Annotated in this window: 55 protein-coding genes and 1 tRNA gene (1 of these 56 running past the window's edge); 44 read left to right on the top strand and 12 right to left on the bottom strand. The window is 69.0% G+C overall.

All coding sequences use genetic code 11. The features are described from left to right. Nucleotides 1–4: 4 nt before the first annotated feature. From bfr to ABS78_RS02840, 3 genes are all read left to right on the top strand, one after another. Nucleotides 5–487, top strand: a complete 483-nt coding sequence (gene bfr, locus ABS78_RS02850; RefSeq protein ID WP_293374682.1) for a bacterioferritin — start codon at nt 5–7, stop codon at nt 485–487. A 93-nt stretch (nt 488–580) separates the two neighbouring features. Continuing rightward, complete coding sequence (locus ABS78_RS02845) at nt 581–2,233, top strand: MFS transporter (RefSeq protein WP_293374680.1); 1,653 nt, start codon at nt 581–583, stop codon at nt 2,231–2,233. Between the two features lie 38 nt (nt 2,234–2,271). Then, nucleotides 2,272–2,652, top strand: coding sequence for a nuclear transport factor 2 family protein (locus ABS78_RS02840; protein WP_293374678.1), 381 nt, complete (start codon nt 2,272–2,274; stop codon nt 2,650–2,652). Here the strand turns inward: ABS78_RS02840 and ABS78_RS02835 are convergent, their stop codons facing one another. Both ABS78_RS02835 and ABS78_RS02830 read right to left on the bottom strand, forming a co-directional pair. Beyond that, complete coding sequence (locus tag ABS78_RS02835; protein ID WP_293374676.1) at nt 2,653–3,060, bottom strand: hypothetical protein; 408 nt, start codon at nt 3,058–3,060, stop codon at nt 2,653–2,655. Nucleotide 3,061: 1 nt separating this feature from the next. Next, nucleotides 3,062–3,874 carry a TIGR02587 family membrane protein gene (locus tag ABS78_RS02830; RefSeq protein ID WP_293374675.1) on the bottom strand — a complete coding sequence of 271 codons (813 nt, stop codon included), beginning with the start codon at nt 3,872–3,874 and terminating at the stop codon, nt 3,062–3,064. A gap of 222 nt (nt 3,875–4,096) precedes the next feature. Here ABS78_RS02830 and ABS78_RS02825 point away from each other — a divergent pair, with 222 nt between their 5' ends. Both ABS78_RS02825 and ABS78_RS02820 read left to right on the top strand, forming a co-directional pair. Next, nucleotides 4,097–4,543, top strand: a complete 447-nt coding sequence (locus ABS78_RS02825; RefSeq protein WP_293374673.1) for a hypothetical protein — start codon at nt 4,097–4,099, stop codon at nt 4,541–4,543. 3 nt (nt 4,544–4,546) lie between these two features. Further along, nucleotides 4,547–5,455 (top strand): hypothetical protein, encoded by a 909-nt coding sequence (locus tag ABS78_RS02820; RefSeq protein WP_293374671.1) that lies wholly within the window; start codon nt 4,547–4,549, stop codon nt 5,453–5,455. A 33-nt stretch (nt 5,456–5,488) separates the two neighbouring features. Here the strand turns inward: ABS78_RS02820 and fba are convergent, their stop codons facing one another. The 5 genes from fba to mutL all read right to left on the bottom strand — a co-directional run bounded on the left by fba (nt 5,489) and on the right by mutL (nt 11,152). After that, nucleotides 5,489–6,574 carry a class II fructose-bisphosphate aldolase gene (gene fba / locus ABS78_RS02815; protein ID WP_293374669.1) on the bottom strand — a complete coding sequence of 362 codons (1,086 nt, stop codon included), beginning with the start codon at nt 6,572–6,574 and terminating at the stop codon, nt 5,489–5,491. A 17-nt stretch (nt 6,575–6,591) separates the two neighbouring features. Continuing rightward, nucleotides 6,592–7,782 (bottom strand): phosphoglycerate kinase, encoded by a 1,191-nt coding sequence (locus ABS78_RS02810; protein WP_293374667.1) that lies wholly within the window; start codon nt 7,780–7,782, stop codon nt 6,592–6,594. A 21-nt stretch (nt 7,783–7,803) separates the two neighbouring features. After that, nucleotides 7,804–8,127 (bottom strand): hypothetical protein, encoded by a 324-nt coding sequence (locus ABS78_RS02805; RefSeq protein WP_293374665.1) that lies wholly within the window; start codon nt 8,125–8,127, stop codon nt 7,804–7,806. Beyond that, nucleotides 8,127–9,137: a type I glyceraldehyde-3-phosphate dehydrogenase gene (gene gap / locus ABS78_RS02800; RefSeq protein ID WP_293374663.1), complete on the bottom strand. Its 1,011-nt coding sequence runs from the start codon at nt 9,135–9,137 to the stop codon at nt 8,127–8,129. Before gap ends, ABS78_RS02805 begins: the two co-directional genes overlap by 1 nt. Nucleotides 9,138–9,292: 155 nt before the next feature. Then, complete coding sequence (gene mutL, locus ABS78_RS02795) at nt 9,293–11,152, bottom strand: DNA mismatch repair endonuclease MutL (protein WP_293374661.1); 1,860 nt, start codon at nt 11,150–11,152, stop codon at nt 9,293–9,295. A 63-nt stretch (nt 11,153–11,215) separates the two neighbouring features. On the opposite strand from mutL, the gene ABS78_RS02790 reads away from it, so the two are divergent. Further along, the gene (locus ABS78_RS02790; protein ID WP_293374659.1) at nt 11,216–12,187 is read left to right on the top strand and encodes a TraB/GumN family protein; all 972 of its coding nucleotides are present in this window, start codon (nt 11,216–11,218) and stop codon (nt 12,185–12,187) included. Between the two features lie 40 nt (nt 12,188–12,227). On the opposite strand, the gene ABS78_RS02785 is transcribed toward ABS78_RS02790, so the two are convergent. Beyond that, nucleotides 12,228–13,004: an SDR family oxidoreductase gene (locus tag ABS78_RS02785; protein ID WP_293374657.1), complete on the bottom strand. Its 777-nt coding sequence runs from the start codon at nt 13,002–13,004 to the stop codon at nt 12,228–12,230. A gap of 175 nt (nt 13,005–13,179) precedes the next feature. Here ABS78_RS02785 and ABS78_RS02780 point away from each other — a divergent pair, with 175 nt between their 5' ends. Then, a complete protein-coding gene (locus ABS78_RS02780; RefSeq protein WP_293374655.1) occupies nt 13,180–15,258 on the top strand; it encodes a 3-hydroxyacyl-CoA dehydrogenase NAD-binding domain-containing protein in 2,079 nt (692 codons plus the stop codon). Between the two features lie 99 nt (nt 15,259–15,357). After that, nucleotides 15,358–16,563 (top strand): acetyl-CoA C-acyltransferase, encoded by a 1,206-nt coding sequence (locus ABS78_RS02775; protein ID WP_293374653.1) that lies wholly within the window; start codon nt 15,358–15,360, stop codon nt 16,561–16,563. A gap of 51 nt (nt 16,564–16,614) precedes the next feature. On the opposite strand, the gene metW is transcribed toward ABS78_RS02775, so the two are convergent. Continuing rightward, the gene (metW, locus tag ABS78_RS02770) at nt 16,615–17,334 is read right to left on the bottom strand and encodes a methionine biosynthesis protein MetW (protein WP_293374651.1); all 720 of its coding nucleotides are present in this window, start codon (nt 17,332–17,334) and stop codon (nt 16,615–16,617) included. Then, on the bottom strand, nt 17,331–18,503 hold the full coding sequence (locus ABS78_RS02765; RefSeq protein ID WP_293374649.1) for a homoserine O-acetyltransferase: 1,173 nt from the start codon (nt 18,501–18,503) through the stop codon (nt 17,331–17,333). The genes metW and ABS78_RS02765 overlap by 4 nt, the downstream gene beginning before the upstream one ends. A gap of 117 nt (nt 18,504–18,620) precedes the next feature. Here ABS78_RS02765 and ABS78_RS02760 point away from each other — a divergent pair, with 117 nt between their 5' ends. The 4 genes from ABS78_RS02760 to ABS78_RS02745 are packed head-to-tail and all read left to right on the top strand — an operon-like array spanning nt 18,621 to nt 22,027. Further along, nucleotides 18,621–19,112, top strand: coding sequence for a histidine phosphatase family protein (locus tag ABS78_RS02760; protein WP_293374647.1), 492 nt, complete (start codon nt 18,621–18,623; stop codon nt 19,110–19,112). A gap of 3 nt (nt 19,113–19,115) precedes the next feature. Further along, nucleotides 19,116–19,454, top strand: a complete 339-nt coding sequence (locus tag ABS78_RS02755; protein ID WP_293374645.1) for a DUF952 domain-containing protein — start codon at nt 19,116–19,118, stop codon at nt 19,452–19,454. Next, on the top strand, nt 19,454–20,494 hold the full coding sequence (locus tag ABS78_RS02750) for a quinone-dependent dihydroorotate dehydrogenase (protein ID WP_293375454.1): 1,041 nt from the start codon (nt 19,454–19,456) through the stop codon (nt 20,492–20,494). Before ABS78_RS02755 ends, ABS78_RS02750 begins: the two co-directional genes overlap by 1 nt. Before the next feature lie 60 nt (nt 20,495–20,554). Then, nucleotides 20,555–22,027, top strand: coding sequence for a HAMP domain-containing sensor histidine kinase (locus tag ABS78_RS02745; protein WP_293374643.1), 1,473 nt, complete (start codon nt 20,555–20,557; stop codon nt 22,025–22,027). A 49-nt stretch (nt 22,028–22,076) separates the two neighbouring features. On the opposite strand, the gene ABS78_RS02740 is transcribed toward ABS78_RS02745, so the two are convergent. Both ABS78_RS02740 and ggt read right to left on the bottom strand, forming a co-directional pair. Beyond that, nucleotides 22,077–22,877, bottom strand: coding sequence for an SIMPL domain-containing protein (locus ABS78_RS02740; protein WP_293374641.1), 801 nt, complete (start codon nt 22,875–22,877; stop codon nt 22,077–22,079). 151 nt (nt 22,878–23,028) lie between these two features. Next, complete coding sequence (ggt, locus tag ABS78_RS02735; protein WP_293374639.1) at nt 23,029–24,741, bottom strand: gamma-glutamyltransferase; 1,713 nt, start codon at nt 24,739–24,741, stop codon at nt 23,029–23,031. Between the two features lie 91 nt (nt 24,742–24,832). Here ggt and ABS78_RS02730 point away from each other — a divergent pair, with 91 nt between their 5' ends. The 32 genes from ABS78_RS02730 to ABS78_RS02580 form a co-directional block, all read left to right on the top strand. Beyond that, the gene (locus ABS78_RS02730; RefSeq protein ID WP_293374637.1) at nt 24,833–25,855 is read left to right on the top strand and encodes a P1 family peptidase; all 1,023 of its coding nucleotides are present in this window, start codon (nt 24,833–24,835) and stop codon (nt 25,853–25,855) included. 49 nt (nt 25,856–25,904) lie between these two features. Next, nucleotides 25,905–27,188, top strand: coding sequence for a hypothetical protein (locus ABS78_RS02725; RefSeq protein WP_293374635.1), 1,284 nt, complete (start codon nt 25,905–25,907; stop codon nt 27,186–27,188). 93 nt (nt 27,189–27,281) lie between these two features. Next, nucleotides 27,282–27,358 (top strand) — tRNA-Arg (locus tag ABS78_RS02720). Nucleotides 27,359–27,555: 197 nt separating this feature from the next. Then, complete coding sequence (locus ABS78_RS02715; protein ID WP_293374633.1) at nt 27,556–28,065, top strand: hypothetical protein; 510 nt, start codon at nt 27,556–27,558, stop codon at nt 28,063–28,065. Between the two features lie 59 nt (nt 28,066–28,124). Beyond that, complete coding sequence (locus tag ABS78_RS02710) at nt 28,125–29,420, top strand: TolC family protein (RefSeq protein WP_293374631.1); 1,296 nt, start codon at nt 28,125–28,127, stop codon at nt 29,418–29,420. Then, entirely contained in the window at nt 29,420–30,676 is a 1,257-nt protein-coding gene (locus ABS78_RS02705) for an efflux RND transporter periplasmic adaptor subunit (protein ID WP_293374629.1), read from the top strand. Before ABS78_RS02710 ends, ABS78_RS02705 begins: the two co-directional genes overlap by 1 nt. Before the next feature lie 22 nt (nt 30,677–30,698). After that, the gene (locus tag ABS78_RS02700) at nt 30,699–33,854 is read left to right on the top strand and encodes a CusA/CzcA family heavy metal efflux RND transporter (RefSeq protein WP_293375452.1); all 3,156 of its coding nucleotides are present in this window, start codon (nt 30,699–30,701) and stop codon (nt 33,852–33,854) included. Between the two features lie 37 nt (nt 33,855–33,891). Next, nucleotides 33,892–35,238, top strand: a complete 1,347-nt coding sequence (locus ABS78_RS02695; protein WP_293374627.1) for an MFS transporter — start codon at nt 33,892–33,894, stop codon at nt 35,236–35,238. 4 nt (nt 35,239–35,242) lie between these two features. Beyond that, entirely contained in the window at nt 35,243–35,962 is a 720-nt protein-coding gene (locus ABS78_RS02690; protein WP_293374625.1) for a HupE/UreJ family protein, read from the top strand. 12 nt (nt 35,963–35,974) lie between these two features. Continuing rightward, on the top strand, nt 35,975–36,601 hold the full coding sequence (locus ABS78_RS02685; protein ID WP_293374623.1) for a transmembrane anchor protein: 627 nt from the start codon (nt 35,975–35,977) through the stop codon (nt 36,599–36,601). An 80-nt stretch (nt 36,602–36,681) separates the two neighbouring features. Beyond that, a complete protein-coding gene (locus ABS78_RS02680; protein ID WP_293374621.1) occupies nt 36,682–38,001 on the top strand; it encodes a hemolysin family protein in 1,320 nt (439 codons plus the stop codon). Nucleotides 38,002–38,280: 279 nt separating this feature from the next. Continuing rightward, nucleotides 38,281–38,982 carry a Fe-Mn family superoxide dismutase gene (locus tag ABS78_RS02675; protein WP_293374619.1) on the top strand — a complete coding sequence of 234 codons (702 nt, stop codon included), beginning with the start codon at nt 38,281–38,283 and terminating at the stop codon, nt 38,980–38,982. A gap of 59 nt (nt 38,983–39,041) precedes the next feature. Then, nucleotides 39,042–40,382 (top strand): chromate efflux transporter, encoded by a 1,341-nt coding sequence (chrA, locus tag ABS78_RS02670; protein WP_293374617.1) that lies wholly within the window; start codon nt 39,042–39,044, stop codon nt 40,380–40,382. Nucleotides 40,383–40,533: 151 nt separating this feature from the next. After that, on the top strand, nt 40,534–40,758 hold the full coding sequence (locus ABS78_RS02665; protein ID WP_293374615.1) for a helix-turn-helix transcriptional regulator: 225 nt from the start codon (nt 40,534–40,536) through the stop codon (nt 40,756–40,758). Nucleotides 40,759–40,945: 187 nt separating this feature from the next. Continuing rightward, nucleotides 40,946–41,239, top strand: a complete 294-nt coding sequence (locus tag ABS78_RS02660) for a helix-turn-helix domain-containing protein (protein WP_293374613.1) — start codon at nt 40,946–40,948, stop codon at nt 41,237–41,239. Between the two features lie 120 nt (nt 41,240–41,359). After that, nucleotides 41,360–41,989, top strand: coding sequence for a lytic transglycosylase domain-containing protein (locus tag ABS78_RS02655; RefSeq protein ID WP_293374611.1), 630 nt, complete (start codon nt 41,360–41,362; stop codon nt 41,987–41,989). Beyond that, on the top strand, nt 41,986–42,303 hold the full coding sequence (locus ABS78_RS02650; protein ID WP_293374609.1) for a TrbC/VirB2 family protein: 318 nt from the start codon (nt 41,986–41,988) through the stop codon (nt 42,301–42,303). Before ABS78_RS02655 ends, ABS78_RS02650 begins: the two co-directional genes overlap by 4 nt. Nucleotides 42,304–42,306: 3 nt before the next feature. After that, entirely contained in the window at nt 42,307–42,651 is a 345-nt protein-coding gene (locus ABS78_RS02645; RefSeq protein ID WP_293374607.1) for a type IV secretion system protein VirB3, read from the top strand. Further along, nucleotides 42,644–45,022, top strand: a complete 2,379-nt coding sequence (locus tag ABS78_RS02640) for a VirB4 family type IV secretion/conjugal transfer ATPase (RefSeq protein ID WP_293374605.1) — start codon at nt 42,644–42,646, stop codon at nt 45,020–45,022. The genes ABS78_RS02645 and ABS78_RS02640 overlap by 8 nt, the downstream gene beginning before the upstream one ends. After that, nucleotides 45,019–45,726 (top strand): type IV secretion system protein, encoded by a 708-nt coding sequence (locus ABS78_RS02635; protein WP_293374603.1) that lies wholly within the window; start codon nt 45,019–45,021, stop codon nt 45,724–45,726. The genes ABS78_RS02640 and ABS78_RS02635 overlap by 4 nt, the downstream gene beginning before the upstream one ends. Beyond that, nucleotides 45,723–45,950, top strand: a complete 228-nt coding sequence (locus ABS78_RS23880) for an EexN family lipoprotein (RefSeq protein ID WP_363082539.1) — start codon at nt 45,723–45,725, stop codon at nt 45,948–45,950. Before ABS78_RS02635 ends, ABS78_RS23880 begins: the two co-directional genes overlap by 4 nt. Nucleotides 45,951–45,956: 6 nt before the next feature. After that, nucleotides 45,957–46,892, top strand: a complete 936-nt coding sequence (locus tag ABS78_RS02630; protein WP_293374601.1) for a type IV secretion system protein — start codon at nt 45,957–45,959, stop codon at nt 46,890–46,892. After that, on the top strand, nt 46,892–47,131 hold the full coding sequence (locus ABS78_RS02625; RefSeq protein WP_293374599.1) for a lipoprotein: 240 nt from the start codon (nt 46,892–46,894) through the stop codon (nt 47,129–47,131). The genes ABS78_RS02630 and ABS78_RS02625 overlap by 1 nt, the downstream gene beginning before the upstream one ends. Then, entirely contained in the window at nt 47,128–47,802 is a 675-nt protein-coding gene (locus ABS78_RS02620; RefSeq protein WP_293374597.1) for a VirB8/TrbF family protein, read from the top strand. The genes ABS78_RS02625 and ABS78_RS02620 overlap by 4 nt, the downstream gene beginning before the upstream one ends. After that, nucleotides 47,799–48,650, top strand: coding sequence for a P-type conjugative transfer protein VirB9 (virB9, locus tag ABS78_RS02615; RefSeq protein ID WP_293374595.1), 852 nt, complete (start codon nt 47,799–47,801; stop codon nt 48,648–48,650). Before ABS78_RS02620 ends, virB9 begins: the two co-directional genes overlap by 4 nt. Nucleotides 48,651–48,757: 107 nt before the next feature. Continuing rightward, nucleotides 48,758–49,777, top strand: a complete 1,020-nt coding sequence (gene virB10, locus ABS78_RS02610) for a type IV secretion system protein VirB10 (RefSeq protein WP_293374593.1) — start codon at nt 48,758–48,760, stop codon at nt 49,775–49,777. Between the two features lie 3 nt (nt 49,778–49,780). Beyond that, on the top strand, nt 49,781–50,782 hold the full coding sequence (gene virB11, locus ABS78_RS02605; protein WP_293374591.1) for a P-type DNA transfer ATPase VirB11: 1,002 nt from the start codon (nt 49,781–49,783) through the stop codon (nt 50,780–50,782). Further along, a complete protein-coding gene (locus tag ABS78_RS02600; protein ID WP_293374590.1) occupies nt 50,748–52,616 on the top strand; it encodes a type IV secretory system conjugative DNA transfer family protein in 1,869 nt (622 codons plus the stop codon). Before virB11 ends, ABS78_RS02600 begins: the two co-directional genes overlap by 35 nt. Beyond that, a complete protein-coding gene (locus ABS78_RS02595) occupies nt 52,606–53,271 on the top strand; it encodes an LPD7 domain-containing protein (RefSeq protein ID WP_293374588.1) in 666 nt (221 codons plus the stop codon). The genes ABS78_RS02600 and ABS78_RS02595 overlap by 11 nt, the downstream gene beginning before the upstream one ends. 114 nt (nt 53,272–53,385) lie before the next feature. Next, nucleotides 53,386–53,649: a helix-turn-helix transcriptional regulator gene (locus ABS78_RS02590; RefSeq protein ID WP_293374587.1), complete on the top strand. Its 264-nt coding sequence runs from the start codon at nt 53,386–53,388 to the stop codon at nt 53,647–53,649. Nucleotides 53,650–53,669: 20 nt separating this feature from the next. Beyond that, entirely contained in the window at nt 53,670–53,882 is a 213-nt protein-coding gene (locus tag ABS78_RS02585) for a hypothetical protein (RefSeq protein ID WP_293374586.1), read from the top strand. 483 nt (nt 53,883–54,365) lie between these two features. After that, on the top strand, nt 54,366–56,203 hold the 5' portion of the coding sequence (locus ABS78_RS02580; protein ID WP_293374585.1) for a ParB N-terminal domain-containing protein. The gene runs 142 nt beyond the window's last position; 1,838 of the gene's 1,980 nt are visible here — the first part of the coding sequence; its start codon is at nt 54,366–54,368; the stop codon falls past the right edge of the window.

The following is a 56,203-nucleotide window of genomic DNA, read 5'->3' as shown; positions in this document are numbered from 1 at the left end:
GAACGTGCAAGGCGACAAGGCGATCATCAAGCTCTTGAACGCGGTGCTCACCAACGAGCTGACAGCGGTCAACCAGTATTTCCTGCATGCGAGGATGTACGACAACTGGGGCTTCAAGCGCCTCGGCAAGATCACCTATGACGAGTCGATCGGCGAAATGAAGCACGCCGACAAGCTCATCAACCGGATCCTTTTCCTCGACGGCCTGCCCAACCTCCAGGACCTGCACAAGCTGAAGATCGGCGAGACCGTGCCGGAATGCCTGGCCGCGGACCTCTCGGTCGAAGTGGGCGGCCGCCAGACGCTCATCGACGGCATCAAGCTGTGCGAGACCTCGGCCGACTACGTCACCCGCCAGATCTTCCGCGAGATCCTGACCGACACAGAGGAACACATCGACTTTCTCGAAACCCAGCTCAGCCTCGTGAAGAGCCTGGGCGAGCCGAACTACCTCCAGAGCGCCATGGGCGAGCTCCCGGACAGCTAGCCGCGATGTCCTTCTCCTCTCGCGGCAGAAGGACATCGTGACGAACCCGGCGATTTGGCTCTACCGTTCCTCCCGCGAAAAGGGGAGGGACGTATGGCGGCGCCGGCCGAGGCGAAGTCGAAGACCGGCGGGAAGGCCGGCGTGGTGACCGGCGCGTCGGTCGGCACCATCTTCGAGTGGTACGACTTCTATCTCTACGGCTCGCTCGCCAGCTTCATCACCGCCCACTTCTTCTCGGGCGTGAACGAGGTTACCGGCTACATCTTCGCGCTGCTGGCCTTCGCCGCCGGCTTCGCGGTGCGGCCGTTCGGGGCCATCGTGTTCGGCCGGCTGGGCGATCTCTGGGGCCGCAAGAACACCTTCCTCGTCACCATGCTGCTGATGGGCCTCTCGACCTTCGTCGTGGGCCTTTTGCCCAGCTACGAGGCCATCGGCGTCGCCGCGCCGATCCTGCTCATCGTGCTACGGCTGATCCAGGGCCTGGCCCTGGGCGGGGAGTACGGCGGCGCCGCCACCTATGTGGCCGAGCATGCGCCCCCCGGACGGCGTGGTCTCTACACCAGCTGGATCCAGACCACGGCGACCGCGGGCCTGTTCCTCAGCCTGATCGTCATCCTGCTGGTCCGCACCCAGATCGGAGAGGAGGCGTTCCGCGCCTGGGGCTGGCGCATCCCGTTCCTGGTCTCGATCCTGCTGCTCGGCGTCTCGCTGTGGATCCGGCTGCGGCTCAACGAGAGCCCGGTGTTCCAGAAGATGGCCAGCGAGGGCAGGACGTCCAAGCGACCGCTCGCCGAGAGCTTCGGCCAGTTGGGAAACCTCAAGCTCGTGATCCTGGCGCTGCTGGGCCTCACCGCCGGGCAGGCGGTGGTCTGGTACACGGGCCAGTTCTACGCCCTGTTCTTTCTGGAGAAGATGCTGAAGGTGGACGGGGCGCTCACCAACATCCTGGTGGCCATCGCCCTGGCGCTGGGCACGCCGTTCTTCATCGTGTTCGGCTGGCTGTCGGACAAGGTGGGCCGAAAGCCGATCATCCTGGTGGGGTGCCTCCTGGCCGCCTTCACCTATTTCCCGATCTTCAAGGCGCTGACCGCAGCGGCCAATCCCCAGCTCGCGGCGGCCACCGCCGCGGCGCCGGTGACGGTGACGGCCGATCCCGCTCGCTGCGCGCTCCAGTTCGACCCGGTGGGGCGGACGGCCTTCACCAGCTCCTGCGACATCGCCAAGTCGGCGCTGGCCGGATCGGGCGTGAGCTATGACAACGTCGCCGCCCCCGCCGGCGCGCTCGCGGTCGTTCGGGTCGGCCAGGTCGAACTGGCCAGCTTCGAGGGCGCGGGCCTGCCCAAGGCCGAATTCGACGCCCGGAAAGCCGCCTGGGTCCAGGATCTCGGCACGGTGCTCGCCGCCGCCGGCTATCCGCCCAAGGCCGACCCGGCGCTGATGAACAAGCCGCTGGTGGTGGGCCTGCTGTGGCTGCTGGTGCTCTACGTCACCATGGTCTACGGGCCGATCGCCGCGGCGCTGGTGGAGATGTTCCCGGCGCGGATCCGCTACACCTCGATGTCGCTGCCCTACCATCTCGGCAACGGCTGGTTGGGCGGCTTCCTGCCCACCACCGCCTTCGCCATGGTGGCGGCCACGGGCAACATCTACTACGGCCTCTGGTACCCCATCGTGGTGGCGGCCGGGACCGCGGTGGTGGGCTTCCTGTTCATCAAGGAGATGCGCGGGAATCCCATCGACGCCTGACACCGCCCCGCGACGAAGACCGAACGCTGGAGACCCGCATGGACCCGATCGCCCGCTGGCACGAGGTGGTGAAGACCAGGGACGTCGCCGTCATGGCCGCCCTGATCGCCGACGACGCCACGTTCGAGAGCCCGGTCGTGCATACGCCGCAAGTGGGCAAGGCGATCACGGTCAAGTACCTGGCCGGGGCGTTGCAGGTGCTGAACAACGAAACCTTCCGCTACCTGGGCGAATGGCGCGCCGAGCGCTCGGCGGTTCTGGAGTTCGCCTGCGAGATCGACGGGATCACGGTGAACGGCGTCGATCTGATCTGGTGGAACGAGGCCGGACAGATCACCCGCTTCAAGGTGATGATCCGGCCCCTGAAGGCCATCAACCTGCTGCACCGCCGGATGGGCGAGCTGCTCGCCAAGGCCTGATCAGGGCGCCGCGAAGCCCTCGATCTCCACCGAGATGCGCCCGGCGGCGGGATCGCTCCGGAAGATCACGCCCCCGCGCGCCTCGCCGCGGCCGGGCACGTAGGCGAAGCGCGCACGGCGGGTCTCGGACGGGCGCCCGCCTACATTCAGGCGCGCGATCACCTCGACATTAGCGGCCGTGGCGAAACTGGCGTTGCGGACGACGATGGGCGTGACGAACCCCGACCGGCCGGGCGTCGCCGCCTCGGCGCTGGCCGAGAGATCAGGTGGCGCGCGAGGATCGCTTACACCCTCCCAGGCCGAATAACCCAGGACACCGAGGGTCAGGAGAGCACCGATCGCGGCGGCGATCCATTCGAGGACGGGCGTATCGGGCGCGGCGGGTGGCGAGGGCTTCCGGCGGGCCATGTCAGACCACCAGCCGGGCGATCGCCGCGCCGATCGCCGCCGGGAAACCCAGGACCACGACGGCGCGCACGGCCTCCGACAATCCGCCGTCCAGGCGCCCGAAGGTCCACAGCACGTACAGGCTGACCAGCAGGGCCAGGCCATAGCCGGCGAGGGTGAAATGGGCGAAGGCCCTGAGATGGCTCTCCGAGTCGTGCTGACCTGCGAAACCCACCGTGAACACCAGGACGTGCAGCGCTGCGAGCGAGGCCAGCACCAGGACGATGGCGTGCCAGGCGCTCATGCGGAAGCCGATCAACAGCATCTCCTCGGTGGGGGCCACATTGAACGCCAGGAACAGCGCCCCGGCTCCCATCAGGAAGAGCTGACCGGGATAGCCAGCGTGATCCTCGTCGTCGCGCCGGGGCCGGTCGCGCTGGAGCTGCCTGTTGGCCAGCATGGCGCCCATGCTGGCCGGCGCGGCCTGGACCGCGATCATACCGACGGCTTCGCGCCAGGCCGTCTCCGGATCGAGGAGACCGAACATGCAGAGAAGCGCCGCCGCGACGACGAACCCGACCAGCAAGGCCGCCGCGGTGTCGAGCAGGTCGTCCAGCGGCGAGGTCACCTCCCGGAACCCGGCGAAACGGCTCAGTCCATAGACCACCGAGGCCGTGACTAGGACGAACAGAGCGAGCCGCCAGCGCCCCATGTGCGCGCCGAACGCCCACATCTCCATGGTCATCAGCAGCGGGAATCCGAAGAGCAGCGCTCCGCCTGCCGCCCGCGCCAGACCTCGGAGGTAGTTCTCTTCCTTTCGAACGCGCCTCGCCATGGTGACGCTAACGCGTGATCGGCCGGTTGGGTCCTGGTCCTTAAAGTTGTTTAATTTTTCAATACAACCTCAATTGACTCCCAATCGAATCTCAGAGATCGTCGTTACGGGAAATGGGGGCGGATTATGGGAACAACGCGATCTGTTTGGCTTGCGGCGGGCATCGGGATCTTTCTCGGAGGATGCGCCTACACCACCGCGACGCCTGTTGAAGTGGGCGACATGACCACCAAGGGCTTCAGGGTCTTCGCGCCGAAGACCTATCTGGTGGCGACAGGCTCGGGTGTTTCGACCGTGGTCATTCCGGACTGTTCAAAGCCCTTCGCCGTCCAGTTCGGCACCTTCCTCGCCAAGAACGAGGTCACGCTGAAGATGACCAACAGCATCCTGACCGAAGTCTCGGCCAAGGAGGACTCGACGGCCCTTCCGCTGGAGTTCCTGAAGTCGGTCACCGAAGCAGCGAAGGCGGGCAAGCAACTCGGGGACGGACTGAGCGACAAGGCGGCCGGCGGAAGCGACGAGTTCGCGATCTGGAGCGTCGACTGCAACGGCGCGGCCGCGCCCGCCCTGACGACGATCCGCAGCCAGAAGGCCCGGCCCGACTCCACGCCGCCGTCGATTCCGGAGGGTGATGCGGTGTCGATGCCCGGCGGCGCCGCGAGACGGTAGGCCGTGACGCCCGCCCGCCGACAGCTCCGGCAGGCGATACGCCGCAGCACGGCGACCCTCAGGCAACTTCCCAACGTCACACACGTCACGCTGGGTGAGAAGCTCGTCGGGGGTGTTCCATCGGGGCGGATCGCCGCCAAGGTCTATGTGGAGACGAAGACCAGCGTCCCGGCGGCTCAGAGGGTCCCGCAGGAGATCCCCATCCGGCAGGGGGACGGTCGCACGGTCGGAACACTCGTCACGGACGTCGTCCAGACCGACGGCGTTCCTGAAGGGTTTGGGGTCTGCTCGGGCGATGTCCTCCAGGCGTTCGACAACGATCTCGGGATCGCTGGCGTCTCCTTTTCCAAGGGCGGCGTCGGCTACGTGCTGACCAACGCCCATGTGGCGTGTGACGTCGCCGCCAACGGCGCGTCGGGCCGCATGAGATGGCGTGACGGCGGCCAGGTGCGTCCGCTGGGTCCGGTGATCTACTGGAGCCCTCTCAGGCAGGGCGTGGTGGCCACGGCCGACGCGGCGGTCATCCGGGTCGACGATCCGCGATCGGTCGAGCCTCTGATGATCCGGAACGTTTCGGCCGCCCTCGAGAAGATGGACGTCATCAGCCCGCGGCTGAACGACTACTGGTTCGTCGCCAACGGCGAACTGTTCCGATGTGTTGCGGCGGAACCCGCCGATGGCGACAACGAGGCCAACGTCGATGGAGTCCGAATCCACTACCGGGGCTTCTGGCAGCTGCGGCTGGTGCAGGGGCGGGCCAGGAAGGGCCTTTCGGGTTCGCTGCTCTGCCGCACTGTGGCGGGGCGGCCTCAGGCCTGCGGCCTCGTCTTCGGCGGCCTGATCCCCGACTACATATGGGCCTATCCCTTCCGCCCCCTCTACGAGCGGATCTATGCGAGTCTGCCGGGATAGGTCCGGCGGCGCAGCCGCCGGAGCCCGCAGCCGCTACTCGGCGGCCACCTGGGTGATGCCGATCTTGGGGGCCAGTTCGCCCGCGGCGTAGCGCTTGGCCATGGCCGAGAGCGGAACCGGCGTGATCTTGCCGGCATGGCCCGCCGTGCCGAACTCCTCGAACCGCTGGATGCAGACCTTGCGCATGGCTTCCTTGGCGGGCTTCAGGTAGCTGCGCGGGTCGAACTCGCCCGGCTTCTCGACGAAGACCTTCCGGATCGCGGCGGTGATGGCCATGCGGTTGTCGGTGTCGATGTTGATCTTGCGGACGCCGTGCTTGATGCCGCGCTGGATCTCCTCCACCGGCACGCCCCAGGTCTGGGGCATCTCGCCGCCGTACTTGTTGATCAGGTCCTGCAGGTCCTGCGGCACCGAGGAGCTTCCGTGCATCACCAGGTGGGTGTTGGGCAGGCGGCGGTGGATCTCCTCGATCACGTTCATGGCCAGGACGTCGCCGTCGGGCTGGCGGGTGAACTTGTAGGCGCCGTGGCTGGTGCCCATGGCGATGGCCAGCGCGTCGACCTCGGTGGCCTTGACGAAGTCCACGGCCTGGTCGGGATCGGTCAGGAGCTGGTCATGGCCCAGCTTGCCCTCGAAGCCGTGGCCGTCCTCCTTCTCGCCCATGCCGGTCTCGAGGCTGCCCAGCACGCCGAGCTCGCCCTCGACCGAGGCGCCGACCCAGTGGGCCATGTTCACGACGTTGCGCGTGACCTCGACGTTGTAGTCGTAGTCGGCAGGCGTCTTGCCGTCGGCCTTCAGCGAGCCGTCCATCATCACCGAGGTGAAGCCGTACTGGATCGCGGTGGCGCAGGTGGCCTCGTTGTTCCCGTGGTCCTGGTGCATGCAGATCGGGATCGCCGGATACATCTCGGCCATCGCGTCGATCAGGTGCTTCAGCACGATGTCGTTGGCGTAGGACCGCGCGCCGCGCGACGCCTGCATGATCACGGGCGAATCGGTGGCCTCTGCGGCCTCCATGATCGCCAGCGCCTGTTCCATGTTGTTGATGTTGAACGCGGGCACGCCGTAACCGTGCTCGGCCGCGTGGTCGAGGAGTTGTCGCAGCGTAATCCGGGCCATGTCGATCTACCTGTCTTCTATCGGGTCAGAGCGGCCACGCCGGGCAGCTCCTTTCCCTCCATCCATTCAAGAAACGCGCCGCCTGCGGTCGACACGAAGGTGAAATCGCCGGTCACCCCGGCGAGGTTGAGGGCCGCCACGGTATCACCCCCGCCGGCGACCGCCACCAGCTTCCCCGATCGGGCCAGTTCGGCGGCGTGCTTCGCGGCCGTAACGGTGCCCTTGTCGAAGGGTTGCATCTCGAACACCCCCAGGGGGCCGTTCCAGATCAGCGTCCGGGAGTTGCTCATGGCCCGGCACAGCCGCTCGACCGTCTCGGGACCCGCATCCAGGATGCGCTCGTCGTCGTCGATCGAGCCCGCGTCGCGCACCCGCGCCGGCGCGCCGGGCGCCATCTTCTCGGCCACAACCACGTCCAGGGGGAGGAAGAGCTTGCAGTTGTTCTGGCCGGCGAGGCGGATGATGTCGCGCGCCGTGTCGGCGAGGTCCTTCTCGCAGTACGACGCACCCACGTCGTGGCCCTGGGCGTAGAGGAAGGTGTTGGCCATGCCGCCGCCGATGGCCAGTTTGTCCAGCTTGGTTACGAGGTTGCGCAGCAGGTCCAGCTTGGTGGAGACCTTCGAGCCGCCGACGATGCCCAGCACCGGCCGCTGGGGGTTTCCCAGCGCCGAGTCCAGGGCCTCCAGCTCCAGCCGCATCTGCTCGCCGGCATAGGCCTGCAGGCGCCGGGCCAGGGCCTCGGTCGAGGCGTGCGCGCGGTGGGCCGCCGAGAAGGCGTCGTTGACATAGAGGTCGCCGTTCGCCGCCAGGGCGTCGGCGAAGGCGCGGTCGTTGGCCTCCTCGCCGGCGTGGAAGCGCACGTTCTCCAGCAGCAGCACATCCCCGGGCTGCATCGCGTTCACCGCCTCGCGCGCTTTGGGGCCGATGCAGTCTTCGGCGAAGGCCACCGGAACGCCCAGCACCCGGGCCAGCGGCTCCACCACCGGCTTCAGGCTCATCTCGGGTACGCGCTTGCCCTTGGGCCGATCGAAGTGGGCCAGCAGGATCGTCTTCGCCCCGCCCTTGCGCAGTTTCTCGATGGTGGGCAGCGCGGCCCTCAGGCGCGTGTCGTCGCTGACGGCGCCGTCCTGCATGGGAACGTTGAAATCCACGCGCACGAGCGCGCGTTTCCCGGAGAGATCCGCCTGATCCAGCGTGCGAAAGCCCATGCTTGCCTCATTCAATCCAAGCTAGTTCAGCCAGTCCGGCGCCGCGACGAACCCCAGGCCGAACAGGCCGCTGGCCGACATCAGCATCCCCAGCTCCGCGATCCCCAGCCAGCCCGCGGGCGCCGGCCGGCCGGCCACGACGCGGCGTCCCACCAGGACCATCCGGACCGCCCAGACGGGCGCCCACGCCAGGACGATGAGCAGCAGCGTCGTCTCGGTCGCATCGACCCAGAAGGCCCCGCCCTTGCGAAAGCTCTTCCAGATCATCGACGTCAGGAAGCCCGCCGGCAGGCTCGTCAGGAAGACCAGAAGGGACGCCAGGCCCCCGAGAGGGCCGGCGCGCATCAGATCAGCTTGCCCATGGCGACGGCGGTGTCGCTCATGCGGGTGGAGAAGCCCCACTCGTTGTCGTACCAGCTCAGGACGCGGCAGAGGCCGCCGTCCACGATCTGCGTCTGGGGCAGGGCCACCGTCGACGAGGCGGGGTTGTGGTTGAAGTCGGTGGAGACCAGCGGGTCCTTGGTGACCGCCAGCACGCCCTTCAGCGCGCCGTTGGCGGCCGCTTCCAGCGCGGCGTTGATGTCGGCCACCGTGGTCGAGCGGGTGGGCACGAACTTCAGATCGACGACCGAGACGTTGGGGGTCGGCACCCGGATCGAACTGCCGTCCAGCTTTCCGGCCAGCGCCGGGATCACCAGGCCCAGGGCCTTGGCGGCGCCGGTGGAGGTCGGGATCATGGACATGGCCGCGGCGCGGGCGCGGTACAGGTCCTTGTGCATCGTATCCAGGGTCGGCTGGTCGCCGGTGTAGGAGTGGATCGTGGTCATGTACCCGCGCTCGATGCCGCAGAGGTCCTGCAGCACATGGGCGACGGGCGCCAGGCAGTTGGTGGTGCACGACGCGTTCGAGATGATCACGTCGTCCTTGGTCAGGCTCGCGTGGTTCACGCCGTAGACGATGGTCTTGTCCACGTTGTCGCCGGGAGCCGAGATGATCACCCGCTTGGCGCCGGCGTCCAGGTGCGCCTGGGCCTTCTCCTTCGAGGTGAAGATGCCGGTGCACTCCAGCGCGATGTCCACGCCCAGGTCCTTGTGCGGCAGGTCCTTGGGATCGCGGATGGCGGTCACCTTGATGCGGCCGTGGCCCGCCACCTCGATGAAGTCGCCGTCCACCTTCACCTCGGCCGGGAAGCGGCCGTGCACGCTGTCGTAGCGCAGCAGGTGGGCGTTGGTCTCCACCGGGCCCAGGTCGTTGATCGCGACCACCTCGATGTCCTTGCGTCCGTGTTCGACGATCGAGCGCAGGACCAGACGGCCGATGCGACCGAAACCGTTGATGGCGACGCGGACAGCCATGAGGCGGAACTCCTTCGAATTTTCTCGTGTGGCGGGCGTTCTTCCGGGGGAGACCGCGCGAGTCAACCCCTCACCCCGTCCCGACGAGCCGCTCGCCGCGCGCACCATCCGTTGCGTCAGGCCCTTGCGTCAGGGCCGAGCTTGCGCGCGGACGCTCAGCGGCGTCCGAACAGCCGCTCGATGTCCGCCAGCTTGAGTTCGACGTAGGTGGGGCGGCCGTGGTTGCACTGGCCCGAATGGGGCGTGGCCTCCATCTGGCGCAGCAGGGCGTTCATCTCGGGCGCGGTCAGGCGGCGGCCGGCGCGCACCGAGCCGTGGCAGGCCATCGTCCCGCAGACATCCTCCAGGCGCTCCTTGAGCGCGAGCGCCGCGCCGTTCTCGGTCAGGTCGTCGGCGATGTCGCGGACCAGCCCGGCCGCATCCGTCTCTCCGAGCAGGGCCGGAACCTCGCGCACCAGGACCGCGCCGGCGCCGAAAGCCTCGACCACCAGGCCCAGGGCGGCCAGTTCGTCGGCGCGGGCGACCACGCGCTCGGCCTCTGCGGGGTCCAGCTCGACCACCTCGGGCAGCAGCAGCGCCTGCCGGGCCACGCCGCCCTCGGCCATCTCGGCCTTCATCCGCTCATAGACCAGCCGCTCGTGGGCGGCGTGCTGATCCACGATCACCACGCCGTCGCGGGTCTGGGCGACGATGTAGGTTTCGTGGACTTGGGCCCGGGCGGCGCCCAGCGGAAAGTCCACCGGATCGAAGACGGGCGCGGCGGCCGGCTCCTCGGACAGGCCTGGCGCGTCCGGCGTCCATGCCGGTTCGGCCCGCGCCGAGACCTCGGACAGACCGGGGATCGCCTGGGCCACGGCCGCGGCCGCCGCGTTCGGCGTCCAGCCCCCCTGCGACCAGGCCGAGAAGCCGGCGCCCGAAGGCCGCGGCGAGGGAAACGGGGCCGATTGCGGCCGGAAGCCGCCCAGCGCCGCCTGGGCGACGGTGGTCGAAGCCCTGTGGCCGGCCGCGGCCAGGCTGTGGCGCAGGCCGCTGACGATCAGGCCGCGCACGAGGCCCGGATCGCGGAACCGAACCTCCGCCTTGGCCGGATGCACGTTCACGTCCACCAGCGAGGGGTCCAGCTCGACGTAGAGCGCCGCCACCGGATGCCGGTCGCGGGCCAGGAAATCGGCGTAGGCGCCGCGCAGCGCCCCCTGGAGCAGCCGGTCCCGCACCGGGCGGCCGTTGACGAACAGGTACTGGTGGGCCGCGTTGCCCCGGTTGTAGGTCGGCAGGCCCGCATAGCCGGAGAGGCGCACACCCTCGCGTTCGTGGTCGATGAGCAGGGCGTTGTCCGAGAAGTCGCGGCCGAGGATCGTGGCCAGGCGCGCCAGGCGGCCGGCGTCGCCCGCCGCCTCGGCCGGCAGGCGAAGGGTGCGGCGACCATCGATGTCCAGGGCGAAGCCCACCGCCTCGTGCGCCATGGCCTGGCGCTTGATCTCCTCGGTGATCGCCTGGGATTCCGAGCGCTCGGATTTCATGAACTTCAGCCGCGCGGGCGTGGCGTAGAAGAGATCGCGCACCTCCACCCGCGCCCCGTGCGGGCCGGGGAAGCCGGCGGGCGCCACCGCCCCCACCGCGCCGCCGTCCACGAAGATGGCGTGCGCGTCGGCCATCCCGCGCGACCGGCTGGCGATCGACAGCCGCGCCACCGAGCCGATGGACGGCAGCGCCTCGCCCCGGAACCCCAGGGTGGCGATGCGCAGCAGGTCGTAGTCGCCGTCCTCGCCGGGCGCCAGCTTGGAGGTGGCGTGACGCTCGACCGCCAGGGGCAGCTCGTCCGCCGTCAAACCGCCGCCGTCGTCGGCCACGAGGATGCGGGTGAGCCCACCGCCATCCACCTGCACCTGGATTTCCGAAGCGCCCGCGTCGAGCGCATTCTCGACCAGTTCCTTGACCGCGCTGGCCGGCCGCTCGACCACCTCGCCGGCGGCGATGCGGTTGATGAGTTCGGTCGGGAGGCGTCGGATCGGCATGGGCGTCTGGTTCTCCTACATAGTACGATTCCGAGGAGCCGCTTTCCCTGCGATGATCACACCGTGCTGAACCGTCTCGTCCTGATCGCCCTCGCCCCGGTCGCCGCGGCCCTGGCCGTGCTTGTTGCGCCCGCAGCGACCCAGACGCCGCAGGACCCGCTTCTCGACGACCCCGACGACACCCTTGTCGAGGAACTGGTGGTCCGCGGCCGACTGCCCGGCCCCGCCTGGTGGCGGGTGAGCGACGGCGACACCACGGTCTATGTCCTGGGCGTGCCGTCCCTGGCGCCCAAGCGGATGCAATGGGACCGGACGATCTTCGAGCGCCGGTTGGACGGCGCCAGCGTGGTGATCCTGCCGTTCGTGAACGTGCGGGCCAAGGCCGCAGGGTCGCTGGGCACGGCCGTCAACCTCGTGCGCCTGCGTTCTGGCGGGCCGTTCGAGGAGCGCCTGGACCCCGCCACCCGCACCCGCTTCGTCGCGGCGCGCACGCGCCTGGGTCACGATGCGCGGCACTACCCGACGAGCAATCCGCTGGCGGCGGGCGTCCAGCTCGCCATCGACTACCGGGACGGCCACGAACTGACCAACTCGGACCCGGCCAAGCTGGTCCGCCATCTGGCCCAGCAGCGGGGCGTGAAGGTGGTGGACAAGAGCTACGACCTGGGGCCGCAGCTCGGTGGCATCCTGCGCACGCCGGCGGCCACGGGGCGCCTCTGCTTCGACGAAGTGCTGGCGCAGGTCGAGGCCGGTCCGGGCGTGACCCGCGCCGCCGCCGTCGCCTGGGCCCAGGGTGACGTCCAGGGCGCGCTGGCCAACGAGCGCACCTACGAACGGTGCCTCGCCACCATCACCGGCGGCCGCAGCTACGACGAACGCACGAAGGCCGACACCGCCGCCGCCATCGCCGCCGCCCTGAAGCAGCCCGGCCACGCCATCGCGCTGGTGCCGCTTCGGCCCCTCCTGGCCCAGAATGGCGTCCTGGAACGCCTCCGCGGCCAGGGCTTCACCGTGAAGACGCCGGGCGAAGAATAAATAGGAGCCGCCCCGATCTCGAGGCGGCTCCGCGAGAGGATCAGACGCCCATCTGCGCCAGGGCCACGCCGCCGTCCACGGCGATGGTTTCGCCCACCACATAGTCGCCGGCGCGGCTCGCCAGGTAGATGGCGACACCCTGCATGTCCTCGTCGGTCCCGATGCGGCGCGAGGGGATGCGCTTGGCCACCTCGTCGCTCTGGTCGCGGGCCACGCGGTTCATGTCCGAGGCGAACGCTCCGGGCGCGATGGCGCTCATGACGATGTTGTCCTGGATCAGCCGCGCCGCCATTCGCCGGGTCAGATAGATCAGGCCCGACTTCGAGGCGTGGTAGCTGTAGGTCTCCTGGGGATTCAGGCGGATGCCGTCGATCGACGCGATGTTGATCACCTTCGCCGGCCGCTCATGCGTCCCGCTGGCCTTCAGGGTCTTGTGCAGCGCCTGGGTCAGGAAGAAGGGCGACTTCAGGTTCAGGTCCACGACCTTGTCCCAGCCGCTCTCGGGGAACTCTTCGAACGGCGCGCCCCAGGCGGCGCCGGCGTTGTTCAGCAGGACGTCCAGCTTGTCCTCGTGGCTGAGATAGCGCTCGGCCAGCATCTTGCAGCCCTCGACGGTGGAGATGTCCACCGGGATCGAGACGCATTGCGGGCCCAGTTCCTCGGCCGCGGCGTCGCAGGCCGCCGCCTTGCGGGCGGTGATGTAGACCTTGCGGCAGCCAGCTTCGAGGAAACCCTTCGCGATCATCTTGCCGATGCCGCGCGAACCGCCGGTGACCAGCGCCACCTTGCCGTCGAGCGAGAACAGATTGGACGCCATGTGACGCTTCCTTCCTTTGTCCGGTTTCCGGAGGCCGACAACACAGTCCCTGAGAGGGCGGTCCCTTGCAGGAATTGACTTGGCCTCGTCCGGCGGGGCCTATAACACGCGTTTGAATTTCACGACCGCCAGATTTTGAACGAGTGGTCAGCCCCATCAATTTCGAGGAAGCGAGATGACCGAGATCAATTCGGTGACCACCCTCACCCGCGAGGGCGACGTCGCCGTCGTGACGCTGAATTCGCCGCCGGTGAACGCGCTATCGTTCAATGTGCGCGACGGCCTCTACGAGGGCTTCAAGCAGGCGATCGCCAGTGACGCCAAGGCCATCGTCCTGATCTGCGACGGACGCACCTTCATCGCCGGCGCCGACATCACCGAGTTCGGCGGCGCGGCCAAGGGCGCCAGCCTCCCCGACGTCCAGAACATGATCGAGAGCTCGCCCAAGCCGGTGATCGCCGCGATCCACGGCACCGCCCTGGGCGGCGGGCTGGAAGTGGCGCTCTGCGCGCACTACCGCGTCGCGGTGCCCTCGGCCCGCCTGGGTCTGCCGGAAGTGGCCCTGGGCCTCCTGCCCGGCGCCGGCGGCACCCAGCGCCTGCCGCGCGTGGCCGGCGTCGAGAACGCGCTGGAGATGGTCACGTCGGGCCGTCACGTCCCCGCGCCCGAAGCGGCCAAGCTGGGCCTGGTCGACGAACTGGTCGAGGAAGGCAAGCTCAAGGAAGGCGCCCTGGCCTTCGCCAACAAGGCGGTGGCCGAGAACAAGCCGCTGGTGAAGATCAGCGAGAACAACGCCAAGCTCGAAGCCGCCAAGGGCAAGCCCGAGATCTTCGCCGAGTTCCGCAAGAAGAACGCCCGCAAGTTCCGCGGCTTCGATGCGCCGGAAGCCAACATCAAGTGCATCGAGGCGGCGGTGAATTCGGCCACCTTCGCGGAAGGCCTGGCCGAGGAGCGCAAGCTGTTCCTGGGCCTGATGGCCGGCAGCCAGTCGGCGGCCCAGCGCTACTACTTCTTCGCCGAGCGTCAGGCCCAGAAAATCCCCGACGTGCCGGACGACACGCCTGTCCGCGAGATCAGGAAGGTCGGCGTCCTGGGCGCCGGCACCATGGGCGGCGGCATCTCGATGAACTTCGCCAACGTGGGCATCCCCGTGGTGATCGTCGAACTGAAGCAGGACGCCCTGGACCGCGGCCTGGCCACCATCCGCAAGAACTACGAGCGTTCTCGCGGCGCCGACCCGGCGGTGACCGAGAAGCGCATGAGCCTGCTCACCGGCTCGCTCGACATGAACGACTTCGCCGACTGCGACCTGGTCATCGAGGCCGTGTTCGAGCGCATGGACATCAAGAAGGACGTGTTCACGAAGCTGGACGCGATCTGCAAGCCGGGCGCGATCCTGGCGTCGAACACGAGCTACCTGGACATCGACGAGATCGCCTCGGTGACGAAGCGTCCGCAGGACGTGATCGGCCTGCACTTCTTCTCGCCGGCCAACGTCATGAAGCTGCTGGAGGTGATCCGCGGCGAGAAGACCGGCAAGGACGTCATCGCCACGTCGATGAAGCTGGCCAAGAAGATCGGCAAGATCGCGGCCCTGGCCGGGGTGTGCCCGGGCTTCATCGGCAACCGCATGCTGAGCCAGCGCCAGCGCGAGGCCCAGAAGCTGATCCTGGAAGGCGCCATGCCCTGGGACGTGGACCGGGTGCTCTACGACTTCGGCTTCCCCATGGGTCCGTTCGCCATGAGCGACCTGGCCGGCCTGGACATCGGCTGGGTGAAGGAGAACTCGAAGGGCGAGACCCTCCGCGACGTGCTCTGCGAAGCGGACCGCCGCGGCCAGAAGACCGGCGCGGGCTATTACGACTACGACGAGAACCGCAACGCCAAGCCCAGCGAATTCACCGAGAAGGCCATCAACGACTTCATCGTCAAGTCGGGCCGCAACCCGCGCAAGATCTCGGACGAGGAGATCCTGGAGCGCTGCATCTTCCCGATGATCAACGAGGGCGTGAAGATCCTCGAAGAGGGCAAGGCCATCCGCTCGTCCGACATCGACGTGGTCTGGGTCAACGGCTACGGCTGGCCCGTCTATCGCGGCGGCCCGATGTTCTACGGCGACCTGATCGGCGGCCCCGCCAAGGTCCTGGAGAAGATGAAGGAATTCCAGGGCGCCATGGGCGATGACTTCAAGCCTGCGGCCCTGCTCGAGAAGCTGGCCGCCGAGGGCAAGAAGTTCGGCGACCTGAAGGGCTGATCCAACGACGAGGGCGGAGCGGCGAAGGCTGCTCCGCCCTTTTTCCGCGCCCCACTTAACCCAGCGTAATGTCACCCAACGTCAAGGACATCTCTCATCATGCGTGAAGCCGTCATTGTCGCCGCGAAGCGGACGCCCATCGGGAAGGCCTACCGCGGCGCCTTCAACAACACCTACGGCGCGACCCTGGGCGCCGAGGCCATCCGGGCGGCCGTCGCCCAGGCCGGCGTCGACCCCGGCGAGATCGACGACGTGGCCTTCGGCGCCGCGATCCAGCAGGGCACGACCGGCAACAACATCGCCCGCCAGGCCGCCCTGCGCGCCGGCCTGCCCAACACGGTCTCGGGCATGACCATCGACCGCCAGTGCAGCTCGGGCCTCATGGGCGTGGCGACCGCCGCCAAGTACATCATCAACGACGGCGCCCCGATCGCGATCGGCGGCGGCCTCGAGTCGATCAGCCTGGTCCAGAACGACAAGATGAACCGCTTCATGGCGGTCGACCCGTGGCTGCACGAGAACGTGCCCGAGCTGGGCACCTCGATGATCGAGACCGCCGAGATCGTCGCCGAGCGCTACGGCGTCAGCCGAGAATACCAGGACGAATACGCCCTGGAATCCCAGCGCCGGACGGCCCAGGCCCAGGCCGAAGGCCGCTTCGACCAGGAAATCGTCCCGGTCACCACCGTCATGAAGGTGCTGGTGAACAAGGAGACGGGCGAGACCGCCGACAAGGAGATCACCATCTCCGCCGACGAGGGCAACCGCCCGCAGACCACCCTGGCCGACCTCCAGAAGCTGAACCCGGTGTTCAAGGGCGGCCGCTACGTCCCGCAAGGCAAGTTCGTCACGGCCGGAAACGCCAGCCAGCTTTCGGACGGCGCCGCCGCCGTGGTGCTGATGGAGCGCAAGGAAGCCGAGAAGCGCGGCCTGCAGGCGCTGGGCGCCTACCGCGGCATGGCCGTGGCCGGCTGCGGCCCCGAGGAGATGGGCATCGGCCCGGTCTTCGCGATCCCCAAGCTGCTCGAGCGCAACGGCCTGAAGATCGAGGACATCGACATCTGGGAGCTGAACGAGGCCTTCGCGTCCCAGGTCCTCTACTGCCGCGACAAGCTGGGCATCGACCCGGCCAAGTACAACGTCTCGGGCGGCTCCATCTCGATCGGCCACCCCTACGGCATGACCGGCGCGCGCTGCACGGCGCACCTGATGTACGAAGGCAAGCGGCGCGGGGCCAAGTACGGCGTCGTCACCATGTGCATCGGCGGCGGCATGGGCGCGGCCGGCCTGTTCGAAATCTTCTGATCCGGCCCGCCGCGGCGGGCGGGTGGGCCACGCCCCTCGTCCGTCGCGGCGCTACCGCCTGCGGGCGGCTCTAACGGGTTGCGCCCGGGCGGATTCCGCGCGGAGCGGCTCAACCTCTCCGAACAGGTTCTGCTGCGCGGACGTGGTCGCCGGCTGGGGTTCGGCCTTGCGGCTGAGCAGGAACAGCGCCGTCTCGGCCCGCCAGTTCTCGATCGGCGCGCGCGGGTCGATGGGCCGCGCGGCCCGGCCGTCGGCCAGCGAGGCGCAGGCGTCGATCCGAAGCTCCAGGTCGTCGCAAAGACCCACGAAGTCCCGCAGCGTGCAGAGGTGGATGTTCGGCGTCGACCACCAGGGTTCGGGCAGAGCGCCCGTCTCCGGCATCCGCCCCCGCGAGAGCAGGGCCCAGCGCACCCGCCAGTGGCCGAAGTTCGGCACCGACACCACCGCCTGATCGGCGATCCGCAACAGCTCCGACAGCACGTGCTTGGGCTCGCGCATCTGCTGTAGGGTCTTGGACAGGATGGCGTAGTCGAACGCCCGGGACGGGAAATGGTCCAGGTCCCGGTCGCCGTCGCCCTGGACCACCGCCAGGCCGCGGGCGAGGCAGGCAGCGACGCCTTCGGGGCTGATCTCCAGGCCCTGGCCGTCCGCCGACTTCTCGCGGGTCAGCAGCTCCAGCAGTTCGCCCTCGCCGCAGCCGATGTCGAGCACGCGCGCGTTGGGGCGCACCAGCTTCAGGATTTCGGCGAAATCCTCCCGCACGCGAGTCAATCGAGATCCCCTCGATCAAGCCCTCTGGCCTGGGCCTGGGCGGCGAGAAACCCCTTCAGCGTCTGGTCCAGCAGCGGCTCGTCCAGGAAGAAGGCGTCGTGGCCCTTGTCGGTCTCGATCTCGGCGAAGCTGGCCCGGCATCCGGCGCCGTTCAGGGCGCGGACGACGTCGCGGCTTTCGGGCGTGGGATAGAGCCAGTCGGACGAGAAGGACAACACGCAGAAGCGCACGTGCCGGGCGCGCACGAACGCCTCGGCCAGCACGCCGCCGTGCTGCGCGGCGAGGTCGAAGTAGTCCAGCGCGCGGGTGATGTAGAGATAGCTGTTGGCGTCGAAGCGGTCGACGAAGCTGGCCCCCTGGTGGCGCAGATAGCTCTCGACCTGGAAATCGGCGTCGAACCCCCAGGACAGGCCGTCACGCTGCAGTTCCCGGCCGAACTTCCGCTGGAGCGCGGCTTCGGACAGATAGGTGATGTGCGCAGCCATGCGCGCGACGGCCAGACCCTTCTCGGGCCGCACCCCGGCCTGGAGATAGGCCCCGGCGCACCAGTTGGGGTCGGCCATGATCGCCTGCCGCCCCACCTCGTGGAACGCGATGTTCTGGGCCGAATGCCGCGCCGCGGCGGCGATCACCACCGCGCTGAACAGCTTCTCCGGATAGTCGGCCGCCCACTGGAGCACCTGCATCCCCCCCATCGAACCGCCGACCGCGGCGAAGAGGGTCTCGATGCCCATGTCCTCGATCAGCATGGCCTGGGCGCGCACCATGTCGGCGATGGTGATGACGGGGAACTTGAGGCCGTAGGGTTCGCCCGTCGCCGGGTCGATCGATGCGGGGCCCGTCGTTCCCATGCAGCCGCCGATCACATTGGTGCAGACGATGAAGTGCCGGGTCGGATCCAGCGGCTTGCCCGGCCCCACGAACCGGTCCCACCAGCCGGGCTTGCCGGTCACCGGATGGGTCGAGGCCAGATGCTGGTCGCCCGTGAGCGCGTGGCAGACCAGCACCGCGTTGGTCTTGTCGGCGTTCAGCGCGCCATAGGTCTTGTAGGCGATCTCCAGCGGGGCCAGCGTCGCGCCGGAATCCAGGCGCAGCGGCCGGGTGGCCGGGAATCGCCATGTTCCCCCGCCCGACTGGATCTCGGCCTCTATGCGCGCCGGCGCTGTCATGGCCGCCTTGGACCGCGCGGGACGGGGGCCTGTCAATGGCCGCGGCGACGCCGGCCGTTTCCGCTTTGCCCCCGCGTGCGAGGCTGGGCTATGGAGGTGGAGCGTAAGGGAGAGTGCATGGATCGGCTGATCCTCCTGCGGCACGGCAAGGCCGAATCCGATTCCGACAGCGGCGACGATTTCGACCGGCGCCTGGCGGCGCGCGGCCTCCGCGAGTCGGCGGACATGGCGGCGCACCTGGCCGACCTGGGCTTTACGCCCCAGATCGCCCTGATCTCACCGGCCGCGCGCACCCGGGGCACGTGGGAAGCGGCCTGCGGCGCCTTCGCCGGCGCCGAGGCCCGTTTTCTGGACGAACTCTACCATGCCGACGCCGGGACGATCCGCCGGGCGGCCGAGAGCGTCGCCGCCGAGGCGAAGACGGTGCTGGTGGTGGGCCACAATCCGGGCCTGCAGGAACTGACCCTGCAGCTCCTTCAGGAAGGCGCGGCCCCCTCGGGCCTGATCGGACGCGCGCAGCGCAACTTCCCGACGGCGGCCGCGGCGGTGTTCCTGTTCGACGGCGCCCGCCGGCCTCACTACGACGGCCTCTTCTTTCCGGAGCGCTGAACCTTGCGCGTCTACAAGATCCTGCCGCGCGTCGAATGGGCGGCGGCGCGGGCGGCGGGCCGCTTCGCCGGCTCGGCCGTGGACCATCAGGACGGCTACATCCACTTCTCCACCGCCGCCCAGGCGCAGGAGACGGCGCGCCGCCACTTCGCGGGCCAGGCCGACCTGGTGGTGCTCGAGGTCGAGGCGGACGACCTGGGCGACGACCTTCGCTGGGAGCCTTCGCGCGGTGGAGACCTCTTCCCGCACCTGTACGGGCCCCTGGACGCCGCACGGGTTCGGGCGGTCCACGAGGCGCCCCTCGACGCGGCCGGCGCACCTCGGATCCGGGTCCCGACGTGATGGACGTCCATGGCCTCGCCACGCGCGCGCTGCACGGGCTCGACCCCGAGGATGCGCACAGCTTCGCCCTCCTGGGCCTCAAGCTGGGCCTGGGGCCGCGCGCGCCGGCCGATCCTCCGATCCTGGCGACCGAAGTCGCGGGCCTGAAACTGCCCAATCCCATCGGGCTGGCGCCAGGCTTCGACAAGAACGCCGAGGTCTTCGGGCCGATGCTGCGCGCGGGCTTCGGCTTCGCCGAGTGTGGCACCGTCACGCCCCTGCCCCAGGCGGGCAATCCACGACCGCGCCTGTTCCGGCTGAGCGAGGATCGCGCGGTCATCAACCGCATGGGGTTCAACAACGCGGGCCTCGAGCCCTTCGCGGCCCGGCTGACGCGGCGCGGCCGCGGCGTCGTCGGCGCCAACCTGGGGGCCAACAAGGATTCCGAGGATCGCTTGGCCGACTACACCACCGGGCTGAGGCGGCTGTGGGGCCTGGCGTCGTACTTCACCATCAACATCTCGTCGCCCAACACGCCGGGCCTGCGCGCGCTCCAGACCAAGGCCGCGCTGGAGGAACTGCTGGGGCGGGTCGTGGCCACCGCCGACTCCCTGCCCCAGGGCCAGGCCGTCCCGATGTTCCTGAAGGTCGCCCCGGACCTGGAGGACGAAGAGATCGAGGCGATCTGCGACGTAGTCGCGGCCTGCGGCCTGGCGGGCGTCATCGTCTCCAACACCACCATCGCGCGTCCCCCCCTGGCCTCGGTCCACGCGGGCGAGGCCGGCGGGCTGTCGGGCGTCCCCCTGTTCGCCGCCTCCACCCAGGTTCTGCGCCGGTTCCGCCAGGCGGCGGACGGCCGCTTCCTGCTGATGGGGGCCGGCGGGATCGCCAGCGGGGCGGACGCCTTCGCCAAGATCCGCGCCGGCGCCAGCGCGGTGCAGCTCTATTCCACCCTCGCCTACGACGGCCCCGGCCTGGTTGTGCGTATCAAACAGGAGCTTGCGCGGCGTCTCGCTGCGGAAGGCTTCCGGTCGGTGGCCGAGGCCGTCGGGACGGAATAACCTCGGCCTTTCAGGCTCCTGTCGTTGCCGCGCCGGGCCTGGGACGGTAATCGGGAACCGATGGCGGACGCACAGACCGAAGCGCCACAGCCGATCCGGCGCCGCCTCTTCTGGCCCGGCGGCCTCTCCGCGCGCCTGCTGGTCCTGACCGTGGTGTTCGCGGCCCTGGGCGGAGCGCTCGCGATTCCGCCCGCCATGGCGGCCTACGAACGGCAATGGCTGCTGGACCGGGTGCGCGCGGCGGAACTGGCCTCCCTCGCCCCCGAGGTGGCGCCCGACCGGGTGGTCTCGGAGCAGCTCAAGACCCAGCTCCTCGAAGGCGCGGGCGTCGAGATCGTGGCCGTCTCGGTGGACGGCGTCCGTTCGCTGGTGTTCGCCGGTGCGCGGCCCGAGCGCGCGCCCTATCTCGTGGATCTGCGGCCCCAGGCGGCCGGGCTGGCGATGTTCGCCCCGTTCCAGACCCTGCTGGGACCCGGCAACCGCATGCGGGTTGTGGCCGAGCCCCGGTTCCGCAAGGCCGATTTCATCGAGTTCGTCGCCACCGACACCGAACTGCGCCGCGCCCTGGCCAGCTACCTCTGGCGGCTGGTGGCCATCGTGGCGGGGGTGGCGGCCCTGGCCGGGGTCATCGTCTACTTCGCCCTCAACCTCTTCCTGGTGCGGCCGATGCAGCGGATCACCTTCGCGATGGAGCGGTTCCGCGCCGACCCCGAAGACCCGGCCGCCCAGATCCAGCTTTCCGGCCGCCGCGACGAGATCGGCCGCGCCGAGGCCGAACTGGATCGGATGCAGGCCGACCTGCGCACGGCGCTCAACTCCCGCGCCCGTCTGGCGGCGCTGGGCGAGGCGGTGGCCAAGATCAATCACGACCTGAAGAACATGCTGACCAGCGCCCAGCTCGCCTCCGAGCGGCTGGCCGCCTCCAAGGACCCGACGGTCAGCCAGGCCCTGCCGCGCCTGGAGAGGGCGCTGGACCGCGCCGTGAAGCTGGCCTCGGACGTCCTCGTCTACGGCAAGACCCAGGAAGCCGCGCCCGAGCCACAGACCGTGGACCTGGCCGAGGCGCTGCGCGAGGCCGCAGCCGAGGCGCGGCTGCCGGATTCGCCCGCGAAGCTGGCGAGCAAGGTGGCGGCCGGCGATCAGGTGACGGCCGATCCGGACCAGCTCCACCGCATACTGGTCAATCTGCTGCGGAACGCGCGCCAGGCCATCGAGCATCAGACGGGGCGGACGGGCCCCGGCCGCGTCGAGGTGTCGCTGGAGACGGTGGGCGGCGCCAGTCTCATCCGCATCTCGGACGACGGACCCGGCGTGCCCGAACGCATCCGCGAGCGCCTTTTCCAGCCCTTCGCCGGGTCCGGGCGCCCGGACTCCACCGGCCTGGGCCTGGCCATCGCGCGCGAACTGGCCCAGGGCCACGGCGGCGACCTCACCCTGTCGGTGACGGGCGCCGAGGGCACGGTCTTCGAACTTCGCCTCCCCGACGCCCCCAAGCCGCGGGGCCGCGCGCGACGCGCGACGAATCCGGCCTGACGGCCTCACGGGCCGTCGTTCCGCCGTCGCGTCCCTCGGGATTCGCCGTTCAGCGTTCCAGCGCGAATTGAACCGAGAGCGTGACGCCCACGGCGACCTGACCCGGCTGCACCATCGGCGGCGGCGGCGGCGCCATCGCACCGCCGAAGCCCTGGGCCGTCACGGTGATCGCACTGACGTCGCGGGTCATCGGATAATACCCGCCGCCTTCGCTGATGGTCAGAAGCCGCACGGTGCGGAAGCCGGCTTCGCGGGCGTACAGCTCGGCGCGCGCCCGGGCCTTGCGCAGGGCGTCGGCGCGCGCCTCGTCGGCCGCCGCGTCCGATTGCTCGACGCTGAAGTAGGGGCCATCCACCTGGTTGGCGCCGGCGGCCACCAGCGCGTCGATCAGCTTGCCCATCTCGGCCACGTTCCGCAGCCTCACGCTCACGGTGTTGCGCGCTTCGTAGCCGATGATCCTCGGAGCCTGGGGCTGGGCGGCGCCGTCTCCCGCCGCCCCGCTGTTCGGGCGAGCCGCGGGTACGGGTTGGGGATAGTGATACTGGGGCTGGAGACTGAGGGTCGAGGTCTGGATGTCGCGTCGCTCGACGCCCGCGCCCCGGATGGCGGCGAGCACGGCGTTCATGCGCGCGGTGTTGGCGCTCATGGCTTCGCCCGCGCTCCGGCCCTGCGCGACGACTCCGGCGTTGAACATCGCCACGTCGGGGACCCGGTCCGAGCGCCCTTCGGCGGTGATGTTCACCACGGGCGTCTCGGGCGTGATCGCAGGGGCCACGCGCCCGACGCCGGGCTGGGCCGCCGCGGTCGAGGCGGCCAGGGCGAAGAAGGCGAGGATGGGGGCCAGTTTCATGGGGCGTCTCCGGACTGTGCAGCCTGCAAACGCCAGAACCCGGTGATTGGTCCGAAAGTTTGTCCGGGGCGCACATGGTGAAGGCCCCCAGCGCGTCCGCACGACGTTTCCGCCGGCGCCCCGTCGGCGCCCGGTCGACGCGAGGGTGGCGTCAGGGCGCCCGCGCCACCCCCTCGCGGCGGGGGTCGGCGCCGCCCCGCAGGCCTTCCGGCGTGACCTCGATTCCGTGCAGGCCAGAACCCTCGGCGCCGAAGCCGGGGCTGAGCTTCACGCCCCGGGCTTGCAGCCCCGCCCGGATTTCGGGCGAGAACTTCTCGACCTCGGCGGCGTAGAGGCTGCCGCCGGCGATCAGATTGGGCAGGTCGATCGCCTGCTGCATCGGCATCTTCCAGTCCAGCACCCCGACCAGGGCCTTCAGGTTGTAGGCCAGGATCGACGGGCCGCCGGGCGAACCGACCGCCGCCACGAACCGTCCGTCACGGTCCAGCACGATGGCCGGCGCCATCGAAGACCGTGGTCGCTTGCCCGGCCCCACGGCGTTGGCCGCGGGCGCGCCGTCGCGGTCGGTGGGCGAGAACGAGAAGTCGGTGAGCTGGTTGTTGAGGAAGAAGCCGCCCACCATCCGGCCCGAGCCGAAGGTGCTCTCGACCGTGGTGGTCATCGAGACCGCGTTGCCCCAGCGATCGACGATCGAGAAATGGGTCGTGCCGGAAACCTCCCGTGTCCGATCCTGCGCATAGGCCGGCGCGCCCTTGGGCTGGCCGAACGTGACGCTGGCTGCGGCCGTCGGTCCGATCAGCTTCGCCCGCGCGTCCAGGTAGGCCGGGTCCAGGAGGCCTTCGACCGGGACGGTCACGAAGTCGGGGTCGGCGATGTAGCGGTCGCGGTCGGCGTACATCAGCCGGCTGGCCTGGCTGAACAGGTACCAGCCCTCGGCGGTGTCGGGATGCTTCGCGATCTCGGTGCGCTCCAGCAGGCCCAGGCCCTCCAGCACCGCGGGGCCGCCAGAGGGCGCCGGCGGCGTGCACACGACATAGACGCGATAGGGTCGGCACAGGGCCGGGCCGGACTTGGCTTTGTAGGCTGCGAGGTCGGCGAGGCTGAGCGTGCCCGGGTTGGGGCCCTCGCGCACCTTGGCGACGATGGCCGCGGCGATGGGACCGTCCAGCAGCGCCTTCGGCCCCTGGGCGGCGATGGCGCGGACGGTCCCGGCATAGGCCGGGTTGCGCACCGTGTCGCCGGGCTGGATCTTCGCGCCGTCGGGCTTGGTGAAATAGGCGACCGCGTCGGGCGCGGCGGCCTGGGGCGCACGGCTGGACGCGGCGGCGGCCATGCGGCGGGGGGCGGGAAAGCCCTCGTCGGCCAGCCGCTCGGCCTCGCCGAACAGGTCCTTCCAGGGCAACCGGCCGTGGTCCGCATGCGCCAGGTGCAGCATGGCGACCGCGCCGGGCACGCCGGTGGAGCGGCCCGACAGCATGGCGTCGGCGCGGCCCAGGGGCTTGCCGTCGGCGCCGTAGAACAGTTCGGGCGTGGCGTCGGCCGGCGCCGTCTCGCGGCCGTTGTAGGCGCTGACGGCCTTCGTCTCCGCGTCGTAGTAGGTGAGGAACGCGCCGCCGCCCAGGCCCGAGCTCTGCGGCTCCACCAGGCCCAGGACGGCCTGCACCGCCACCGCGGCGTCGACCGCCGTCCCGCCGGCCCGCAGCACCTTGAGCCCGGCCTCCACGGCGAGTGGATTGGCGGCCGACACCATCGCCTGACCTGCGGTCGTCGGGGCCCCATCGCCCGAGGCCGCCGGCTGCGGCGTGGCGCAGGCCGACAGGAACGCCGCGGCGGCGAGGGCGGTGAACGGAAACAGGCGCTTCACGGGCGGAGGGACTCCGGTTGGGCGATGACGGGGTCAGCATAGCGGTCGGCGCGCATGGACAACAAACGCATGGCTGTGCGACGTCCTGCCTATGGATGGAATCCGCCCCGGTCCAGGCCCCAGGAACCTGATCACCGACGTCCCCGGCCTAAGCGTTGGGCAGGCCGAGGACATCGGCGCCCGCAGCGGCGTCACCGTGATCCTGCCCGACGATCGCGCCGTGTGCGCCGCCGACGTGCGCGGCGGGGCGCCCGGCACGCGCGAGACCGACGCTCTTGCGCCTGAGAACCTGGTGGAGGCGGTGGACGCGGTGGTGCTGTCGGGCGGCTCGGTCTACGGCCTGGCGGCCGCCGACGGCGTGGTGGCCTGGCTGGGCGCGCGCGGGCGGGGCTACGGCCTGATCCCGGGCGTGCCGAAATCTCCGGTCGTGCCCGGCGCAATCCTGTTCGATATGGCCAACGGCGGCGACAAGGACTGGGGCGAGGACCCGCCCTATCGCGCCCTCGGCCGCGCCGCGGCCGCCGCGGCAGGGCCCGACTTCGCCCTGGGCACGGCGGGGGCCGGCTATGGCGCCATGGCGGGAAGTCTGAAGGGCGGGCTGGGTTCGGCCTCGGCCGTGACCGGCGACGGCTACGTCGTGGGCGCGATCGTGGCCGTGAACAGCTGGGGTTCGGTGACGGCGCCGGGCGACCGCACGTTCTGGGCCGCGCCCTACGAGCTGGAAGCCGAGTTCGGCGGCCTGGGCTCCGCGGGCCTGCGCGCCGGACCCGACGAGTGGGGTTTGGCCAAGCGCCCGGCGGATGCGCGCAACACCACCATAGCCTGCGTGGCCGTCGACGCCGTGCTCACCCCGGCCCAGGCGAAGCGGCTGGCGGTGATGGCCCAGGACGGGTTCGCTCGCGCGATCCGGCCGGTGCATGCGCCGTTCGACGGCGACGTGGTCTTCGCGCTCTCCACCGGCCGCCGGCCCCTGGCCGATCCGGCCGACTACACCCTGGCGCGGCTGGGCGCCCTGGCGGCCGACACCCTGGCCCGCGCCGTCGCGCGCGGCGTCTTTGAAGCCGATCCCTGGCCCGACGCGTATGTCTCCTGCTGGCGGCATCTTCCGGCGTGACGAGGCCGCTGGTAGATTCGCCGAATAGGGTTCGTTCAGGAGATTTAGCATGCGTCCGGGTCGCAAGGCCGCGCTGGCCGCCGGTGTCGCCGCCGCCGCGTCCGCCATCACCGTGGGCGCCACCGCCCAGCAGCAGCAGAAGGTCACCGGGCCGGTTGCGGTCTACTGGATGAGCGCCCAGACCCAGACGGGCTTCGGCATGCCCGGCATGGGCGCGGGCGGCCAGCCCGACATGGGCGCCATGATGCGGGCGATGATGGGCGGCGGCGGCGCGTCCAAGTCGCTCCAGCTCCAGCTCGGCTCCAGCCAGACCAACGCCGCCCCGGCCGCCGACCACCTGCCGCCTGCGGGCCTCCAGGCCGGACAGCGCCTGCCGCTGCTTTCGCCTCGCCCCACCCAGGTCGTCCACGAAGAGGGGCCGGGGAACGACATCCCCGATGAATACCGCAAGCCTCGCGGCCGGATGCTGATCTTCTGGGGGTGCGGCGAGCGCGCCCGGCCGGGGCAGCCCTACGTCATCGACTTCGCCCGCATGGCCTCGGGCCAGCAGAACCCGGCCAACCTGTTCCGGGGAATCGACTACCGCCCGATGCAGCCGCCGTCCGTACGCCGCAATCGCAGCTACGGCGAATGGCCCAACGAGAAGACCCGCGATCTCGTGCCGGCGAACGGCTCGCTGGTGGGCGCCCACACGATCCGCGGCAACTACAGCCCCGAGATCAACTTCACGCTGGAAGAGGACCAGGATTTCCTGGCGCCGCTCAACCTCGCCACGAACGCCCGCGCGCCGGGCGGCTGGGTGAACCTGGGCTGGAACCTGGTGCCCAACGCCCAGGCCTACTACGCCTCGGCCATCGGGGGCGGCGGCGACGACGAGACCGTGGTGATGTGGACGTCGTCCGAGACCCAGGCCGCAGCCTTCGCCAATCCCGATTTCCTGGCCCAGGGCGACATCACCCGGCTGGTGGCCAACAAGGCGCTGATGGGTCCGGCCCAGCGCACCTGCGCGGTGCCCAAGGAGGTGATCGACGCCGCGCCCTCCGCCGTGCTCCAGCTCGTGGCCTACGGCGGCGAGGCGAACTTCGTCTATCCGCCCCGGCCCTCTGACCCCAAGGTCACCTGGAACCAGCAATGGCAGGTCAAGGTCCGGTACCGTTCGGCTACCGGCGGCCTGCTCGGCCAGGAAATGCCCCAGATGGGCGGCGGCGGCCGTCGCGCGGGCTCCGCGCCGGCCCAGCAGCCCGGTCGTCCGCAACAGCCGCCCAAGGCGCCCAGCGCCGCCGACATCCTGCGCGGCGGCATCCTGGGCGGCGGCCTGCCCTTCCCGCGCTGAGCCGGCGCCGGTTGCGGGAAAAATCCTCGGGACGGGGTCTTGCGCTCCGTCCCGCCCGCGACTAGGTTCCGCGCCCTCGCCGAGAGGCAATGCGCGCCCGTAGCTCAGCTGGATAGAGCATCAGACTACGAATCTGAGGGTCGGACGTTCGAATCGTTCCGGGCGCGCCATTTTCTCTTTATAAGTCAATATGATTTCCATGGCTCTGGGGCTGACCCCAACCTAGAACGGCCATTAGGTTGGGGTTTAGGTTGGGGTTTGACTGGAAACAGCATGAGAACACCGCCGGTCTCACGCGGTGGCTCGCATTAATGCGATCCTCTTCGACTGCCAGACCGGGGCTGATCGTAAGTCGATATGGCTCTCGATGGCGGTACTTGCGGGCCAAAGCTGGCTTCACTACAACTCAGCTGCTCTGGAGTATGCCCCCTCAGTGTTCAACCGCCGTAAGCCTCGGCTGCGAACCTTCCTCGCCATGTGTTGCTTGGCGTTGATGGCGGTGCTGACTCACCAGGGCGTTGTGGCAAGCGTCGACCGTGTTCAGCATGCCCTGGGCGTCGAGCACGCTCCGAATGCGCTGGCCGGAGCCGTGTTGGTCGATCACGACCATGATCATGACGCGGATCATCATGACGATCACCACCGCACGGCCGGCGACGACGACCAGGGCCAGCCTAGCGGCAACCATGGACCCGACGATGGGATCCGCAGCCACCATCATGCCGGCGAAGGTTCGCAGTTCGCCGCGCTCGACGCCCAGCGTGTGCCGACCCTGATCCTGGCCACCGGCGCCGCCCTGGACTTGCCGCTCGCCGATGCGCCCAAGTCCTGGCAGAGCGCCCGGCTCGAACGCCCTCCAAAGCTGCTCTCGATCTGAACGCCTGACCGCGCGAGGCCCCGCCACGCGCGCCGTTTCACCGTGCTTCGAGAGACCTCATGCCCATTCTCCGTCCGAGTTGCGCCCTGGCGCGGCTCCTCGCCGCGCCGCTTCTGGCGGCGCTGGTGCTCGCCTTCGGGCCGAGCGCCGCCGTGGCCCAGGCGCCGGCGCCGTCCCTGACGCTCACCGACGCGGTGACGCGCGCGCTCGCCGCTGATCCCTCCACCGCCGCCGCGGAGGCGCGCGTGGAAGCCGCGCGGGCCGCCACCCGTCAGGCGGGTTTGCGGCCCAACCCATCCCTTGGCCTGGAGCTGGAGAACTTCGCAGGCTCGGGCGCCTACTCGATCCTTGACCGCACCGAGGCCACGGTGAGCTACCAGCAGACCTTCGAGCGCGGAGGCAAACGCACCGCGCGGACCGCCGTGGCGGCGGCTGAGATCGAGCTTGTGCGCCGACGCCAGGAGGTCCGACGGCTGGATCTCATCAAGGAGGTGCAGGTCGCCTATGCGGAGGCGCTGGCCGCCGAGGCCGACCTGCTGATCGCTGAGGCCCGGCTGATCGCCGCTAACCGCTCCCAAACCGACATCGCCCGGCGCGTGCGCAGCGCCCGCGATCCGCTATTCGCCGGCGCCCGCGCCGAGACCCTGACGGCTCAAGCCGAGATCGCCCGCGACCAGGCGCGAGACGCCGCGCGCAATGCGCGGGCCGCCCTCGCCGCCTTCTGGGGCGGCGGCCCGGAGTTCAGCCTCGACCTGGAGACCTTCTTCTTCCGCACGGGCACGGCCTCCGCCGCGGCGCCTGCGGAAACCGCTGACCTGGCCTTGCTGGCCGCCACCCGAGACGCCGCCCTCGCGCGGGTGGAGCTGGAGCGCGCCCGCCAGGTGGCCGATCCGACGCTACGCGCCGGTGTCCGCTACTTCGGGCAAGGTTCCGACGTCGCCCTGGTCGTCGGCGGCACCGTCCCGCTGCAGCGCTACGACACCAATAAGGCCGGCGTGGAGCGCGCCCTGGCCGAGCGCAACGCCGCCGAGGCCGATATCGCCGCCGCCCGGGTGCTGCAGGCCCGCGAGGTCGCTCGGCTGCGGGCCAAGCTCACTGCGTCCGCGGCCGAGTCCGAGCGGATTCGGGCCGAGGTGATCCCGTCGGCGATCAAGACCGTCGAACTGGTGCGGGACGGCTTCAACCGCGGCGGCTTCCAGTACATCGACGTCACCGAGGCCGAACGCGCCCTGGCGGATGCGCGCGCGCGGCGGGTCGCGGTCTTGCGCCAGCACCACGCCGACCAGGCCGCCCTCGACCGGCTCACCGGCCGCTTCGCCCATCTTGCATCCACGCCTTCCGCGGAGCCCCGCTGATGTTCTCCCGCTCTTCCTGGCGCGCCGCGCCGCTCGCCCTTGCGCTCGTCGCCGGCCTTCTCACTGCCTGCGGAGAACGTAAGGCGCCCGAGGCTGAAGCCAGCCATGAGGCCGCCGCCGCTGAGTTCGAGCGTGGTCCGCATCGCGGCCGCATGCTCCGCGACGGCGACTTCGCCATTGAGATGACCATCTTCGAGGATGGCGTGCCGCCGGAGTTCCACGTCTATGCCTACCGCAAGGACAAGCCCCTCGATCCCCGTCAGGTGCAGCTGACCGTCGAGCTCACCCGGCTCGGCGGCAAGGTGGACCGCTTCAGCTTTGCGCCCCAGCAGGACTACCTGCGCGGGTCCGGCGTGGTCACCGAGCCCCACTCGTTCGACGTGAAGGTGCGGGCGGTCGAGGGCAGCCGCGCCCACCAGTGGGCCTATGCCTCCTATGAAGGTCGCACCACCATCGGCGCCGAGGCCGCCCGAGCCGGCGGCGTGAAGACGGAGCGGGCCGGCGGCGCCATCGTCGGCGAGCTCCTGGACCTCTCCGGCCGCGTCGAGGTGACCCCGGAAGGGCAGGGCGAGGTCCGCGCCTGGTATCCCGGGCGGATCATGGCCATGGCCGGCAGCCTCGGGCAGCAAGTCCGTCGCGGCCAGCTTCTGGCGCGCGTAGAGTCCAGCAACAGCCTGCAGACCTATTCCATTCCCGCGCCGATCAGCGGGGTGATCGTCAAGAAGAACGCCAACGTTGGCGATGTCGCCTATGACCAGCCGCTCTATGTGATCGCCGATCCCACCAAGCTGCACGCGGAGTTCTTCGTCTATCCCCGCGACGCCGAGCGCATCCGCCCCGGTCAGCGGGTGGAGCTTCGCAGCCTCTCCGGCGACGGACGGGCCACGAGCCGCATCGAGACGGTCCTGCCGACGGCCGACCTCGCCAGCCAGACGCTGATCGCCCATGTCGAGATTCCGCCGAGCCTCGCCGGCAGCTTCCGACCCGGCATGGGGGTGGAAGGCTCAGTGCAGGTCGCCGCCAAGTCCGTACCGCTGGCGGTGCGCACCAAAGCCCTGCAGCGCTTCCGCGACTTCACCGTCGTGTTCGCCAAGGTCGGGGACACCTATGAGGTGCGGATGCTGGAGCTCGGCGCCCAGACGCCGGAATGGACCGAGGTGCTGGGTGGGCTCGAGCCCGGGACGGAGTACGTCACCGACGGCGCCTTCCTGATCCGCGCCGACGTCGAGAAGTCGGGGGCCAGCCATGACCACTGACGCAGGCGTGCAGCGGCCGCCGCTGCTCGAGCGGATCATCGCGCTGGCCATCCGCTACCGCTGGGTCGTGCTGGCGCTGGCGCTGCTCAGCGTGGTGATCGGCGTATGGAGCTTCCAGCGCCTGCCGATCGACGCCACTCCGGACATCACCAACGTCCAGGTGCAGATCAACACCGAGGCTCCGGGCTTCTCGCCGCTGGAAGCCGAACAGCGGATCACCTTCCCCGTAGAGACCGCCATCGCCGGGCTGCCGGGGCTCGAATACACCCGGTCGGTCTCGCGCTACGGCCTAAGCCAGGTGACCGTGGTCTTCAGGGACGGCACGGAAATCTATTTCGCCCGCCAACTGGTGAACGAGCGCCTCCAAGCCGCCCGTAGCCAGTTGCCGCCCGGCCTCACGCCGGAGATGGGCCCCATCGCAACCGGCCTCGGCGAGATCTTCATGTACACGGTAGAGGCCAAGCCGGGCGCCCGGCGGGCCGACGGCCAAGCCTACACGCCGGAGGACCTGCGGACCCTGCAGGACTGGGTGATCCGGCCGCAGCTGCGCAACACGCCCGGGGTCACCGAGGTGAACACCATCGGCGGCTTCGAGCGCCAGTACCATGTCACGCCCTTGCCAGAGCGGCTCTCCGCCTACGGGCTCACCTTGAGCGACGTGGTCGCCGCCCTGGAGCGCAACAACGCCAATGTCGGGGCCGGCTATGTCGAGCGCTTCGGCGAGCAGTACCTGGTCCGCGTGCCGGGGCAGGCCAGCGGTCTGGCTGACCTCGGGGGTGTCATCGTGGCCAACCGCGGCGGTGCGCCGATTCGCGTGGCCGATGTCGCCGACCTTGCCATGGGGGAGGAGCTGCGCACGGGCGCGGCCACCGAGAACGGCCAAGAGGTGGTGCTAGGCACCGTCTTCATGCTGGTGGGCGAAAACAGTCGCACGGTCGCCCGCGCGGCCGCCGAGCGGCTGGCAGAGGCCGCCAAGGCGCTGCCGCCCGGCGTCGTCGCCGAGCCGATCTACGACCGCACTGACCTGGTGGAGCGGACCATCCACACAGTGGCGACCAACCTGCTGGAAGGTGCGCTGCTGGTCATCGTCGTGCTCTTCCTGTTGCTCGGAAACATCCGCGCCGCCCTGATCACGGCGGCGATCATTCCGCTCTCCATGCTGCTGACCATCACCGGGATGGTGCAGGGCCGGGTCTCCGGGAACCTGATGAGCCTCGGCGCCCTGGACTTCGGCCTCATCGTCGACGGCGCGGTCATCATCGTGGAAAACTGTCTGCGGCGCTTCGGCGAGGCCCAGCATCGGCTGGGCCGCTTGTTGTCCCGCGACGAGCGGTTCGCGCTTACGGCCCAGGCGACCGGAGAGGTGATCCGTCCATCGCTGTTCGGGGTGCTGATCATCACCCTGGTTTACGTGCCGATCTTCGCCCTCACCGGCGTCGAGGGGAAGATGTTCCACCCGATGGCCATCACTGTGGTGATGGCGCTGACCGCGGCGCTGATCCTGTCTCTGACCTTCGTCCCGGCGGCGGTGGCGCTCTTTGTCACCGGCAAGGTGGAAGAGAGTGACAGCCGAGTGATGCGCGGCGCACGGCGGCTCTACGCCCCGGCGCTGGACACCGCCCTTCGCCTGCGCACGGCCTTCGTGGCCGGCGCGGCCGTGCTGGTGCTGCTGGCCGGCTTCGCCGCCAGCCGCATGGGCTCGGAGTTCGTGCCGAATCTGGATGAGGGCGACATTGCCATGCACGCCCTGCGCATCCCGGGCACCAGCCTCAGCCAGGCCATTCGAATGCAGACGGCTCTGGAGGCCCGGATCAAGAGCCTGCCGGAGGTCGATCGCGTGGTGGCCAAATTGGGCACCGCCGAGGTGGCGACCGATCCCATGCCGCCGTCGGTGGCCGACACCTTCATCATGCTGAAGGACCGCAAGGACTGGCCCGACCCGCGCAAGCCGCGGGCCCAGTTGCTCGCCGAGCTGCAGGCCGCCGTGGCCCAGATCCCGGGGAACAATTACGAGTTCACCCAACCGATCCAGATGCGTTTCAACGAGCTGCTGTCCGGCGTCCGCGCCGACGTGGCCGTGAAGGTGTTCGGCGACGACCTCGACCAATTGCTCGCCATCGGACAGCAACTGGAGACCGTCGTCTCCAATGTCGAAGGCGCCCAGGACGTTGGCGTCGAACAGGTCACCGGCCTGCCGGTCCTGCAGATCACACCGGATCGGGCCGCGCTGGCCCGACTCGGCCTCAATGTGCAGGACGTGCAGGAGGTGGTCGCCACCTCTCTCGGCGGAGCGGTGGCGGGCCAGATCTTCGAGGGCGACCGCCGCTTCGACGTCGTGGTGCGCCTGCCCGAAGCCATCCGCACCAACGTCGACGAGATTGGGCGGCTGCGCATTCCACTGCCCTCCGGCGGACAGGGCCCGCGCGGGTTCGTGCCGCTGGCCGACGTGGCCAAGGTAGCGGTCGAGATCGGGCCCAACCAGATCAGTCGCGAAGACGGCAAGCGGCGCGTGGTGGTGACCGCCAACGTCCGTGGCCGCGACCTCGGCTCCTTCATCACCGAGGTTCAGGAGAAGGTCGGCGCCGAGGTGGAGATCCCCAGCGGCTACTGGGTGACCTACGGCGGCACCTTCGAGCAGCTCATCTCGGCTTCCAAGCGCCTGCAGCTGGTTGTCCCCGTCACCCTGCTGCTGATCTTCGGCCTGCTCTATGCGCTGTTCCGCTCCTTCAAGGACGCCGCCATCGTCTTTTCGGGCGTCCCGCTGGCCCTGACCGGCGGGGTGGCGGCCCTGCTGCTGCGCGGCCTGCCGCTGTCGATCTCGGCCGGGGTGGGCTTCATCGCGCTGTCCGGCGTGGCGGTCCTGAACGGCGTGGTGATGCTGAGCTTCATCCGCAGCCTGCGGGCCGAGGGGCAGAGCCTCGATGACGCCATCCGCGAGGGCGCGCTCACGCGCCTGCGCCCGGTGTTGATGACCGCCTTGGTGGCGAGCCTCGGCTTCGTGCCCATGGCCTTCAACGTGGGGGCCGGCGCGGAGGTGCAGCGGCCGCTGGCCACCGTGGTGATCGGCGGCATCCTGTCCTCGACGCTGCTGACGCTGCTGGTGCTGCCGGCGCTCTACCGGCTCGTGCACGGTCGGGCCGCCCGCCCGGCCGCCGTCGCGGAGGGGGCTCCGGCATGACCGACGTCGCATGGATGGCCGCGATGAGGAGCGCGCCATGCTGAGCGTTCTCCAGGACCGCACCTACCGGCATCTCTTCTTGGCGCAGGTGATCGCGCTGGTCGGCACCGGCCTCGCCACGGTGGCGCTGGGCCTGCTGGCCTACGACCTGGCCGGAGCCGACGCGGGCGCCGTGCTGGGAACGGCCCTGGCGATCAAGATGGTCGCCTACATCGGGATCGGGCCGGTCGCCAACGCCTTCGCCGACCGGCTTCCACGACGCGCCTTCCTGGTCTCGATGGACCTCGTGCGAGCCGGCGTGGCGTTGATGCTGCCGTTCGTGACCGAGATCTGGCAGGTTTACCTGCTGATCTTCCTGCTGCAGTCGGCCTCGGCCGCCTTCACCCCCGCCTTCCAGGCCGCCATCCCGGACATCTTGCCGGACGAGGCCCGCTACACCCGGGCCCTGTCGCTCTCGCGGCTCGCCTACGACCTGGAAAGCCTGGTGAGCCCGATGCTGGCGGCCGCGCTGCTCAGCGTCATCAGCTTCCACTGGCTGTTCGGCGGGACTGTGCTGGGCTTCCTCGCCTCCGCCGCCCTGGTCGTCTCCGTCGTGGTGCCGCAGCCCAAGCGACAGCCGCAGGCCGGCGGCACCTATGCCCGCACCACCCGCGGCTCGCGCATCTACCTGAAGACGCCACGTCTGCGGGGGCTTCTGGCCCTCAACCTCGCCGCCGCCGCGGGCGGCGCGATGGTCATCGTCAACACCGTCGTCTTCGTCCGCTCGCTGCTCGGCCGCTCCGAGAACGATGTCGCCCTGGGCCTGGCGGCCTTCGGCGCGGGCTCGATGCTTGCGGCGCTCGCCCTGCCGCGTGTGCTCGAGCGCCTCGATGACCGAAAGGTGATGGTGACCGCAGCCCTGCTGCTGGCGGCCAGCTTGCTCGCCACGGCGGCGGCGATTGCTACGCCGGGTCTCGATCGATGGGCGGCGCTGCTGATGCTGTGGCCGATCATGGGCGTCGGCTACTCGGCGGTGCTGACGCCGTCGGGCCGGCTGCTGCGACGCTCGGCCAACCCCGAGGACCGCAGCGCCGTCTTCGCGGCCCAGTTCGCGCTCTCGCACGCCTGCTGGCTCGTGACCTATCTCGTGGCCGGCGCAGTCGGGGCTCGCATCGGCCTGGGCTGGACCTCCGTCGCGCTGGCGGTCCTGGCCGCGGTCGGCGTGCTTGGCGCCCTGGCGTTCTGGCCCACTGAGGACCCCGACGTGGTGGTGCATCGGCACGACGACCTTCCGGCCCACCACCCGCATCTGCGGGAAGGGAAGCCCACAGGGGACGTCCGGACCCATGCTCATGACTTCGTCATCGACGACCTTCACCGCCAATGGCCTTCGGCAGGGATCTAGACCCATGACAGCAAGCCATCTCGCTCGACCCTCTTCGGCTGCGCGCGCCCTGCTGCTGGCCGTGGGCGCCGTATTCTTCAGCCTCATCGCCAGCGTCGCTTGGGCGCATGGCGTCGCCGAGGGCGACAAGGGCTACATCCAGGAAAGCTCGGGCGTGCTGTTCGCGCCCTTCGTCTATCTGGGCGCCAAGCACATGGTGACCGGCTACGACCACCTGCTGTTCCTGGCCGGTGTGATCTTCTTCCTCTACCGGCTGAAGGACATCAGTCTCTATGTGACGATGTTCGCGGTGGGCCACTCGGTGACCCTGCTGGCGGGCGTGCTCACCGGGATCAGCGTCAACGCCTACCTGATCGACGCCATCATCGGCCTCTCGGTGGTCTACAAGGCGCTGGACAACCTGGGCGCCTTCCAGCGCTGGTTCGGCGTGCAGCCGAACGCCAAGGCGGCCACCCTCATCTTTGGTCTCTTCCACGGCTTCGGCCTGGCCACCAAGCTGCAGGACTTCGAGCTCGCCCGCGACGGGCTGATCCCGAACCTCGTGGCCTTCAACATCGGCGTCGAGCTCGGCCAGATTCTGGCGTTGAGTCTGATCCTCATCGCCATGGGGTTCTGGCGACGCACGCCAAGCTTCTGGAAGCACGCCTACGCCGCCAACGTCGCGCTGATGTCGGCGGGCTTCGTCCTCACCGGCTACCAGCTGGTCGGCTTCTTCGTCGCCTGACGGGAGATTCTCATGTCCAACATCCACAAGCCCGATCCCGCCGAACTGCCGAGCACCGGGCGACTGCTGCGCTCCACCGCCATCGCCGCCGCGGTGGCCGCGGGGCTGCTGGTCACGGTGGTTCTGCCCGCCGAGTACGCCATCGACCCGACGGGATTGGGTCGACTGCTCGGCCTGACCCAGATGGGCGAGGTCAAGGTCGCCTTGGCCGCCGAAGCGGAGGCCGAATCCGCGGCACCGCCGGCTGCCGCCCCGCTGGCGGTCGCGGCTGCGCCCCAGGCTGCGGCGCCGACCGTAGCTGCAGCCGCGCCCGCGGCGCCGGTCGCCAAGGTGGAACAGGTCACCATCACCCTGGCTCCCAACCAGGCGGCCGAATTCAAGGCCGAGATGCGCAAGGGCGCTACCGTGGACTTCCGCTGGAGCACCGACGGCCCGAAGCTGAACTTCGACACCCACGGAGACGGGCAGGGCATCAAGTACCACGGCTACGCCAAGGGGTCGGAGGCGGTCTCCGAAGGCCAGCTGACCGCCGCCTTCGATGGCGCGCACGGCTGGTTCTGGCGCAACCGGGCGGGCAAGTCGGTGACGCTCACCCTGCGCGTCTCCGGCGACTTCGCGCGGTTGAAGCGGGTCGTCTGAAGGTTTCCTCGCCTACAGCGTGAAGACCGCCTAGATTAGCGGCGGGGCTCCAGGAGAGCCTTGCCGGACCCTTCTCTTCGATGTTGCTCTTCGCCTCCGCCGTCGTGCTCCTCCTCCTGGTGCTCAACGGTCTCTTCGCCATGTCTGAACTGGCGGTGGTGTCGTCTCGCCGGGCCAAGCTGCAGAGCCGAGCCGACAGGGGCGACAAGGGGGCGGCCGTTGCTCTGAAGCTGTCGGAGAACCCAACCCGCTTCCTGGCCGCCGTGCAGGTTGGCATCACGCTTATCGGCATCCTGGCCGGCGCGTTCGGCCAGGCGACGATCGCGGCGGAACTTGACGCCATGCTTGAACAGGTGCCGGCGCTTCAACAGTATTCCGAAGGCTTGGCGACCGGCATTGTCGTTGTGGTGCTGACCTACTTCTCACTCGTAGTGGGCGAACTGGTGCCTAAGCGGTTCGCCCTGGCCTTCCCAGAAACCATCGCGGCATTGGTCTCGCGGCCGCTGATGGTCATGGCGCGCGTCCTGAGTCCTTTTGTGACGCTCCTCACCTTCTCGACAGCCGGCGTGCTGAAGGTGATCGGCGTCAAAGATCAGCAGGGCGAGGAGATTACTCACGAGGAAGTGGAGACGGTGCTGGCGGAAGGCACCAGCGCGGGGCTGATCGAGCCCGCCGAGCAAGCGATGATCGGCGAGGTCATGCGGCTCGGCGATCGGCCGGTGCGGGTGGCGATGACACCGCGGCGCGATGTCCACTGGATTTCGTTGTCCGATCCGCTTGAGCAGCAGACAGCTGACATCCGCGCCTGCCCCTATTCCCGGATGGTTGTGGCCCGCGGCAGCGACGTGGATGAGCCGGTGGGCGTGGTTCACAAGAAGGATGTGCTCGACGCGATGCTCGACGGTCAGCGTCTGGACCTGCCAGCCTTGATGGTCACTCCGGTGTTCATCTCGGAGACGACCTCCGTGTTGAAAGCCTTCGAACTTTTGAAGCAATCGCCGCTCCACATGGCGCTCGTCGTGGACGAATTCGGCGCCATGGAGGGCGTCGTCACCGCCACGGACCTGCTTGAGATGATCGCTGGCGATTTTGATGAGGCGCATGACCAGGACACCCCTAGCGCTATCCTCCAGCGTGAGGATGGTTCATTCCTGATCGACGGACGCGCCGACATCGAGGACGTCGCTCGCCACTTGAAGGCCGATTTTGACGAGACCGGCCACTTTCACACGGCAGCCGGCCTTGTCTTGCACGAAGCGGGACGCCTCCCTGAGGAGGGCGAGGTCTTCAACATCGCCGGTTACGAAGTCGAGGTCGTCGACATGGACGACCGTCGGATCGACAAGTTGTTGTTCCGTCGTCGCAGCGCTTCTGAGCGATCTCAACCGCGCGCGGAATAGGTCTGGGAGCCTGCCTCTTTTCAAGTGGCGAGCCAGGCGGTATCGAAACGTATCGGGCTTCCGCGGATCGCCCGACTAGACGGGTGCGCCCGTCCAAGATCCGCTCCTTCAGGGTCCGCTCCGTGCGGGCCCACGGGAGCGCATGCCTTGGACGTTGAGACCGACCGCCACCTTTCCAAACGCTTCCGCCTAGAAGTCGCAACCGCTCGGCTCCCCGCCGCTGCGGCACGACGGCCGGCGCCCAGCGTCGTGTCCTGAAAACCTCCGGAGATGAAACCGATGACCAACACGGATCGCCGCACCCTGCTGGCCGCTGCGGCTGGCCTTGCGACCGCCGCGCCCGCGATCGCGGCCGGCCAGAGCGCGGGCGGGACGCCCGCCCCAGGCGCGGCCTTTACCCCCAAGCCGCTGCCTTTCGACCCGGCCAAGGTGCCGGGCCTGTCGGAGAAGCTGATCCGCAGTCACTACGACAACAATTACACCGGCGCGGTGAAGCGCCTGGGCGCGATCAAGGCGGACTTCGCCAAACTGGACATGACGACGGCCCCCACCTTCCTGGTGAATGGGCTCAAGCGCGAGGAGTTGCTGGCCTGGAACTCCATGGTCCTGCACGAGGTCCACTTCGAAGGCTTCGGCGAACGCGGCGCACCGTCCGCGTCGCTGGCGCAGGCGATCGAGCGGGATTTCGGAAGCCATGACCGCTGGGCCGCAGAATTCGCCGGGATAGGCAAGGCGCTCGGCGGCGGCTCGGGCTGGGTGCTGCTCACCTGGAGCGAGCGCGACCAGCGGCTCGTCAACCAATGGGCCTCCGACCACACCCAGACGCTTGCGGATGGCCGGCCGCTGCTGGCGCTCGATATGTACGAGCATGCTTACCACATGGACTACGGCGCCCGGGCCGCGGCCTATGTCGACGCCTACATGACGGCCTTTGCCTGGAAGGGGGCCAACGCGCGTTTCGCGCGGGCCACGGCGGCATGACCGCTGCGGACGAACTTGTCTCTCGGCCCGCTGGCCACGGCGTCTCCTTCGGCAAAGCCATGAAAGTCTGGGCGCGCGTCGCCGCCCTCAGCTTCGGCGGGCCGGCTGGCCAGATCGCCATGATGCACCGCATCCTGGTGGAGGAGAAACGCTGGCTGGGTGAACGGCGATTCCTGCACGCCCTGAACTACTGCATGCTGCTGCCGGGTCCTGAAGCCCAGCAGCTCGCCATCTACATCGGCTGGCTGATGCACGGCGTCGCGGGCGGGTTGTTGGCCGGGGTGCTCTTCGTGCTGCCGGGCTTCCTCGCCATCATGGGCTTGAGCATCCTCTACGCTCTCTTAGGCGGCGTCGGCATGGTTTCGGCCCTGTTCTTCGGGCTCAAGGCCGCCGTGCTCGCCATCGTCCTGCAGGCCGTTGTCCGCGTCGGCCAGCGTTCGCTGAAGAACCCTGTGATGATCGGCATCGCCGCGGCGGCCTTCGTGGCGATTTTCGCATTCGACGTGCCGTTCCCGCTGATCATTCTCGCAGCGGCGTTGATCGGCTTCATCGGCGGTCGCACCGGCATCCCGGCCTTCCTTGGCGCCAGCGGGCATGGCGCGTCCGGCGGCCAGGAGGTGCTCGACGCCGAGAGCCTGCTGGGGGAGGAGACGCCGGACCACGCGCGGCCGAACCTCGCCTGGTCTCTGAAGATCGCGGGCGTCCTAGCTGCTCTCTGGGCAGCGCCCGTGCTGGGCCTCGGGTTCCTGCTGGGTTGGAACAACGTCTTCGCCGAGATCGCCGTCTTCTTCTCCAAGATGGCGGTAGTCACCTTCGGCGGCGCCTACGCGGTATTGGCTTACGTCGCCCAGGAGGCGGTCGAGACCTACGGCTGGCTGCGCCCCGGCGAGATGCTGGACGGCCTCGGCATGGCCGAGACCACGCCGGGACCGCTGATCATCGTCACCCAGTTCGTCGGCTTCATGGGCGCCTTCCGCGGCGCCGAGGGCCTGCCACCGTTGCTGGCGGGCGTGCTCGGCGGGATGCTCACCACCTGGGTCACCTTCACGCCATGCTTTCTCTGGATTTTCCTGGGCGCGCCCTTCGTCGAGGCGCTGCGCGGCGCCAGGGCGCTCAACGCCGCCCTCGCCGCCATCACCGCCGCTGTCGTCGGCGTCATTCTCAATCTCGCCATCTGGTTCGGGCTGCACGTGCTGTTCGGGGAGGTGCGGGACATCTCGGGCTGGGGGCTTCAGATTGATATGCCCGTGCTGTCGACGATCAATTGGGCGTCGCTCCTCCTCACCCTGGCCGCGGCGCTGGCGATCTTCCGCTTCAAGCTGGGCGTGATCCCAGTCCTGCTCGGCTGCGTGTCCATCGGCGTGGGCCTGCACATCATGGGGCTGCTGCAGTCGGCGTGAAATGCCGGCGGATAAAGGCTAGTCATGCGAGCGAGGTGCGATCAAAAGACAGCTTCAGGTTGATTTAACCGAGGTGTTGCTACATCCATTGCGAAGCAAAGAGGGCCTTAAGGAAGCCACTGCATGCGCGTTAAGTTCTTTGGGTGCGCTTATGCCTAACGATGCCGCCTCTGGGCTGAGCCCCCGTCAGATCGAATGCTTGCGTCTTGCCGCCGCTGGAAAGACGTCGATAGAAATCGCAGCAACGCTTGGCTTGTCATCGCGAACAGTCGATCAGTACGTAGGGGAAGCATGCGAACGGCTCAAAGTTCGCAACCGGGTTCAGGCCGTGGCGAAGGCCGTTTCCCTTGGTCTTCTGAGCGACTCCCCTCCGTAAAAACCCGGACCGCAGTTCTGCGGAATTGACGGTCGCAGGGGTTGGCGGGAATCAATCAATAGTGGTGTCAGTCTCGTAGCTTACGAAGTCTTGCGACTTCGACTGGCCATCGATTCACACCTGTAGCGCAACGGCGCGCTCATTCCGTCTAGTTAGGGGGGCAGACCTTAACTAGGAGGTCGGTCCGTTGGCCAACCAAACTGATTACGCTCGCCGGGCAGAGACCCGCTCCTTCCGCCCGCGTCCGGAACGCGACGACTTCGCCTACGCGTCGCGCCTGATCACCGAGCGTCAGCTAGAATGCTTGTCCTGGGTGCAGGAGGGCAAGAGCGCCACAGACATCGGCAGCATCCTCGGCCTTTCCGGGAGAACCGTCGAAAAGCACATCATCAAGGTCTGCGGTCATCTCGGCGTGAAGACCCGCGTCCAGGCCGTCGTGCGGGCTCGCGAACTTGGGCTGATCGCCGCGAGCGCACCGTAAGCCTACCCTCTCCAACTGGGTAGGCTTGCGCCTCGCGACAGCCATGTCGCTCGCGCCAACATCGCAGCTGAGGCCAGGAGCGGCCTCGCTGTCGAAACCCGCACCCTCAAGGCGCTTTTTATGGCCCTCAGCCTCGCCGCCGCTCTCGCGCTCGCCGCCCAATGCGCGCCAACCGTCGCGCCGGAAACCCTGCTTTCGGTAGTGCAGGTCGAGAGCCGGTTCGAGCCTCTGGCCATCGGCGTCAACGGAACGCCCCGCATCACCGTAGCGCCCGCCTCGCCGGATGACGCGGTCGCCAAGGCGGCCGCTCTGATTGCCGCCGGTCGGAACATCGACCTCGGCCTCGCGCAGATCAACAGCAAGAACCTGGCGTGGCTGGGTCTGAGCTTGCGGGACGTGTTCGAGCCCTGCACAAACCTTCGCGCCGCGGCGCGCATCCTCCAGGACGGCTATGCCCGAAGCGACGTGGACCGGGTCGGCGAACAGGCCGCCCTGAAGACGGCGCTCTCCTACTACAACACCGGTCACCCGGCTCGAGGCTTCAGCAACGGCTACGTTGGCAAGGTGGCGACGGCCGCGGGCCGGATCGTCCCCGCAATCGCGGGCGCGGGCATGGCCGGTCCTCCGGAGGTCCCGCCGCCAGCGTCCTCAGAACCTGCGCCAGCCTGGGATGTCTTCGGTGACGTCCGCCCCGGGCGGGGCGCCTTCGTCACCACCGCTTCCAATCCATCGTCCGGAGGTTCCCAGTGAGCGTGCGCGGGAAGAAGCTTCTCATCGGCCGCCTGGCGCTGGTCGGCGTAATCGCCCTAGCCAGCGCCAGCCCGGCCTTTGCCCAGTCGGCGGGCGTCGGCGGCAACATCGGTTCGTTCATCCAGAACATCATCGATCTGCTCAACAGCAACGTCATTCGCGGCCTCGCCGTGATCGCCATCATCGTCACCGGCATCGCCTGGATGTTCGGACACCTCGACATGCGACGCGCCGGCACGGTGGTGGTCGGCATCATCGTCATCTTTAGCGCTTCGGCGATCGTCGACCTGATCACCGGCGGCGGGGGAGCCTGAGCGATGTCCGGCGAGCCCGAGGAACGTCTAACCGAAGACACGCTGTTCCTGGCCTGCACGCGACCGGCCATGATTGCCGGCGTGCCGATGGAGGCCATGGGACTCAACCTGATAGTGACGGCCACGGTCTTCCTCGCCGCCCACTCACCAGCCTACCTGCTGATCGCACCAGCGGTGCATGTCGTCTTCAGGGCCATCTGCAAGCACGACCACAACGCCTTCCGTGTGCTGTGGATGTTCGTCGATACGAAGGGCCGCTCCCGCAATGGCGCGACCTGGGGCGGGAGTTCATCGACACCGCTTCCCCTGAAGCGCCGCTACGTCGCCGCCGAGGTGGTTCGTGGCTAGCCTGCTGCTTCAGCCTCGCGCAGCCGCGTCCGCCCTTGGGCGGGACCTCGATCCGCGTGGGGCGTTGCCCTACGCGCGTCATGTCACCGGCGAGATCATCGGCCTCGACACCCAGGCCCTGATGATGACGTTCCAACTGGACGGCGCCAGTTTCGAGACGGCCGACGTCCGTGACCTGAACGACTGGCACGCCAAGCTGAACGGGGCCTGGCGCAACTTGGCCAACGATCATCTGGCGGTTTGGCATCATTTGGTCCGTCGCCGACACGACGGCTACCCGGAAGGCCATTTTCGGTCGGACTTCGCGGTCGGTCTCGACGCGCGATACCGCGCCAGGCTCGGCGCCACGCAGATGTTCGTCAACGAGCTCTACGTCACCCTGATCCTCCATCCCGGTCGCGACGCGGCGGAACGGGCCGGCGCCTGGATCGCCAAGCGTCGTCGGTCCGACGGCGACGAGGACGAGGCGGTGAAGCGACTGCAGGACGCAGGCCGCGATTTAGCGCAGTACCTCAGCCGCTACGGCGTTCGCACACTGGGCCTCTATGAACGTGACGGCGGCTGGTTCTCGGAGCCGCTGGAGGTGTTGCGGCTGATCCTAACCGGCCGGCAAGAGCGCGTTCCGTTGATCCGCGGCCACCTCGGTTCGGCCATCTATTCCGCGAGAGTGATCTTCGGGCGCGAAGCCCTCGAAATCCGCGATGCGGCGGACGCCAGGTTCGCCGGCATGTTCGGGGTGAAGGAATACCCAGCAGTTACCCGGCCCGGTCTCTGGAACGGCCTTCTGGCGGCGCGCTTCGCCTTTGTCGCCAGCCAGTCCTTTAGCTTCCTGTCCAAGACCGCCGCCCGCGCGGTGATGGAGCGCAAACAGAACCAAATGCTTTCGGCGCGCGACCGCGCCGCCTCCCAGATCGCCGGGCTAGGCGAAGCCCTCGACGACCTGATGTCGAACCGCTTCGCCATGGGAGACCATCAAGCGTCGGTTCTGGTCTACGGCGACGACCCGCGCCAGCTCGCCGACAATCTCTCCAGCGCCCGCGCCCTGCTAGCCGACTCCGGCTTGGTCACCGCGCGCGAAGACCTGGCGCTGGAGGCCGCCTTCTGGGCGCAGTTTCCGGGCAACTTCACCCGCCGCGTGCGGCCGGCGGCGATCACCTCACGCAATTTCGCGGCGCTGGCGCCGTTCCACACCCACCCGGCCGGCAGGGCAGACGGCAACCACTGGGGCCCGGCGGTGGCGCTTCTGCGCACCTCGGCTGGCTCGCCGTTCCACTTCAATTTCCATGTCGGTGACCTGGGTCACACCTTCATCTGTGGACCCTCGGGCTCGGGCAAGACGGTGGTCCAAAACTTCATGCTGGCGGCCCTGGAGAAGTTCGGCGCCCAGCAGGTCTTCATCGACAAGGATCGCGGCGCTGAAATCTTCGTGCGGGCTTGCGGCGGGACTTACCTGACGCTGCGCAACGGCGACTCAACCGGGTTCGCGCCGCTCAAGGCGCTCGATTTCACGCCCGGCGTCGCAGCGTTCCTGGGCCAACTGATCCGGCAGCTCGTCGGGGCCGGCGAGCGGGCGCTGTCAGTTCAGGAAGAGCACGCCATCGACGAGGCGATCCTGGCGCTCGGTCCGCTCCCGCCCGCCCAGCGATCGCTTTCCGCCTTGCGGGCTTTGCTTGGGCAACGAGACGCCGGCGGCGTCGGCGCACGGTTGGAGAAATGGTGCCGGGGCGGAGCGCTGGGCTGGGTGCTCGACAACGACGAGGACGCCCTTAGCCTCGACGCCCGGTTCCTGGGCTTCGACATGACCCACGTGTTGGACAACGCCGAAGTTCGCACCCCGATGATGATGTATCTGTTCCACAGGCTAGCGGCGCTGGTCGATGGTCGGCGTCTGGTGATCGACATCGACGAGTTCTGGAAGGCGCTCGGCGACGAGGCTTTCCGCGGCTTGGCCCAGGACGGCCTGAAGACCTACCGCAAGCAGAACGCCTTCATGGTCTTCGGCACCCAGTCACCGGCCGACGTCCTCCGCTCGCCCATCGCCCACACCATCCTGGAGCAGTGCGCGACCAAGATCTTCCTGCCCAACGCCCACGCCGCCGAGCGCGACTACATTGAGGGGTTCGGGCTGACCCGACGTGAGTTCACCCTGGTGCGCGAAGAACTAGCGCCGGAATCCCGCCAGTTCCTGATCAAGCAGGGCCTCAATTCCGTGGTCGCCGAGCTGCGGCTCGATGGCCTGGACGACCACCTCGCCGTTCTCTCCGGCCGAACCGAGACGGTCGATCTCCTCGACCGCATCCGCGCCCGTGTCGGCGACGACCCGAAGGCCTGGCTCGAACCCTTTTACCGCGAACGGAGGATGACCCCATGAGGCGGTCGCTGACCACCATCGCCCTCGTGGGCGCTGTCACCCTTGGCGGTTCCGCAGCCCACGCCCAACTCGCTGTCTATGACGCGGCCAGCTACGCCAAGCTGATCCAGCAGGCGACCACCGCGGTCAATCAGCTGAACGAGCTGAAGACCCAAGTGACCCAGGGCCAGCAGCTGCTCTCAAGCCTCAACGACGCATCTGGCGTCAGCAAGATTGCCAGCGCGCTGGGCGTCCCGTCGCTCCGCTCCTTCCTGCCCGACACCTCAGCGCTGAGCGCAGCCGCCAAGGGTGACTTCACTGCCTTGGGCGCTATCGGAGCCAAGGCCGACGCCATCCGGTCCGCGAACCGCCTTTACACCGCACCCGCCGACGACCCGCTCGGCGCCGACATCGAGGCGGATGGCCAGCGCGCCGCCCGTGACCTAGCCCTCGGTCAGAGCGTGACGGACGCCGGCGCCCAGCGCCTGGAAGGCCTCAAGGATATTCTGGCCGCGATCGACACCGCGCCCAACGCGCGCGCCGTCATGGACCTCCAGGCCCGCGCCGCGACCGAACAGGCGATGATCGCCAACGACCAGATGCGGCTGCAGGGGATCGCCATGGCGCAGACCGCAGAAGACCGCTTGCAGGCCCAGCGTGATCGGGAACGGATGCTGGCAGCGCGGGAAGCGCGCATGGCGGCCTACAAGCAAGGATTTCAATGATGATGCGACCTCTCATTCTCGGCCTGACGCTCGGAGGCTTGGCGGCCTGCTCCGCGGAACCGCGAAGCGCCAGCTATTTCGAAGCCCATCAAGATGAGGCCGCCAAGGTTGTGGCCGACTGCGCAACCGGCGCTCATCGAGGCCAGGAGTGCGTGAACGCCCAGACAGCGGTCGCCGCAGCGAAACGCGACGCTCGAATGGACGCCTATCGCAAGGGGTTCTGATCCGCCGTGGCCGACACGCTGCACATCTTTCAGCCGGCTTATCAGTTCGTCGATAGCAAGCTCGACGTCTTCCTGAATGAGCGTGCCGGCTTGGTCATGGCGCAGGTCTCCGGACCGCTCCGCGCCGCCTTGGTTCTCTATGTCTTGCTCTACGGCTTCGCGATCCTGCGCGGCGCCATCCAAGAGCCGTTCATGGATTTCGTGGTGCGCAGCATCAAGCTGGCCTTCATCTATATGCTGGCTACCACGGTCGCCTATACGACCTACGTCACCCAGCCCCTATTCCACGTCCTCCCCGATACCCTGACCCAGGCTATCAGCGGGTCAGGCGTCCCGGATGTCGGTTCGGCCTTCGACAACTTCTTCAATCGCGCAGCCTATCTCGCTGAGAAGATCACCAAGGAGGCCAGCCCGGTCGACTTTGGGCCGTGGATCCTCGGCGCGGTGGTCTACATCGTCGGCGCCCTGGCCGCGGCCATCGGCTTCGGGGTGGTTCTGATCGCCAAGGTCGCGCTGGCCCTGCTCGTGGCGCTCGGCCCGATCTTCGTCGCCTGCGCACTCTTTGACGCCACCCGGCGATTCTTCTTCGGCTGGCTCAGCCAGGCGGTGAACTACCTGGTGCTCTTCGCGCTGATCATCACCGTCTTCCAACTAATCCTGTCCCTGGTCGCTCAGCAGTGGGGCAGCATCGACGGCTCGGATCCCATGGCCGGCGGCCTGCTCTTCGTCGCCCTGTGCCTGCTCGGGGCGATCTTCTTCCTGCAAACCCCGGCCATTGCCGCCGGGATCGCCGGCGGCGCCAGTGCAGGCCTGGCCGACTTCGCCAATGCCGCCTCGCTCAGCGGCGTGCCGCGCGCCGGCGCGCCGCAGGGTCCGCAAGAGGCCAGCCGCAGCGCGCCACGCGGCGGCGGCTCCATCCGTCCAGCAGGAGGCCGAGCCTGATGCGCAAGCCTGTTCTCTTCGTCCTGGCGATATTCGCCCTGGCCGGATGCGCCTCGACCGGCGGCGGCAAGTTGGCAGTCTGCGACGGCAAGCACCTGCGTCCCGCCAATTTCTACGGGTCGGTTCTCGCTCCTGCGACGGACGGCCAATCGGGCATTCCTCCGGCCGCCGCCCGTGAGGCGAAGCCAAAGGCGCTGTCATCGGCCGGGCCGCCCGCCTCGTTCGGGAGTTGCGCATGAACGCCGAAGCCGATCTCAAGGGCTACTTCGCCGAAGCGAAGAGCTGGAACGCCGACCAGATCCGTAGTGCGGAACGCTCCCGCCGCCTCGCCTGGGGAATAGCCGCCTTCGCCTCGGTCGTGGCCACTGTCGCCGTGGGCGCCGTCGCGGCCCTCGCCCCGCTGAAGAGCGTCGAGCCGTTCGTGGTGCGCGTAGACCGCAGCACCGGCGCGGTCGATGTTATGACGGCGCTGAAGTCCGAGAATCCGCTCACCTACGACGAGGCCGTCACCAAGCACTTCCTCGCCCAGTACGTCCGCGCCCGTGAAGGCTGGCTCGCCCCGGCGGCCGAGGCCAACTTCCGGCAAGTCTCGATCATGTCGACGCCCGCCGAGCAGCAGCGCTGGGCGGACGCCTTCCGGCCTGCCAACCCGCAGAGTCCCCAGGTCGTGTTTGGCCAGGCCGGCGAAGCCCAGATCGATATACGCGCCGTGAGTTTCGTTTCGGACGGGGTCGCCAACGTCCGCTTCCACCGCATCGTGCGCCAGAGCCAACAGATCACCGAGAGCGATTGGATCGCGACGGTCGCCTACAGCTATACGCGCGCGCCCATGGGCGAAGCCGACCGCCTTCGCAATCCGCTCGGCTTCCAGGTCACCAGCTATCGGGCCGACCCGGAGGTGGTGCGATGAACGCCTGCGCCGCCACGCTCGCCGCCGTCAGCCTTCTTGCGGCCTGGCCGGCCTATGCCCTGGACACCCCGAAGTCGGGACCGTCCGATCCACGGATCAAGGTCGTCGACTATGATCCGTGGGCGGTGGTGAAGATCACCGGCGTTTTCCGTACCGCGACCCAGATCCTTCTGGGGCCCGACGAGACGATCCTGCATGTGGCCGTCGGCGACGCCACCGGCTGGGACGTGGCGGCCGAGAAGAACATCCTCTTCGTCAAGCCGAAGGCCGCCCGGCCGCCGACCAACCTGATCGTCACTACCAGCCGCGGCGACGGGACCCGCAACTACACCTTCGAGCTCTCGACCCGGTCCGGCTCATCGGCCCGCAACACGCCGGACACCGTGTTCGGCCTCCGCTTCCGGTATCCGCAGGACGAGAAGGCCGCCGCTGCGTCCGCCTTGACCGCGCAAGCTGCGGCCCTGGAGCAGCGCATCGTCGCGTTGAAGCTTGACCGGGCGGTTGTCGTGGGTCGGCGGAATCTCAACTACGCCGTCCAGGGCTCGACCGCCCTGCAGCCCTCGGAAATCTCCGACAATGGCCGGTTCACGGTCATGCGGTTTCCCGCCAACCAGCAGGTGCCGGTCATCTATCAAGTGGAATCGAGCGGGACGGAGAGCCTGATCCCCTTCGACGTTCGCGGTGAGTTTGTCGTGGTCCATGCCGTCGTCCGCCAGCTGCGCCTGCGGCGCGGCAAGGACGTGCTCTGCATCTACAACCAGGCCTTCGAGCCCTACGGCGTCAATCCGGGGACCGGCACAGCGGCGTCCGATGTCCAGCGCACCGACCAGGGAGCGGCCAAGCCATGACCGACGTCCCCGAGCCGAACGATGCTGCTTCCTCCCCCTCGCAAGGCAGGGAGGCTCCTGCCTTCGAACGCTCCATCTCGCCGATCTCGGGCCGCCTGGGATCCGGCTTGGCTGGCAAAGGCGTGGTCGTGGCCGCGCTTGTTGCCGGGTGCGGCGTCTTCGTCGCCGCCACCTGGGGCCACGACGAGCCGCAGGCCGAACCCCGCCGCGACGAGCCGGCGCGCCAGGTCGTGCCGTTCGAGCCGGCCGTGAAATCCCCAGCGCCGACCTTGGCCGCGCCAGGCGCCAATGCGCCAGGGCTGGGTCCGGCCGACGCCGGCGGCCAGGTTCCTGCGATCCAGCCGGCGTCCGGCGCGATGGCCTCCGCAACCGACGCCGCCAGCCGCCGGCAGGCGGAGGTCAGCGCCATCCGTGGCGCGCCGATCCTGGCCTACACGCGAACTGGGGGTGGTGGAGGTGTGGCGGCAATGCCCGCGCTGATCGCGGCCCAGGGCGCCCCGGCGCGGGAGGCGACTGAACTCGACCAGCTGCGGCGCGGCTCTGCAATAGGACAGGCCCGCGCCTCCCGGTTGCCCGACCGCAACTTTCTGATCGTCGCGGGCGCCAACATCCCCTGCATTCTCCAGACCGCGATGGACACTACGACGCCGGGCTATGTCACTTGCCTCATCCCCCGGGACGTCATGTCCGACAACGGGGCCGTCGTCCTGATGGAAAAGGGCACCAAGGTGCTGGGCGAGTACCGGTCAAGCCTGCGCCAGGGTCAGCGGCGACTGTTCGTCCTCTGGACGCGGGCGGTAACGCCCGCCGGGGTGGCCATCGCCCTGGCATCGCCGGCCGCCGATCCGGTCGGCCGGGCCGGCTTCGACGGCGAGATCGACACCCACTTCTGGGATCGGTTTGGCGGGGCGCTGCTCCTCAGCATCGTCGATGACGCTGCCTACGCCGTGGCCGGTCCCAACAATGGCTCGAACATCACCCGCCTGCCGTCGGACGCCGCCGGCATCGCCGTGCAGAACTCGATCAACATCCCGCCAAGCCTGCGCAAGGCGCAGGGCGCAGAGGTCTCCATCTTCGTCGCCCAGGACTTCGACTTCTCCGGCGTCTACGGACTGAGGGCGCGGTGAGACATGACCCCCGACACCGCCGTCCTGCAGCACTACCTGAAGCCGCTCCAGGCCTGCCTCGAGCCGGCGGGCGTCACCGAGGTGGTCGTCAACCGTCCTGGTGAACTGGGGATCGAGCGCGAAGGCGGATGGGAATGGCGCCCGGCGCCGGACCTGACGGAGACCTGGCTATCGACCCTGGCCAAGGCCGCCGCGGCTTTCACCGCCCAGGACGTGACCCCCGAAACGCCGATATGTTCGACCGTGCTGCCGGGGGGTGAGCGCTGCCAGATCGTCATTCCTCCGGCCGCTGAGCGCCTGTCGCTCACCCTTAGAAAGCCCTCGGAAGCGACGCTCGACCTTGACGCCTTCGCGCGCGGCGGCCTGTTCGATGACGTGGCGCTGGCCACCAACGATCTGTCAGCGGACGAAACGCGGCTGCTGGCCCTACGCGACGCCCGCGACTGGCCGGACTTCTTCCGGCTCGCAGTACAGAGCCGGCGCAACGTGCTGATCTCCGGCGCCACGGGTTCGGGGAAGACCACTTTCGCCAAGGGCCTCGTGAAGTTGATCCCCGATGGCGAACGGCTGCTGACCATCGAGGACGCCCGGGAACTCACCGTCCCCCATCGCAACGCCGTCCACCTGCTCTACGCCAAGGATGGCCAGGGCCTGGCGAAGGTCGGCGCCAAGCAACTGCTGGAGAGCGCCTTGCGCATGCGGCCGGACCGCATCCTGTTGCAGGAGCTCCGTGATGGGACGGCCTTCTTCTACCTGCGCAACGTCAACACCGGCCATCCCGGTTCGATCACCACCATTCACGCCGACAGCGCGACCCTGGCCTTCGAGCAACTCACCTTGCTGGTGAAGGAGTCCGAGGGCGGCCGTGACCTGGCCCGCGACGACATCCGCTCACTTCTTCACATGCTGGTCGACATCGTGGTGCAGTTGCGCCGCGTCGACGGCCGCTTCCGCATGACGGAGGTCTGGTATGACCCGCTTCGCAAGCGCGCCCTGGCCGCTTAGGGCCGCCTATCTCGGCACGCTGGCGACGGCCGCCGTCGGCCTGCTGGGCGGGCTCGCGGCGGTCATCGCCCTCATAGGTCTCAAGCGGCTATCGCCCGACATTGACCCGATCCAGGTCCCGGCCTGGTTCTGGTACTTCCGCGACGATCCTCAGGTCCGCAAATGGCTCGGCGTCGGTGTGATGTCGGCCTTTGGCGGCGCCGGCATCATCGTTGTCGGCGTAGTCCGAAATCTTCGGCCGCCGCTGCACGGTGCCGCGCGCTGGGCGAGCGAGGCCGAGTTGGTCGGTGCCGGCCTTCGATCCCGCCAAGGCATCGTCTTGGGCCGCGCAGGCGGCCGCCTGCTGATCTTCGGCGGCTCCGAGCACGTCATGCTTCACGCCCCGACCCGCAGCGGCAAGGGCGTGGGGGTGGTGATCCCGAACCTACTGACCTGGCCTGACTCCGTCGTGGTGCTCGACGTCAAACGTGAGAACTGGGAGGCCAGCGCCGGCTTCCGCGCCGCCCACGGCCAGGAGGTGGTGCTGTTCGACCCGCTCGACCCCGAGGGCCGGACGGCGCGGTTCAATCCGCTGGGCCACATCGACCGCACCGACTCCATCGCGGTGCTCGACGAGTTGCAGAAGCTGGCGGTCATGCTGTTTCCGCCGCCCCAGCACGGCGACCCGTTCTGGGCCGAGGCGGCGCGAACCGGGCTGATCGGCGTCGGTGCCTATGTCGCCGAAACGCCGGAGCTGCCGTTCAGCCTCGGCGCCATCTATCGCGAACTGACCCATGGCGATCCGCGCACGCGTCTGCCGACGCAGGTTGAGGCTCGGGCCTCGGCTGGCAAGCCCCTGTCCTATGGCTGCGTCAGCGCCCTATCGGACTTCTGTTCGGCCTCGGAAAACACCTTCGCCTCGATCAAGCAGACGATCACGGCGCGCATGAACCTTTGGCTGAACCCACGGGTCTGCGCGGCGACGGACGCCAGCGACTTCGACCTGCGCGACCTTCGCGAGCGCCGGATGTCACTCTACCTCGGCGTCTCGCCGGACAACCTGGCGCGGGTGGCGCCGCTCTACAATCTGCTGCTGCAGCAACTGGTCGACCTGAACACCCGCGAGCGGCCGACCGGAGACCGGCATGCGGTCCAGGTGCTCATGGTGATGGATGAATTCGCCCGCCTGGGGCACGCCGCCGTCATCGCGCACGGCTTCTCCTATGTGGCCGGCTACGGCCTGCGTTTGCTCCCGGTCCTGCAAAGCCCGGCCCAGCTACGAGCCGAATACGGTCCCGATCTCGCCGAGGAGATCATGGCCAACTGTGGTCTCGAGATCGCCTTTGCGCCCAAGGAGCTAAAGGTCGCCCAGGACCTCTCCGAACGCCTGGGCTTCTGGACCTATTCGAGCCGGTCCCACAGCCGGCCGACGCTGCTATCGGGCGGGCGGCGCAGCACCACGGAGTCCGATCAGCGCCGCGCATTGATGATGCCGCAGGAACTGATCCAGATGGATCCGGGCCAGCTCATCCTGCTGCGGGCCGGCATGCCGCCGGTCCGGGGCCGCAAGATCCAATACTGGCGTGAGAAGGCGTTCATGCAGCGGGTCGCGGCGCCTCCGACCGTGGTGGCGCACCCCATGATTGCGACGGCGGCGGCCTGCCCGGCCACGCCAGTGGCGGGCGCTGCGCCGCAGCCTGACGCCCTCAGCCTGGAGCTGGTGATCCCCGCGTTGGAAGCGGCGGGGCTGGAAGCCCTGCCGCCGGAAGGCGCGAGCGACGCCGAGGTCGAAGGCTGGATGGAGCGCTTCATCGACGCTTCCGTGACACGACAGGACGCCGACCATGCCCGATGAGATCAACCGCAATCAGATCGACAGCGAAGGCCGCGGGCGCTCGACCCGCAAAGGCGACGTGCCGGAGTTGCTGCAGCGGCGCTACTACACCGACGAGCGTGGCGGACCTGGCCTCGGCTTCTACGCTGACGCCCGTGTTCAGGCCGCGGCTTTCCGCGATCTTGGCGGGCGTCTGGTAGCCGCCCGCTCCGACCCCACCGCCATTCGCGACATGGCGGCGGTCGCCCAGCACCGGGGGTGGACCGCCGTTGTGGTGCATGGCGACAAGGACTTCCGGCGCGAGGCGTGGCTGACCGCTCGCGCCCTTGGCTTGGAGGTGCGGGGCTACCAGCCGACCGAGCGCGACCGCCAGGAGCTTGAACGCCGCCAGGCGGCCCTGGCCCGCAAAGCGGCGCGCGCCGCCGAGGCGCGGCCGGAACGCGCAGACCGCGAGCCGCGCGATGCCGCTGCCGGACGCACCAACATGCGGATCGTCGAAGCCGTCGTGCGGGCGCGGGTCGGCGACCGGCCGGCGCAGGATCGAATTCTGACAGCCGCGCGCGAGCGGCTGGCGTCCTGGCTGGAGCGCGGTGCGCGGGTGCAGCCGGTCGAAGTCGCCCGGCCCCAAGCCCAGCAAGACTCCCTTCGCTCTAGAGAACGGCAGCGCAGCCGCTAGCGCCGGGAAAGTCCTGGCGGCCATCATGAAGTAGGCTTGAGGGCGCGCCGCCATTCCTATTATGTAGTCTACAGACCGTGGTTTCATCGACGACAGAAGTGTCCCCGTTCTTCCATGAAGGGACGGGCGCTTCTGGCTTGGAATCTGCGGGCGTTACGCACCGCCAAGGCGCTCTCACAGGAGCGGCTGGCGGCTGATGCTGGAGTCGACCGAGCCTGGGTGAGCGAACTTGAACGGGAACAGGGCAATACCTCCGTCGACCTGCTCGACCGCCTGGCCGAGGCGCTCGACGTGCCGGTCGCAGCCCTCCTGGCGGAACCCGGGCCTGACGCCGACAAGCCGCAACCCCTGCGTAGCGGACGCCGTCCCCGCGATTGATCCCCCCAAGGGATAGGGCGATGGATCGGGACCTCGTCAGCGCGCACGGCAAGATGGTGGCCTTGGTCGCCAGTGTGCTTCAGGCGTCCGGCGTCACCACGACCGATGAGTTCGCACGCTTATTGAAGGTCTTCGCCGACACCGTGGCCGAGGATGACGCCGAGCAGGCCGAGATTCTGGCGCTGTGGTCCGAGACCGTTGCGGCGATGCTGCCTCAGCAGCCGAAACACTAAAGGGACTGAACAGGATATTGGGTTGGGGAAAGCCTTCCCCTGCGGTCGAGCCTCAGGTCTCGCCCGACCCCTTCGAGCGGGGAGGTCCCCGCAACGCCCCCCTATATAGAGAGCGGCCGTCGGGCGTGCTCGGTCCCGCCGCGTTCCGCGGCTCCTACGGGTCCGCCCCTCCGGGCGCCTTCGGCGCCGCCGGCCGCTCGACGGCGCTTCCCGCCCTGCAGCGCCATTCGGCGCGCAGGCTCCTTGCAGCCTTCATTTTGGCGGCGGCGCGTTGCGCCGCGTGGCTTGGGGCTCCGCCCCCGGCGCACTTCGGATCGGCTTCCGCCCAGCTTCGGGCTGGGCAGGGCCGGCAAGTTCGCAGGGCCTTGCGCCCTGCAGCCGGTTCCCCGCGAAGCCGCCCCTCCGTTTGCACCCCCGGTCTCGCCGACGGGCAGGGCTGCAGGCGCGCCTTGCGCCTGCACCCAAGCCCCAAGGAGCTAGACCATGACTGAACACCCCCAAGCCCTCCACGAGAGCTTCGACATCGTGGACATCCCACTCAACAAGCTGAAGAAGTCACCGCGCAATGCGCGGCGCACGCCCCATGCGGAGGCGGACATCGAAGCCTTGGCCGCCAGCATCGCGGTGAAGGGCGTCCTTCAGGCCCCGGTGGTGGAGCCGGAGACGGACGAGGCCGGGGCAACCGGCTTCTATCTGACGACCATCGGTGAGGGCCGCCGCTTGGCCCTGCTGCTGCTGGCCAAGCGCAAGGTGATCAAGAAGACGGAAGCCGTGCGGTGCGTCGTGGACCTCACCAACGACCCGCACGAGATCAGCCTGGACGAAAACGTCACCCGCTCGCGCATGCATCCCGCCGACGAGTTCGAGGCCTTCCGCGAACAGTCCGAGCGGCGCGGCCTCAGCGCCGAGGAGATCGGCGCCCGGTTCGGGGTGTCGGCGCAGGTGGTGCGGCAGCGGCTCCGCCTGGGCGCCGTCAGCCCCGTGCTGATGGCGCGCTACCGCGCGGGCGACCTGACGCTCGACCAGATGATGGCCTATGCGGTCAGCGACGATCACGTCCGGCAGGAACAGGTGCTTGAGCAGCTGGGGCCGGATCGCCCGCCCTACCTGATCCGCCGCACCATGACCGAGGCCAAGGTCGCCGCCACGGATCGGCGGGCGGTGTTCGTCGGCGCCGAGGCCTATGGCGAGGCGGGCGGGACCATCCTGCGCGACCTCTTCACCGAGGACGGCGGCGGCTGGTTCGAAGACGCGGGCCTGCTGGACCGGCTGGCCGCCGAAAAGCTGGCCGGGATCGCCGAGGATGTGCGGCAAAAGGAAGGGTGGAAGTGGGCCGAGGCCCACATCGATTACCCCCGCGCCTTGGGCCTCGCCCGCGTCTATCCGCATCCGGTCGAGCGCCCGGAGGACGAGGCGGCGCGGATGGCGGCGCTGTCCGAGGAATACGACGTCCTGGTCAGCGAGTGGGACGCGGTCGAGGACCTGCCGCCCGAGATTGAAGCGCGGTTCGCCGAGATCGACGTGGCTCTGGAGGCCTTCGGCGACGGGACGGCGTTCGACTCCGATGAGATCGCGCGCGGCGGGGTGTTTGTGATCCTCGGCCAGGACGGGGTGGCCCGCATCGAACGCGGCCTGATCCGCCTTGAAGACGTCCCGGCCCCCGAACCGGAGCCCGAGGGCGAAGACGCGGGCGGGTCGGCGGCGGTTGCGGACGGCGCCCCGGAGGAGGCGGTTGGCGCCGACGAGGCCGATGAGGACGCGAGCGCCCCTTTGTCGGAGCGGCTGGTCCTGGACCTCACGGCCCACCGCACCCTGGCACTGCGCGACGCCTTGGGGACCAGCCCGACCGTCGCCCTGTCGGCGGTGGTTCACAGCTTGGCTCTGTTCGCCTTCTACCCAGCCTACGAGCGTCCCTCCTGCCTGGAGATCAAGGGCGCATCGGCCTACCTCGACGGCCATGCGCCGGGCATCGACGACACCCGCGCCGGTCGCAGCATCGCTGAGCGCCATGAGCGCTGGGCGGTGCGTCTGCCCAAGGCGGCGGCTGACCTCTGGGGCTTCGTGCAGGGGCTCGCGGCCACGGACCTGCTGGACCTCCTCGCCCACAGCGCCAGCCTGACCGTCAATGCGGTGCGCGCGCCCTTCGATCGCAAGCCCGGAGCGTGGGCGCATGCCGACCTCTTGGCCCAGGCGGTGGACCTCGACATGACGGGGTACTGGACGCCGACCGTGGCGAGTTACTTGGGCCGCGTCACCAAGGCCAGGATCGGCGAGGCGGTGCGGGAGGCGGTGTCGGATGAGGCGGCCGAGCGGATCGGCAG

The sequence above is a fragment of the Phenylobacterium sp. SCN 70-31 genome (assembly GCF_001724605.1).
In the GTDB taxonomy this organism is placed as follows: Bacteria; Pseudomonadota; Alphaproteobacteria; order Caulobacterales; family Caulobacteraceae; genus Phenylobacterium.
Note: the sequence above shows the minus strand (reverse complement) of the source record. Positions and strands in the feature narration are given on the sequence as shown.

Excerpts from the sequence above, each read along its gene's own strand:
- ABS78_RS02730 (WP_293374637.1), top strand. The coding sequence starts at position 24,833 with ATGGATGGAATCCGCCCCGGTCCAGGCCCCAGGAACCTGATCACCGAC.
- ABS78_RS02635 (WP_293374603.1), top strand. The coding sequence starts at position 45,019 with ATGAGGCGGTCGCTGACCACCATCGCCCTCGTGGGCGCTGTCACCCTT.
- ABS78_RS02840 (WP_293374678.1), top strand. The coding sequence starts at position 2,272 with ATGGACCCGATCGCCCGCTGGCACGAGGTGGTGAAGACCAGGGACGTC.
- ABS78_RS02830 (WP_293374675.1), bottom strand. The coding sequence starts at position 3,874 with ATGGCGAGGCGCGTTCGAAAGGAAGAGAACTACCTCCGAGGTCTGGCG.
- ABS78_RS02765 (WP_293374649.1), bottom strand. The coding sequence starts at position 18,503 with ATGACAGCGCCGGCGCGCATAGAGGCCGAGATCCAGTCGGGCGGGGGA.
- ABS78_RS02825 (WP_293374673.1), top strand. The coding sequence starts at position 4,097 with ATGACCACCAAGGGCTTCAGGGTCTTCGCGCCGAAGACCTATCTGGTG.
- ABS78_RS02750 (WP_293375454.1), top strand. The coding sequence starts at position 19,454 with ATGGACGTCCATGGCCTCGCCACGCGCGCGCTGCACGGGCTCGACCCC.
- ABS78_RS02585 (WP_293374586.1), top strand. The coding sequence starts at position 53,670 with ATGGATCGGGACCTCGTCAGCGCGCACGGCAAGATGGTGGCCTTGGTC.
- ABS78_RS02715 (WP_293374633.1), top strand. The coding sequence starts at position 27,556 with ATGGCGGTACTTGCGGGCCAAAGCTGGCTTCACTACAACTCAGCTGCT.
- ABS78_RS02595 (WP_293374588.1), top strand. The coding sequence starts at position 52,606 with ATGCCCGATGAGATCAACCGCAATCAGATCGACAGCGAAGGCCGCGGG.
- ABS78_RS02845 (WP_293374680.1), top strand. The coding sequence starts at position 581 with ATGGCGGCGCCGGCCGAGGCGAAGTCGAAGACCGGCGGGAAGGCCGGC.
- ABS78_RS02680 (WP_293374621.1), top strand. The coding sequence starts at position 36,682 with ATGTTGCTCTTCGCCTCCGCCGTCGTGCTCCTCCTCCTGGTGCTCAAC.
- ABS78_RS02745 (WP_293374643.1), top strand. The coding sequence starts at position 20,555 with ATGGCGGACGCACAGACCGAAGCGCCACAGCCGATCCGGCGCCGCCTC.
- ABS78_RS02740 (WP_293374641.1), bottom strand. The coding sequence starts at position 22,877 with ATGAAACTGGCCCCCATCCTCGCCTTCTTCGCCCTGGCCGCCTCGACC.
- ABS78_RS02590 (WP_293374587.1), top strand. The coding sequence starts at position 53,386 with ATGAAGGGACGGGCGCTTCTGGCTTGGAATCTGCGGGCGTTACGCACC.
- fba (WP_293374669.1), bottom strand. The coding sequence starts at position 6,574 with ATGGCCCGGATTACGCTGCGACAACTCCTCGACCACGCGGCCGAGCAC.
- virB11 (WP_293374591.1), top strand. The coding sequence starts at position 49,781 with ATGACCCCCGACACCGCCGTCCTGCAGCACTACCTGAAGCCGCTCCAG.
- ABS78_RS02690 (WP_293374625.1), top strand. The coding sequence starts at position 35,243 with ATGACAGCAAGCCATCTCGCTCGACCCTCTTCGGCTGCGCGCGCCCTG.
- ABS78_RS02835 (WP_293374676.1), bottom strand. The coding sequence starts at position 3,060 with ATGGCCCGCCGGAAGCCCTCGCCACCCGCCGCGCCCGATACGCCCGTC.
- ABS78_RS02725 (WP_293374635.1), top strand. The coding sequence starts at position 25,905 with ATGCGTCCGGGTCGCAAGGCCGCGCTGGCCGCCGGTGTCGCCGCCGCC.
- ABS78_RS02600 (WP_293374590.1), top strand. The coding sequence starts at position 50,748 with ATGACCCGCTTCGCAAGCGCGCCCTGGCCGCTTAGGGCCGCCTATCTC.
- ABS78_RS02805 (WP_293374665.1), bottom strand. The coding sequence starts at position 8,127 with ATGCGCGCCGGCCCTCTCGGGGGCCTGGCGTCCCTTCTGGTCTTCCTG.
- ABS78_RS02665 (WP_293374615.1), top strand. The coding sequence starts at position 40,534 with ATGCCTAACGATGCCGCCTCTGGGCTGAGCCCCCGTCAGATCGAATGC.
- ABS78_RS02785 (WP_293374657.1), bottom strand. The coding sequence starts at position 13,004 with ATGGCGTCCAATCTGTTCTCGCTCGACGGCAAGGTGGCGCTGGTCACC.
- ABS78_RS02675 (WP_293374619.1), top strand. The coding sequence starts at position 38,281 with ATGACCAACACGGATCGCCGCACCCTGCTGGCCGCTGCGGCTGGCCTT.
- ABS78_RS02685 (WP_293374623.1), top strand. The coding sequence starts at position 35,975 with ATGTCCAACATCCACAAGCCCGATCCCGCCGAACTGCCGAGCACCGGG.
- ABS78_RS02645 (WP_293374607.1), top strand. The coding sequence starts at position 42,307 with ATGTCCGGCGAGCCCGAGGAACGTCTAACCGAAGACACGCTGTTCCTG.
- ABS78_RS02620 (WP_293374597.1), top strand. The coding sequence starts at position 47,128 with ATGAACGCCGAAGCCGATCTCAAGGGCTACTTCGCCGAAGCGAAGAGC.
- ABS78_RS02810 (WP_293374667.1), bottom strand. The coding sequence starts at position 7,782 with ATGGGCTTTCGCACGCTGGATCAGGCGGATCTCTCCGGGAAACGCGCG.
- ABS78_RS02760 (WP_293374647.1), top strand. The coding sequence starts at position 18,621 with ATGGATCGGCTGATCCTCCTGCGGCACGGCAAGGCCGAATCCGATTCC.
- ABS78_RS02695 (WP_293374627.1), top strand. The coding sequence starts at position 33,892 with ATGCTGAGCGTTCTCCAGGACCGCACCTACCGGCATCTCTTCTTGGCG.
- ABS78_RS02780 (WP_293374655.1), top strand. The coding sequence starts at position 13,180 with ATGACCGAGATCAATTCGGTGACCACCCTCACCCGCGAGGGCGACGTC.
- mutL (WP_293374661.1), bottom strand. The coding sequence starts at position 11,152 with ATGCCGATCCGACGCCTCCCGACCGAACTCATCAACCGCATCGCCGCC.
- ABS78_RS02710 (WP_293374631.1), top strand. The coding sequence starts at position 28,125 with ATGCCCATTCTCCGTCCGAGTTGCGCCCTGGCGCGGCTCCTCGCCGCG.
- ABS78_RS02775 (WP_293374653.1), top strand. The coding sequence starts at position 15,358 with ATGCGTGAAGCCGTCATTGTCGCCGCGAAGCGGACGCCCATCGGGAAG.
- ABS78_RS02625 (WP_293374599.1), top strand. The coding sequence starts at position 46,892 with ATGCGCAAGCCTGTTCTCTTCGTCCTGGCGATATTCGCCCTGGCCGGA.
- ABS78_RS02705 (WP_293374629.1), top strand. The coding sequence starts at position 29,420 with ATGTTCTCCCGCTCTTCCTGGCGCGCCGCGCCGCTCGCCCTTGCGCTC.
- ABS78_RS02655 (WP_293374611.1), top strand. The coding sequence starts at position 41,360 with ATGGCCCTCAGCCTCGCCGCCGCTCTCGCGCTCGCCGCCCAATGCGCG.
- virB9 (WP_293374595.1), top strand. The coding sequence starts at position 47,799 with ATGAACGCCTGCGCCGCCACGCTCGCCGCCGTCAGCCTTCTTGCGGCC.
- ABS78_RS23880 (WP_363082539.1), top strand. The coding sequence starts at position 45,723 with ATGATGATGCGACCTCTCATTCTCGGCCTGACGCTCGGAGGCTTGGCG.
- gap (WP_293374663.1), bottom strand. The coding sequence starts at position 9,137 with ATGGCTGTCCGCGTCGCCATCAACGGTTTCGGTCGCATCGGCCGTCTG.
- chrA (WP_293374617.1), top strand. The coding sequence starts at position 39,042 with ATGAAAGTCTGGGCGCGCGTCGCCGCCCTCAGCTTCGGCGGGCCGGCT.